A 57671-nucleotide genomic window follows, 5' to 3' on the forward strand; every position below is an offset into this window, starting at 1 on the left:
TTGTGGGGGGGTCCCCCCCCCCCCGGGGCCCCCACGGGCCCCCCGCGCCCCACTTCCCCCCAAAAGACGGGGGGGAGGGCAAAAATTTGGGGGGGCCCCCCGGGGGGGGGGGGGCGGCCGGGGCCCCCCGCGGCCCGGTCCCTGGCCGTGCCGGTTACACGTCCAGTGGAAGTCGCCACGGATCAGCTCCAGTCCTTGAAGATGCCGCGATACTTCTCGTCCACCGTCTTGACCATGTCCTCGGGTGAGGTCTTACCGCCGACCAGGGACTGGTAGCTCTCCAGGAGCGGCTGGAAGAGCTGGCCTCCCTCGGGAATCCACGGACGCGCGACCGCGGTGTCGATGATCGGCTTGAAGGTGGCGACGTCCTTGTTGCCCTGGACGTCGGGGTTGTCGTAGGCGGAGGTACGGGTCGGCAGGAGACCGATCTCCTTGGCAATCTTGGCCTGGGCCTCGGGGGTGCTCATGAAACGGACGAACTCATAGGAGGCGTCCAGGTTCTTGGAGCCGGCGTAGATGGCGTAGTTCCAGCCGCCGGTGGGCGCGCCCGCCTTGACCGACCCCGCGGGGACGGGGGCGATACCGAGGTTCTCCTTGTCCGCGAACTCCTTGCCCTGGTAGACCTCCGCCAGCGCCCAGGGGCCGTTGTAGATCATCGCGGCCTTGCCGTCCTTGAGGGCGGTCATCGCGTTGGCGTAGCTGTCCTGGATGGCGGGCTTGGGCGCGGCCCCGGAGGTGATCAGGTCAGCGACCGAGGCCATGGCCTTCGCGTTCGCCGGGGAGTTGACGGTGATCTTCTTGTTCTGCACGTCGAGGAGGTCGCCGCCCTCGCCGTAGATGAAGGGCAGCAGGAAGTAGGCGTCGACGTTGAGCGCGAGGCCGTTGACGCCGGTCTTCTCCTTGACGTCGAGCGAGGCCTTCTTCAGCTCCTCGACCGTGGTGGGCGCCTTGTCCCAGCCGGCCTCCTTGAGCAGCCTCTTGTTGTACAGCAGCGCCAGGGTGTCGGTGACCTGCGGCACCGCGTAGGACTTGCCGTCGTACTTGGTACTGCTCAGCGGGCTGGCAAGGAAGTCGGACTCGTTCTCCACCGCGCGCGTGCCGTCCAGCGGCTGGAGGTAGCCGAGGGAGGCGAACTGGGAGGTCCAGGCGACCTCGGAGCGGACCACGTCGGGCGCCCCGGTACCGGCCTGCGCCGCGGTCTGGAATTTATTCTGCGCCTGGTCCGAGGGGACGTTGACGTAGTTGACCTTGATGTTGGGGTACTTCGCCTGGAACTCCTTGATGAGCGCCTGGAACGTCGGGCCCTCGCTGTCGGGCCTGACGGTGTCCCACCAGGTGATCTCACCGGTGATCTTCGACGGATCCGTCGCCGCGGGCTGGGCGGGGGCCGCCGTGCCGGCGTCACCGCCACCGCAGGCGGAGACCGCCAGGGCGAGGGCCGCGACAATCGTCGCGGCCGAGAAGGCTCGCCGCATGTTCTTCTCCTCGTGTTCAAGGGACGACCGGGACCGAAGAGCCGCCCGGCCGGGTCTGGAGTAAGCCGGACGTTACGCCTACGTGAACCCCATTGGAAGAAGTTTCTGCAAGAGTCTGCAAAGTCGTTACAAAGCCACCCCAAACCCAAGGAGCCAGGCCTTCCTCTGACGGGATTTCAAGTGGCGATATTCACCACTTAAGAGCTGAAAATCCCTTTTGTCGCGTTTTTTCCCCACGACCACCCCCCTCCTGGAGGCCTGAGAATTGCCAGGATTCAGAAATTTGCCGCAAGGGATTGCATAGAACACCGCTAGTGAGTAATTTCCGGGCAATACTCTCGAAACAACTCCCGTGGAGGCCCACCGTGGTCTGGCCGCTCCCCCCACGGCGCGCGAGAACGACCCTCCTGACGGGCGCCGCGCTCGCGGTAGCCCTGATCGCCACCCCTCTCGCCGCCACCCCGCCCCCCGCCGCCGCGTCCACCTCCCTCGCGTCCGCGCCCCTCGCCGCACCGGTCCTCGCAGCGCCCTCCGCAGCGCCATCCCCAGGGCCCTCCGGCGCGTCCGCACGGGCGTCCGGCGATCCCGTGGTGTCCGCGCTCAGCCGCACCGCCGAACCCTCCGACAGGGATCTCGCCCGCGACGCGCTCCGCGCCGACCTGAGCCGCGAGCGCTTCTACTTCGCGATGACCGACCGGTTCGCCAACGGCGACACCCGCAACGACCGGGGCGGCCTGTCCGGCGACCGGCTCACCACCGGCTTCGACCCCACGCACAAGGGCTTCTACCAGGGCGGCGACCTCAAGGGCCTGCTCGGCAAGCTCGACTACGTCAAGAACCTGGGCAGCACCGCGATCTGGATCACCCCGGCGTTCGTGAACCGTCCCGTGCAGGGCACCGGCGCCAACGTCTCGGCCGGCTACCACGGCTACTGGATCACCGACTTCACCAGGATCGACCCGCACCTGGGGACCAACGCCCAGATGAAGGAGCTGGTGCGCGAGGCACATCGGCGCGGGATGAAGGTCTTCTTCGACATCATCACCAACCACACGGCCGACGTGGTCGACTACGCGGAGAAGACCTACTCGTATCGCTCCAAGGGCGCCTACCCCTACGTCGACACCCGCGGCACGCCGTTCGACGACCGCGACCACGCGGGCAAGGACACCTTCCCCAAGGTGGACGCCGACTCGTTCCCGTACACGCCGGTCGCGCCGAAGAACGCCAAGACCCCGTCCTGGCTGAACGACCCGACGATGTACCACAACCGGGGCGACTCCACCTTCAGCGGCGGTGAGAACGACGAGTACGGCGACTTCTTCGGCCTCGACGACCTGTGGACCGAGCGCCCGGAGGTCGTCAAAGGGATGATCGACATCTACAGGACGTGGGTGCGCGAGACCGGCCTCGACGGCTTCCGCATCGACACCGCCAAGCACGTGAACATGGAGTTCTGGGAGAGGTTCTCCCCCGCCCTGCGCGGCTACGCGGCCCAGCAGGGCAACAAGCGGTTCTTCATGTTCGGCGAGGTCTACTCCGGCGAGCCCTCCTTCACCAGCCGATACTCCACCCGGGGCGGTATGAACGCCACCCTGGACTTCCCGTTCCAGGAGGCCGCCCGTTCCTTCAGCGGCGGCACGGCGGACGCGTCCAGGCTGGCACGGCTGTACGCGGAAGACGACTATCACACCGACGCCGACAGTAACGCCTCGTCGCTGCCGACCTTCCTCGGCAACCACGACATGGGCCGCATCGGCCGTTTCATCTCCCAGGACAATCCCGGTGCCCCCGACTCCGAGCTGCTGCGCAGGTCGCTGCTCGCCCACGAGCTGATGTATCTCACCCGCGGCCAGCCTGTCGTCTACTACGGCGACGAGCAGGGCTTCACCGGCAAGGGCGGCGACCAGGACGCCCGCGCGTCCATGTTCGCCTCCAGGACCGAGAGCTACCTGAGCGACGACCTGATCGGCACCGACTCCACCCACGCCAGGGACAACTTCGTCCCCTCCCACCCGCTCTACCGGGGAATCTCCGCCCTGGCCGCGCTGCGCGACGCCCACCCGGCCCTCGCCGACGGCGCCCAGATCGAGCGGCTCGTCTCCGACGGCGTCTACGCCTTCTCCAGGATCGACGCCGCGCGACAGATCGAGTATCTGGTGGCGGTCAACAACGCCGAGCGGCCCGCGACCGTGAGCGCGCCCACCTTCTCGGCGGGCGCGGCCTTCACCAGGGTGTACGGCGAGGGTGCCGCCACGCTCACCACCGGCGCGGACACGAAGCTGGCGCTCACCGTCCCCGCCCTGTCGGCGGTGGTCTACAAGGCGCCCGCCAAACTCGCCGCCCCGGCCACGGCCCCGGCCGTCTCCATCTCCCTGCCGGGGGCCGAGATCAGGGGCACCGCCGAGGACGGCCGGATCCCGGTCGTCGCGACCGTGCCGGGCACCGGCTTCGACCAGGTCACCTTCGCCGCCAAGGTGGGCGAGGGCCCCTGGCGGGCGATCGGCACCGACGACGCGCCGAACACCTCCCCCGCGGGCCGTACCTTCCGGGTCTTCCACGACCTGCGCGGTATCGCGGCGGGTACGAAGATCTCCTACAAAGCGGTGGTGAAGGACTCCGCGGGCCGCTTCGCCTCGGCGAGCGCGGCGGCGACCGTCGGCGCCGCGCCCGCCCCCGAGGAGCCGGGCGCGGTCAAGCGCGACTGGCTGGTCGTGCACTACCAGCGCGAGAACTACGACGGCTGGGGCCTGCATGTCTGGGGCGACGTCGAGAATCCCACGGAATGGGCCGAGCCCCTCCGGCTCACCGGCGAGGACGCCTATGGCCGTTTCGCCTGGATCAAGCTCAAGCCCGGCGCGTCCAACGTCGGGATCATCGCCCACAAGGGTGACGAGAAGGACGGCGGCGACCGGGTCGTCAACCCCGCCAGGAACGGCGAGGTCTGGCTCGCGGAGGGGAAGGCGGAGACGCACCTGTCCCGCGCGGCCGCCCAGGGCTACGCGACGATCCGCTACAACCGGCCGGACAAGAACTACGACGGCTGGGGTCTGCATCTGTGGGGTGACGGACTCGCCGACGGAGTGCCCACCGAGTGGGCCACCCCGCGCCCGCCGGACGGCACCGACTCCTACGGCGCGTTCTGGAAGGTCCCGCTGAAGGACGCCTCGACACCGGTGAACTTCATCATCCACAAGGGCGACACCAAGGACCCCGGCCCCGACCAGTCGTTCACCCCGGCACTCCAACCGGAAGCCAACGTCGTCTCGGGCGTGGCGAAGACCCACCCGACCCGGGCCGCGGCCGAGAACGTGGCGATCCTGCGTTACCACCGCCCCGACGGGAAGTACGAAGGCTGGGGACTACACCTGTGGGGTGACGTGGCCCAGCCCACCGAGTGGGCCACCCCACTTCAGCCCGCGGGCGAAGACGCCTTCGGTGTCTACTTCCGCGTCCCCCTGACCGAGGGGGCCAAGAACGTGAACTACATCATCCACAAAGGTGACGAGAAAGACCTCCCCGACAACCAAACGCTGGACCTGACCGCGACCGGCCACGAAGCCTGGCGGATCGCGGCCACCGAGGGTTACCTGCTGCCCCAGCCGGCGGCCCGTGGCGCGGACGCCGACCTGTCGAAGTCCTCGGCGCACTGGATCGACCGCGGTACCGTCGCCTGGAAGGTCGAGCCGTCGTCCTCGCTCCGGCACTCGCTGGCCTTCTCCGAGAAAGGCGACATCACCTACGACAAGGGCGACCTGACCGGCGACCTCCGGATCATCCGCCTCCTTCCCGGAGTGCTCACCGAGGCGCAGAGAGCGAAGTGGCCGCACCTGGCCGGGCACGCCGCGTTCACGATCGATCCGCGTGACGCCGACCTTGTCAAGAAGGCGCTGCGCGGACAGGTCGTGGCCGTCGAGCGCGACGCCTCGGGCACGCTGCTGGCCGCCACCGGCGTGCAGTTGCCCGGCGTACTCGACGACCTGTACGCCAAGGCGGCGACCGCCGGCCTCGGCTCCTCCTGGAACGGCGGGACGCCCGGCCTGTCGGTCTGGGCGCCGACGGCGGGCAAGGTCGAACTGGCGCTCTACCGCACCCCCTCCGGCGGCGACCGCACCGTCCACGCCATGCGGCGCGACGACGGCACCGGCATCTGGTCGGTCCGCGGGCAACCGAGCTGGAAGAACCGCTACTACACCTTCCTGGTCACTGTCTACGTTCCCGCCGAGGGCAAGGTCGTCGTCAACGAGGTGACCGACCCCTACAGCCTGTCGCTGGCCGCCGGGTCGGGCCGCAGCCAGCTCGTCGACCTGTCCGACCGTTCCCTGCGGCCCGACGGCTGGTCGTCCCTCGCCAAGCCCGCGGCGGTGCCGCAGGAGAAGGCGTCGATCTACGAACTGCACGTGCGTGACTTCTCCGCCTCCGACGCCACGGTCCCCGCCTCCAGACGCGGCACCTACTCGGCCCTCACCGGCGACTCGGCGGGGATGAAGGAACTGCGCGGGCTGGCCAGGGACGGCCTGACCCACGTGCATCTGCTTCCCGTCTTCGACATCGCGACGGTCCCCGAGCGCAGGGCGGAGCGGACCGAACCCGACTGCGACCTGGCCTCGATGCCCCCCGACTCCGAGGAGCAGCAGGCCTGCGTCGCGCGCACCGCGGCGAAAGACTCCTTCAACTGGGGCTACGACCCGCTGCACTACACGGTGCCCGAAGGCTCCTACGCCGCCGACCCCGAGGGGACCTCGCGGATCAGGGAGTTCCGGAGCATGGTCGGCGGACTGAACGGGGCGGGACTGCGAGTGGTGATGGACGTGGTCTACAACCACACCCACGCCGCCGGCCAGGACTCCACCTCGGTGCTCGACCGGATCGTGCCCGGCTACTACCACCGGTTGCTCGACGACGGCACCGTGGCCACCTCCACCTGCTGCGCCAACACCGCCCCCGAGCACGCCATGATGGGCAGGCTCGTCGTCGACTCCGTCGTCACCTGGGCCCGCGAGTACAAGGTGGACGGCTTCAGGTTCGACCTGATGGGCCATCACCCCAAGGCGAACATGCTCGCGGTCCGCGCCGCCCTGGACAGGTTGAGCGTGGCCCACGACGGCGTGGACGGGAAGTCGATCATCCTGTACGGCGAGGGCTGGAACTTCGGCGAGGTCGCCGACAACGCCCGCTTCGAGCAGGCCACCCAGGCCAACATGGCGGGCACCGGGATCGGTACCTTCAGCGACCGGCTCCGTGACGCGGTCCGCGGCGGCAGCCCGTTCGACCCCGATCCGCGAATCCAGGGTTTCGGCTCGGGCCTGGCCGGGGCACCCAACGGGTCGCTCGCCAACGGCGACGAGGCGCAGCAGCGGGCCCGGCTGTTCGGCTACCAGGACCTGATCAAGGTCGGGCTCGCCGGTAACCTTCGTGACTACACTTTCACCGCCTCGAACGGCAAGGAGGTCAAGGGCTCGCAGGTCGACTACAACGGCTCCCCCGCCGGATACACCGCCTCGCCGGGCGAGGTCGTCACCTACGTCGATGCCCACGACAACGAGACGCTGTTCGACGCGCTGGCCTACAAGCTTCCGCAGACCACCACCATGGTCGACCGGGTGCGCATGCAGTCGCTCTCGCTGGCCACGGCCGTGCTCGGGCAGGGCACCTCGTTCGTGCACGCCGGCAGCGAGCGGCTCCGTTCCAAGTCGCTGGACCGCAACTCCTACGACTCCGGCGACTGGTTCAACCGTCTGCTCTGGGACTGCTCCGCGGGCAACGGCTTCGGCGCGGGCCTCCCCCCAAAGGCCGACAACGAGGACAAGTGGCAGTACGCCAAACCGCTGCTCGCCGACCCGGCGCTGAAGCCGGACTGCGCGGCGATCGGCACGGCCCGTGCCCGTTACGGCGACCTGCTGAAAATCCGCTCGTCGTCCCCGGTCTTCGCCCTCGGCAGCCTGGCCGAGGTGCAGAAGCGCCTCACCTTCCCGACCAGCGGCGTCTCGGAGATTCCGGGCGTCGTGACCATGCACCTGGACGCTTCGGGGATCGACCCCCGCTGGAAGTCGGTCACCGTCGTCTTCAACGCGACCCCCGAGGCGCGGGCGCAGACCGTCGCCGCGCTGAAGGGCACCCAGGTGACGCTCCACCCCGTCCAGACGGCCGGCGACGACGCCGTCGTGAAGCAGTCGACGTTCGATTCCGCCACGGGCACGCTGACGGTCCCGGCACGCACGGTCGCCGTCTTCGTCCAGCCCTGACCCCACATACCCCGGAAAGACGGCCGGGCCGGGTGTTGCAGCACCCGGCCCGGCCAGGGAACCCGTCCATCGATCCTGGAGGACCCACTCATGAAACCCTACAGAGCCATGGTTGCCACAGCGTTAAGCGCGCTGGCAGCCGCCACGGTCGTGGTGCCCGTCGCGCTGAGCGCCCCTGCCCAGGCTGCGCCACCCACCCCAGGCCCGATCGTCAAGCTGTGGAACTGGAACTGGAACTCCGTCGCCAGGGAGTGCACCGACGTCCTCGGCCCCGCCGGGTACGGCGCCGTACAGGTCTCCCCTCCGAGCGACTCGATGTCCAAGGGCGGGTCGGTCTGGTGGGACATCTACCAGCCCGCCCGCTACACACTCACCAGCAAGTTCGGTGACGAGAACGCGTTCAAGAACATGATCAACGCCTGCCACGCGGCGGGCGTCAAGGTCCACACCGACGCCGTCATCAACCACATGACCGGCCAGGGCAGCACCAGCTACGGTGGCTACAGCTTCGGCAAGTACAACTATCCAGGCCTCTACTCGTCCGCCGACTTCCACTCCCCCACCTGCGGGATCAACAGCTCCGACTACAAGAACGACGGCTGGCGGGTACAGAACTGCGAGCTCGTCGGCCTGTCCGACCTCAACACCGGCTCCGAGTACGTTCGCAACCAGATCGCCGGCTACCTCAACAACCTGACCTCCCTGGGCGTGGACGGCTTCCGCATCGACGCCGCCAAGCACATCAACCCGAGCGACCTGGCCGCGATCAAGGGCAAGCTGACCGGCTCGCCCTACATTCACCAGGAGGTCATCGAGGGCGATCAGGAGGCGATCACGCCGAGCCAGTACACCGGGATCGGCGACGTGCACGAGTTCGTGTACGGGCGCAAACTCAAGGAGCAGTTCGGCGGCGGCCAGATCAAGAACCTGCAGTCGTTCGGGCAGAGCTGGGGTCTGTCGGTGCCCAGCGACAAGGCCGTGGTCTTCATCGACAACCACGACACCGAGCGTAACGGCTCGACCATGAACTACAAGTACGGCGACGCCTACAAGCTGGCCAACATCTTCATGCTCGCCTGGCCGTACGGTACGCAGCGCGTTTACTCCGGATTCACCTGGAGCGACGCCGAGGGCGGTCCGCCCTCGGCGGGCGGCGGCTTCGTCACCGACGCCAACTGCGGCAACGGCCAGTGGACCTGCTTCCACCGCCAGATGAGCGGGATGGTCGGCTTCAACCGCGCCGTAGCCGGCACCTCGGTCGGCAACTGGTACGACAACGGCAACAACGTGATCGCCTTCAGCCGCGGCGACAAGGGCTGGGTCGCGATCAACAACGAGGGCGGGAGCGTCACCCGTACCTTCTCCACCGGCCTGCCCGCCGGAACCTACGCCAACGACGTGGGCGGCGGCACGGTGACCGTCGGCTCGAACGGCTCCGCCTCAGTGACCGTCCCCGGCAAGAGCGCGGTCGCCATCCACGTGGGCGGCGTACGGCCCACCGACCCGCCGCCCGGTGAGGCGACCGTCTACTACTCCACCACCTGGACGGCCGCCAACATCCACTACCAGCCCACCGGCGGCGCCTGGACCACCGTCCCCGGCACCCCCATGAACGAGACCGCCTGCACCGGCTGGAAAAAGAAGACCATCGACCTCGGCACCGCCACCGGACTCAAAGCCGCCTTCAACAACGGAAACGGCACCTGGGACAACAACAACGGCACCGACTACACCATCGGCCGCGGTGTGAGCACGATCAAGAACGGCGTCGTGACCGCCAACGCCACCTCCCCCTGCGGCCCCGAACCCAGCCCCACCCCGACGGTGAACCCCGGTAAGGTCGCCATCTCCTTCAACGCGAACGTGACGACCTCCTACGGCCAGAACGTCTTCGTGGTCGGCAACATCGCCGAACTGGGCGCCTGGAACCCCGCCAACGCGGTGGCGCTCTCCTCGGCCGACTACCCGGTCTGGAAGGTCACGGCCAATCTGCCGGCCAACACCGCGGTCTCCTACAAGTACATCAGGAAGAATCCCAACGGCTCGGTGACGTGGGAGAGCGACCCCAACCGGTCCTTCACCACCCCGGCGAGCGGCACCGCGACGCGCGACGACGCCTGGCGCTGACCTTCGGGCCGCCCCGGCCCACCCCCTCCCGGGCGTCCACCGGCGCCCGGGTTCCCCCTTCACCTCGCACAGAGGAACCTTCATGCGCTCGTCTCTCAAACGCGCCCTCAGACTGCTCGCCGCAGCGGCCATCGGCCTGACCTCCGCCGTCGTCCCGCTGTCCGCGGCGCTGGGCGCCAACAGCGTCACCGTCTACTACTCCACCACCTGGTCGAACGCGAACATCCACTACCAGCCCACCGGCGGCGCCTGGACCACCGTCCCCGGCACCCCCATGAACGAGACCGCCTGCACCGGCTGGAAAAAGAAGACCATCGACCTCGGCACCGCCACCGGACTCAAAGCCGCCTTCAACAACGGAAACGGCACCTGGGACAACAACAACGGCTCCGACTACACCATCGGCACCGGAGTCGTGACCGTCTCCGGCCGCACGATCGGCTCCGGTAACCCCTGTGACCCGGGCTCCGGCAACACCGCGACCGTCTACTACTCCACCACCTGGTCAGACGCGAACATCCACTACCAGCCCACCGGCGGCGCCTGGACCACCGTCCCCGGCACCCCCATGAACGAGACCGCCTGCACCGGCTGGAAAAAGAAGACCGTCAACCTCGGCACCGCCACCGGACTCAAAGCCGCCTTCAACAACGGAAACGGCACCTGGGACAACAAAGGCGGCTCCGACTACACCATCGGCACCGGGGTCAGCACGGTCAAGAACGGCGTCGTGACCGGCAACGCCGCCGGCCCCTGCGTCCCCGAGATTCCGGACACCGAGAAGCCCAGCACGCCGACCGGCGTGACGGCGACCGCGACCGGTGTCTCGATCGCGCTGGCCTGGAGCGCCTCCACCGACAACGTCAAAGTAACCGGCTACAAGGTGACCCGCACCGGCGGCACCGGGGGAACCAAGGTCGTCGACGTGACGGCCACCACGCACTCCGACACCGGCCTGGCGGAGAACACCCTCTATCGCTACACCGTCCAGGCCAGGGACGCCGCCGGCAACCTCTCCGGGGCGAGCGAGGAGGCCACCGCCACCACCGGGGAGAAGCCCGAGGCGCCCGAGGGCGGCACCCCGCTCGGCGGCGACCCGCGTGAGGACTCCATCTACTTCGTGATGACCGCCCGTTTCGCCGACGGCGACACCTCCAACAACCGGGGTGGCAGCCAGCACGCGAAGTCGGGCAACGCCGCGAACAACGACCCGATGTTCCGCGGTGACTTCAAGGGCCTGGTCGACAAGCTCGACTACATCAAGGGCCTCGGCTTCTCCGCCCTGTGGATCACCCCGGTCGTGCTCAACCGCTCCGACTACGACTTCCACGGCTACCACGGCTGGGACTTCTACCGGGTCGACCCCCGCCTGGAGTCCGCGGGCACGTCGTACCAGGACCTGATCAACGCCGCCCACGCCAAGGGCATCAAGATCTACCAGGACGTCGTCTACAACCACAGCTCCCGCTGGGGCGCCAAGGGCCTGTTCACCCCCACCGTGTGGGGTGCGCGCGACGATCAGTGGAAGTGGCTCTACAACGAGAAGGAGGCGGGCCGGGAGTACGACCCGATGCGGGAGCATCAGGGGAACGACCCGAGCCTGACAGCCGCGCAGAACGCGATGGCCAAGGGCAGGCCGTACAACGGCGACCAGTGGTCGACCACCGAGCCGGCGGGCAACACCTGCCGTAACTGGGGCACTCCCACCCAGTGGAGCAGCCCCGAGGGGTTCCGCATCCACAACTGCCAGTGGCCGAACCCGACCTCCGGCATGTTCCCCGCGAACTACTATCACCAGTGCTGGATCGGCAACTGGGAGGGCGAAGACTCTCGTAGCTGCTGGCTTCACGACGACCTGGCCGACTTCAACACGGAGAGCAAGGTCGTCCAGGACTACCTGATCGACGTCTACAACAAGTACATCGACATGGGCGTGGACGGCTTCCGCGTCGACACCGCCGTGCACATCCCCAGGGTCACCTGGAACCGCCGGTTCCTGCCCGCGATCCGCGAGCACGCGACCGCGAAGTTCGGCGCGGAGAAGGCCAAGGACTTCTACGTCTTCGGCGAGGTCGCCGCGTTCGTGCACGACAAGTGGAACCGCGGTTCGGTGAACCACTCCGCCCAGTTCTTCACCTGGAAGGAGCGCAAGGAGTACAGTCCCGACGACGTCAGGGCGGCGATCGAGCAGTACGACTACGAGAACCTGATGGGCTCGGGCAACCAGCCCACCAGCACCAACGCCACGCTGAACGGCAACACCTACCACGCGCCCGACCACAGCAGGTTCTCCGGCATGAACGTCATCGACATGCGCATGCACATGAACTTCGGCGAGGCGTCCAACGCGTTCCACAGCGGCAAGGACTCCGACGACAGCTACAACGACGCCACCTACAACACCGTCTACGTCGACTCCCACGACTACGGCCCGAACAAGTCCTCGGTCCGCTACGACGGCGGCACCGACGCCTGGGCGGAGAACATGAGCCTGATGTGGACCTTCCGCGGCATCCCGACGCTCTACTACGGCTCGGAGATCGAGTTCCAGGCGGGCAAGCGGATCGACTGCGGGCCGACCTGCCCGCTGGCCACGACGGGACGCGCCTATTTCGGTGACCACCTGGCGGGATCGGTCACCGCCTCGGGCTTCGGCACGGTCTCCAACGCCTCGGGCACGGTGGCGCAGACCCTCGACAAGCCGCTGGTCAAGCACGTGCAACGGCTCAACCGGATTCGCCGGGCCATCCCGGCGCTGCAGAAGGGCCAGTACTCGACCGAGGGCGTCACGGGCCAGATGGCTTACAAGCGCCGCTTCACCCAGGGGACCGTGGACAGCTTCGTGCTGGTCTCGGTCACCGGGGGCGCCACCTTCACCGGAATCCCGAACGGCACCTACGTCGACGCGGTCACCGGCGACAGCAGAACGGTGACCAACGGGACACTGTCGATCGCCGCGAGCGGCAAGGGCAACATGCGCGCCTACGTGCTGTCCCTGCCGGGCAACCCGGCCCCCGGCAAGATCGGCGACGCGGGGCCGTACCTGAAGTAACCCATGTCTGGCTCCGTCCGGAGTGGTGACCCGACCCCTCCGCTCCGGACGGAGCCTTCCACCGGCCCCGCGGGCCACCTTCCAATCAGCCCAGGCGCCAGACGCGGACGGTGTCGTCGCCGCCGCCGGTGACCGCGACGGGACGCCCGTCGAGTTCGGTCACCGCGGCGGCGAACACGTTGTGGTCGTGGGCCTTGAACGGCCGTCCCGCCCGCTTCCCGGTGTCGAGGTCGTGGACCTGCGCGGTGGCGTCGTTGCTGCCGGAGACGACGACGGTGAGCGACCCCACCCGGCCGACCGCGAGGGAGTAGATCCAGCCGCTGTGGCTCTGGATGGGCGGGCGGGCCTCACCAGCACCGGCGGCGTCGTCGATGTGGATGTCCTGCGCGCCGCCGGCGGAGAGCACCACGAGCCTGCCGTCCAGTTCGGCCGTGGTGACGGCGGTGACCTGGGCGCGCTGGGTGAGGAGCGTCTCGCCCGCCCCCGAGCGGAGCGGCCAGCGACGCACCGTACCGTCGCCGCCGCCGGTGAACACGACGGGCTCACCGTCGAGGGTGGCCGTGGCGAGGCCGAACACGGCGCCCTCGGAGGCGCGACGGGCCTTGCCGATCGCGGCGCCCGTCCTCAGGTCCCACACGCGCAGGCTCCCGTCGCGGCCTCCGGTCACCACGACGGGCTCGCCGTCGAGGGTGGCGAGGGCGAGGGAGAAGACGGGCACAGCGGCGTCGAAGGGCTTGCCGACCGGCTTGCGGGTGGCGAGGTCCCAGCGGCGTACGGTGCCGTCGTCGCCGCCCGACACCGCGATCGTCCTGCCGTCCAACTCGGTGACCGCGACGGAGCGCACCCAGTTGGTGTGCCCGGTGAGGGTGGCCAGCGGCTTGCGGGTCGCGAGATCCCACAGGCGGACGGTGCGGTCGTTGGCACCGGAGACGATCACGGACCTGCCGCCGACCTGGGCGATCGCCACCGACTGCAGATCGTCGCGATGGCCGCGCAGCGGTCCGCCGACCGGTGCGCTCTTCCAGTTCCCGGTGACCGCGGTGGGGGTGGCGGCGGGGGACGGCGATCCACTGGAAGAGGGTGAGGCGCTGGGAGACGGTGAGGCGCTGGGCTGCGTGGACTCGCCGGGTGAGGGGGAGCCGCCGGTGACCGACGGGGAGCCGGTCATCGCGACGGGAGTGGGGTCAGCGCCCTCCTGCCCGGTCCCCGCCAGCAGTGGCGGGAGCACGAAGACGCCCGCGGAAACCGCGACGGCGCAGACGGCGACGGCGGCCCCGATCCGCCACGGACGCGATCGTCCCGACCCGCCCGGCGCGGTCGTGCCGACGGACCCTTCCCACGGGCCACCGGGAGAGGTGGAGACCCCGTGGCCCTGCCGGTGCCACTGCCCGGGCTCGGTGCTCGGACCCGTCGGTGACCACCCGGCGTACGGCGGCAGCGAAGGTGCCGCGCCCGGCTCGAACGGCGGCGACGGCCGGGATGGCGGCCGCTGAGGGTCGGCCTCCCACCCGGGTGACGGCTGTCGTTGCGACGAGGGCGGCCGGTCGTGGAGCGGTGATTGCGAAGACTGTGGCTGAGAAGACTCGGGCTGCGAAGGCTGCGGGGACGGGGACGGCTGCTCGGTCCGCGACGGCCGCTGGGACGGAGAGGGCTGGACCTCGGCCGACTGACCGGTCTGCGGCGACTCCGCGGGCGGCATGGCGGTGCCCGCCGACGGCTGGCGGATCAGCCGGAACAGCAGGTCGGAGGCGACCGGTCGATCGGCGGGATCCTTGGCCAGGCAGGCGCGCAGCAACGGGCGCAACCCCTCGGGAACCCCCGACAGGTCGGGCTCGGTGGTGAGGATGCGGTGGAGCACGGCCGGGATGGTGTCCCGGCCGAACGCGGGGCTGCCGGTGGCCGCGAACACCATCGTCACGGCCCAGCTGAACACGTCCGAGGGGGCGGCGGCGGGCTGGCCGTGGATCTGCTCGGGCGACATGTACGTCGGGGTCCCGACGGCGCCGCTGGTCTGGGCGAACCCGGCGTCGAGTGCCTTGGAGACGCCGAAGTCGATGACGCGCGGGCCGTCGAAGCCGAGGAGCACGTTGGCAGGTTTGAAGTCGCGGTGCGCGATGCCCGCCTGGTGGATGGCGACGAGCGCGGTGGCCGTGCTGATCGCGATGCGCTGCAGGGCGGCGCCGTCGCGCGGCCCCTCCCTCTCGACGGCCTGCTGCAGCGAAGGCCCGTCGATGAACTCGCTCACCACGTAGAGATGGTCGCCGCTCTCCCCCGCGTCGAGCACCCGGGCGGTGCAGAACTCGGCGATCTGCCGGGCGACGGCGATCTCCCGCTCGAAGCGCGTCCTCGCGACCTGGTCGGCGGCGAACCTGGGATGCAGCACCTTGACCGCGACACGCTCACCGGCCGGATCACGACCGAGGTAGACCGTCCCCTGCCCGCCCTCGCCGAGCCTCGCCTCGATCACGTACGGCCCGAAGGCGGTGGGGTCGCCGGATCTGAGCTCCGTACCGGCCATCGTGCTCCTCCCCCGCCGCGAGCCCGCCCGAGTGGTCCGGCGGCCACGCCCTGCCGCACGCGCCGGGTTCCGGGCAGTCTGGTCCCGGAAAAGAGCATGCCAGCATCGGCAAATTTGACCAAATGCCCGCAGTTATCAGTCGAGAAGGTTGGCGTGCAGGGCGCGCAACACCGCGTTGGTCCGGTCCCGCGCCCCGAGTTTGAGCAGCATGGTCGAGACGTGGTTCTTCACCGTGCCCTCGGCCAGGAAGAGAGCCTGGGCGATCTCGCGGTTGCTGTAGCCCTCCGCGACGAGCCGAAGCACCTCCACCTCTCGTTCGGTGAGCCGCTGGATCGCGGGCAGGTCGTCGTCCGCCGGTCGGCGGCGCCGCACCGCGCGCAGCAGCCGGTCGGTGATCGACGGCGAGATCAGTGTCCCCCCGTCGGCCAGGACGCGGATGGCCCGGGTCAGCCGTTCGAGCGTCACGTCCTTCAGCAGGTAGCCGCACGCCCCCGCCCGCATCGCGTCCAGCACCAGGGTGTCGTTGTCGAACGTGGTCAGCACGAGCACCGGCGGCGAGCCGTCCGCGCGCTCCCGCAACGCCCTGAGCACCCAGATGCCGTCGTGGCGGGGCATGCGCAGGTCGAGCAGGACGACGTCGGGGGCGTGCTCCTCGATCGCCGCCAGCGCGGCCATGCCGTCGTCGGCCTCCCCCACCACCTCGATGTCGTCGGTCAGGTCGAGCAGGCTGCGGATGCCTTGCCGGACCAGGGTCTGGTCGTCGACCACGATCACCCGGATCATCGCGCGGGCACCGTGGCGGTGACCCGGAAACCGTCGCTGCCGTCGAGCCGTACGTCGCCGCCGATCGCCTCGATCCGCTCGCTCAGGCCGCGCAGCCCGTTGCCGGGCCGCAGCTCGGGGCTGCCTCGCCCGTCGTCGACGGAGGTGAACCTCACGTCCCGCTCCGGTGTGCTCTCGATCCGGATGCGCAACGAGGTCGCGTCCGCGTGCCGGATGGTGTTGGTGACGATCTCCTGGACGACACGGATGAGCGCCAGGGTCACCTCCTCGGTGGGGCACACGTCGTCGTCGATCCACACGCCGATGTCGAGGCCGGGAATGTCGCGTACCACGGCGGCGAGGGCCTCGCGCAGGTCGGGCGCGTCGGTGCGCAGCTGTCCGACGGTCGCGCGCACGTCGCGAAGCAGGTCCCGCGCCACCCGGTCGGCACGCTCGATGTGCACGCGCGCGCCCGCCCCGTCGCGGTGCCGGGCGACCTCCAGTTCCAGGGTGAGCGCGGTGAGCTGGTGCCCCATCAGGTCGTGCAGTTCCCTGGCGATGCGCAGGCGTTCGTGAGCGCGTGCGGTGTCGGCCAGGATCACACTCGCCGCCCGCAGCTCCAGATGAGCCTCGCCCAGCTCGCGGCGCATCCGCTGCTCCCTGATGGTCACCAGCACGCTCAGCAGCGTCGCGATCTGGATCAGCAGGTACAGCAGCGCACTGAGGCCGATCTCGGCGACGGTGGAACCGGTGAGACCCACGGTCACGGCGATCACGACGACGTTGAGCACGATCACCACCGGGCCCGCCCACGGCGGCGCGACGTACGCGCTCAGGGCGGCGGTGAAGACCAGCAGGATCGGCAGCCATCCGGCGCCGGGCGCCGTCAGGATCGTGAGCCATCCCAGCACGACGGCCGCGCCGTAGCAGACCCACGCCTGCCTCGGCCGGCATTCCTCCCAGAGCGCGGCGATCAGCGCGGTGACCAGCAGCGCCACGAAGAGCGCGCCCCACACCGGCCGGGGGACCTGTGTCTCGGCCACGCCGAGCAATATCGGGGTGCCCACCGCGAGGCACACCAGCAGTGCCGCCAGCCCCGCCCACACGTCCGGCTCGATTCGCCGCATGCCGTTCACCCTAACGTGCGCTCGTGCCCCCGCTGAGGTGCCGAAAGTCATGGGTGCCGATACTGACCATCGGCACAGGCGCCGGCGGCTCGCCCTTCCTAACGTCGACGGCATGCATGCGACAACGTCATCTCCCGCCGTCGAAGCGGACGGCCTGCACAAGCGCTACCGCTCCAAGGTCGCCGTCGAGGAGGTCGGCCTTTCCGTTGCCGCCGGTGAGATCTTCGGCATCCTGGGACGCAACGGAGCCGGTAAGACGACCACCGTCGAGCTGATCGCCGGGCTCAGGCGGCCCGACCGCGGCACCGTTCGCGTGCTCGGCCTGGACCCCCGGCGGGACCGGGCCCGGCTGCGCCAGGTCCTCGGGGTCCAGCTGCAGGAGGCCGTCCTGCACTCCGCGCTCACGGTCACCGAGCTGGTCCACCTGTACGGGACCTTCTACCGCGACCCGCTGCCGTCCGACGACCTGATCGAGTCGGTCGGCCTGACCGCCTCCCGGCGCACCCGCTTCGAGAAGCTCTCCGGCGGCCAGCAGCAGCGACTGTCGATCGCGCTCGCGCTCGTCGGACGGCCCCGGGTGGTGATCCTCGACGAGCTCACCACCGGCCTCGACCCCGAGGCGCGCCGTCAGATGTGGTCGACCCTTGAGCGGTTGCGCGAGTCCGGTGTGACCATCCTGCTCGTCAGCCACACCATGGAGGAGGTCGAACGACTGTGCGACCGGGTCGCGCTGCTCGACGAGGGCCGGGTCGTCGCCCTCGACTCTCCCTCGGGGCTCGTGCGAAGGGCCGGGTTCGCCCAGCGGGTCACCTTCCGCGCGATCACCCCTGTGCCGGGCGGGCTGCTCGAAGGACTCGACGGGGTCGACCGGGTGCACGCCGACGGCGACCGCGTCGTCGTCGAGGGCCGCGGTGAGCTGCTCCAGGCCGTCAGCGTCGCGCTCGTGCACGCGGGCGTCGCGGCGGCCGAGACGCGCAGCGAACAGGCCGGCCTCGACGACGCCTTCCTCGCGCTGACCGGGCACCAGCTCGGCAGCACCAAGCTCGACGCAGAGTTCGACACCGTGCCCGACACGAGGGAGAAGACGATCCGATGACGGACATCACCGTCCACCGCCCAGGCCCGCGGGCCTGGGCCGCACTGCTGATCTGCGAGCTCAAGATGGTCACCCGCGACACCGCCGGGCTGATCGTGCCGATCGGCCTGCCCATGCTCATCCTGGTGATGAACGCCTCGTCCGCCGGCCGGGAGACGATCGCGCACGGTCGCACGGCGTTCGACGTCTACGTGCTGCCGCTGGTGTTCACGATGGTCGTGGCCACGACCGGCATCGTCAACATGCCGAGCTTTCTGGCCTACTACCGTCGCAGCGGCATCCTGCGACGCCTGGGGGTGACTCCCGCCTCGCCCGCGCTGGTCCTCGTCGCCCAGGCGGCCGCCGGCGTGCTGCAGATGGCCCTTGGTATCGCGGCCGCCTGGATCCTCGCCCTGCTGGCGTTCGGCGCCCATCCCCCGGTGCGCGTCGGCGCGGCGCTCGGTGTGCTGGCGTTGACGGTGGCCGCCATGTACGCCCTGGGGCTGACCGTCGCCGCGCTCTCGCCCACCCCGAACTCCTCCGTCGCGATCGGCCTGGTCGTCTTCTTCGTGCTGGGCGCCACCGGCGGCATGTTCGGCGGGCGCGGCAACCTGCCCGAGGTGATCGCGACGATCGGGCAGTGGCTGCCGTTCGGTGCCGGGAGCCAGGCCCTGTCGGCCGCCTGGATCGGCGCGCCCATCGAGGCCTCCAACCTGATCGGCCTCGCCGCGGCCATCGTGCTCGGCGGCGTCGTCGCGGCCGTGTTCTTCCGCTGGGAGTAGCCCGCCATACGTCCCCCGGGGCGACCGGCGCTCGGGCACGGTCCGAGGGGACGGCCCGATGGGAAGGTCCGCGAGCCGGCCCCCGCCAGGCTCGCGGCTTTCCCGGCACCCGGTACGACACCCACGAGGAGCGGCGCCGACGGCATCGAAAACGACGGGTACGGATCCAGCCCTTGCACGCCCGCCCCGTGGATCGGCCGGGACGGGTCTTTCCGAACGCTAGGCGGGGGCACGGCGGAAAGCATGAGTATCCCCTACTCATGCCCTGCGGTTCTCGGTTAACAAATCACGCAGATGCTCATATATCCATGTCAGAGGTCATCGATGGGGGGCGCAGGATGCGCAGGAACGTTGCCCGCTGAGCGGGGGACCGGGGCAGGCCGGACGTCCGCGAAGACCGCTCCGGCGCCTAGCCGAGCGGCAGCGTCTCGCCCGATTCCAGCAGGGTCTTCAGGTTCGACAGGATCTCGGGCCAGCCCTCGCTGACGCCCTTGATCATCTCACTGCCCGCGACGAGGCCCTCATGGGTGACGATCAGCTTGACCGTGGCCCCACCGGCGGGTTCGATCTCGAAGGTGATCTTCGAGATCGGCTCCTTCCTGAGCTCGGCGAGCTTCTCGTCGCTCCAGCCGAACATGTCGGCCACCTCCTGCTCGTAGTTGTGCCAGGTGTACGACAGGCGCTTGCCGGGGTCGGCCTCGAGCACCCGCTGGCCCCAGTCGTGGTACTCGCCGTCCGCGGTGACCTTCCACTCGACCGGGGCACCCGGCGTCCAGTCGGATCGCGGGCCCCCGCCACCGAAGTAACGGGTGATGAAGGCCGTGCCGGTCAAGGCCTCCCACAGCCGCTCCGGCGTGGTTTTGATGTAGCTGACGTAGACGAAGCTGGTCTCGGACACGTCCGTACCCTCCAGGGCTCGTTTCAGGTCGGCGAGCGCGCGCGCCCGCTCGCGGTCGTAGCGGCCGATCCACCGGTCGGCGATCTCGTTGATGGGCGCGGCGTTGAGGTGGTGGAGCTTCTCCCTGCCGCGCCTCACCGTCTCCACCAGGCCGGCCGCCTCCAGGACGGACAGATGCTTGGTCACGGCCTGCCGGGTCATGTCCAGCCCCGCGCACAGCTCGCGCAGGGTCTGGCCGTTGTGCCGGTTGAGACTGTCCAGCAGCCTCCGGCGACTGGCGTCGGCGAGTGCTTTGAATACCGCGTCCATGCTGTCTCACAGAGTTAGGCAACCGTTTGGATGCATGTCTGAATATAGGCAACCTTTTAGTTGCCCGTCAATGCACCTTCGCGCCTTCACGATCTCCCGTCGGGCGACGAGCACGGCGGGCGCGACCACAGCGGGACCCCCGAGGGCGTGCGACCGCGGTTCAGGAAGCCGTGCCGGGGTCCCGGCTCAACACGGCGAGCACTCCGTCGATCTCGGAGAGCGCCGTGGTCAGCTCCGTTATCGACCCGACGCCGTGCACGGTGAGCCAGAGCGAGACGACGGCCGGGCTCTGGCCCTCGCTGCGCCGGTCGACCGACAGCTCGTCCACACCGAACCCTCGCTCCGTGCATTCGGCCAGTGCCGACCGCAGCACGCCCCTGCCGCCGAGGTAGGTCAACCGGAACCGCGAGGGTGCGTACTTGGACCCGGGAAGCCGGTCGGCCAGCGGCGTGAGGACGAACACCGTCACGAGGTATCCGGCGGTCACGATGACCGCCAGCAGCCACAGCCCGGCCCCGGCCGCCATCCCCACCCCGGCGGTGAGCCAGACCGCCGCGGCGGTGGTGAGGCCCCGGACCACGTCACCTCGGACGAATATCAGGCCCGCGCCGATGAAGCCGATGCCGGACACGATCTGGGCGGCCACCCGGGACGGATCGACCGTGACGTGATCCCGCAGAACATCGGAGAAGCCGTACTTCGACACCAGCATGATCAGCGCTGCGGCGAAGCCGACCAGGGTGTGGGTGCGCAGGCCCGCGCTCTTCTGGCGGGCCTCCCGCTCAAGGCCGATCAGGGCCGAGAGCACGAAGGCGAGGAGCAGCATCCCCACCTGCGCCCAGCCCTGTCCGGTGAGTTCACCGAGAGGCGCCATCGCCGTCACCCCGGTCTCGTGTCCAGGAAAGGGCGTCCGCGTTCCCGGCTACGCCGCCTCCGCGGCCTCCCCCGCCTGCCGCAGCATCGGGAACCGCCGCTGTTCCGACAGGTAGTGGCCGAACCCGACGACGAGCGCGACGGGCCAATCGATGACTCCCAACGCTCCCAACGCCCCCAGCACCCCGTAGAAGACCAGCCGGTCAGGCGTCGGCAGGGTCAACGTCCCGATCACCGGCACGGTGATGTGCGGCGGCGACTGTCCCCCCTTCGCCCTGCCACGCGCCCTGCCGTTCGAAGCGGTGGTGGTTGTCCTCGCCATGGCGGCCTCCACAAATCACGACATATCCCGCCAATCCCCTGCCTCACTCAAGCCGTAACGCCGTTTGACCAGGACTTTGCCCCTTCGACCGGCTCTCGGACCACCGGCTCGCGAAACCCTGCGCGTCGCCGGAATCGATACGAACGGACGATCCGGATCAGCCGAACCGCATCGACCATGAGCTCCGGTGCCTCCGCGAAAAGACACCGCTTCGTGGCCGGTACGGCAAGTGGGCTTCACGCGATCAGTGGGAGGCGGCAGGATTGGCGGCGTGAACCGCACCGCTGTACGTCTGGGAGTGCTCCTGCTGGCCGCCGTCGCGGTCGGGGCGGTGCTGCTCGCACTGCTGCCACCGTCCTCGACAGGCACGCACGGCAAGGAGGGCATCCACGTCTCCACCGTCGCGGTGAAGAAGCTGGGCGAGCGCGACCACGAGCTCACCGTCACCTCCGCCGCGCTCGGCCGCGAGGGCAGGGTGAGGGTCCTGCTGCCCGAGGGATGGGCGCCGGGCTCGGGTCCGTGGCCGGTGCTGTACCTGCTGAACGGCTGCTGCCAGTCCGGCTACGACACCTGGATCACCAAGGGCGGCGCCGCGGAGCTCACCTCCGGCTACCGCGCGCTCGTGGTCGTCCCCGAGGGAGGCACCGTCGGTTTCTACTCCGACTGGCGCGAGGGCCCCGGCTGGGAGACCTTCCACCTCGCCGAGGTACGGACCATCCTGGAGCGCGACTACGGCGCCGGAGACCGGCGGGCGGTGGCGGGGCTGTCCATGGGCGGGTTCGGGGCGATGTCGTACGCGGCCCGCCACCCCGGCATGTTCCAGGCCGCGGCTTCCTTCTCCGGGGTGCTGCACACCCGCGACGGCAACGGCGGCGTCGACTGGCTGCTCGGGCAGTACGGCGAGAAGTCCGTGAAGCTCTGGGGTCCCCCCGAGGATCCGCGGTGGGCCGCCCACAACCCGGCCGACCTCACCGGCGCGCTGCGCGGGATACGGCTCTTCGTCTCCAGCGGCGACGGCGCCCCCGGACCGCTGGACGACGTCTCCGAGGCCCGGGACGAGGGCGAGGCCTCCCTTCTCCTCCAGGCCGCGACCTTCGTCGAGCGGGCCAGGGCGAACGGCGTCGACGTGGCGGTCGACTTCTACGGCCCCGGTACCCACTCCTGGCCCTACTGGCGCCGCGGCCTCGAACGCTCGCTTCCTCTGCTCATGGGCTCCATCGGCGCGGCGGCCTGAGGACCCCCGACTCGTCCTCGTCCAGCGCCACGAGCAGCAGGCCCTCGTCCTTCTTCTCCGCCCGCTCCCGGCTGGGGCTCCCGGCGGCGCGGAAAGTTAAGACTGGCGACTCTGGACGTTCAGCTCAGACACCCCTTTTCGGTCTATCCCCGTAGCTAGGTTCCTATGACACCCCAGCTCAGGGGCGTTCGCCGTATGTCATGAGGAGCCACCTTGCGAGTCCTGGCCGTTGTCCCCGCCCGTGGAGGTTCGGTGGGGGTCCCCCTGAAGAACCTGGCCGCGGTGGGCGGCACTCCCCTGGTCGCCCGTGCGGTACGAGCCTGCGTGCGCGCCGAGTTGGTCGACGAGGTCGTGGTCAGCACCGATCACGAGGGAATCGCCGAAGTCGCCCGCGCCGCGGGCGCGACCGTGATCGACAGGCCGGGAGAGCTGAGCGGCTCGACCGCCTCCAGCGAGTCCGCCGTGCTCCACGCGCTCGACCACGTCCCCGACGTTCCCGACGTGGTCATCCTGGTGCAGTGCACCAGCGCGTTCATCGACCCCGCCGACCTGGACGGCGCGATCGCGAAGGTCCTGGACGGCAGCGCCGACGTGGTGTTCTCCGGGCTGGAGACCCACGAGTTCCTCTGGGACGCCGCCGGCGCGGGCGTGAACCACGACCCGTCCTACCGTCCCCGCCGCCAGGATCGCGAGCCGCACTTCCGCGAGACCGGCGCGTTCTACGTGATGCGCACCGAGGGTCTGCGCGAGCACGGCCACCGCTTCTTCGGCTCCGTCGCCGTGCAGCAGGTGCCCTCGCGCCACGCCATCGAGATCGACACCCCCGAGGACCTGGAGATCGTACGGGCGCTCGCCCCCTTCGTCGACGAGCCCGAGCCGATCGACGTGGACGCGGTGATCACCGACTTCGACGGCGTGCACACCGACGACCGCGCCTACGTCGACCAGGACGGCCGCGAGACGGTCGCGGTGAGCCGTTCCGACGGCATGGGCATCTCGCTGCTGCGCCGCTCGGGCGTCAAGCTGATGATCATGTCCACCGAGCACAACCCGGTGGTCGCGGCCCGTGCCCGCAAGCTGGGCGTGCCCGTGCTGCAGGGCCTCACCGACAAGCGGACCGTGCTGCGCGACTGGCTCGCCATCGAGGGGATCGACCCGGCCCGCGTCGCGTACGTCGGCAACGACGTCAACGATCTGGGCCCGATGAGCGACGTCGGCTGGCCCGTCACGGTCCCCGACGCCCACCCCAGGGTCCGCGCCGCCGCCAGGACCGTACTGACCAGGCCAGGAGGCGCCGGGGCCGTACGGGAACTGTGTGACCGCGTCCTCGCGGCCCGCCCGGTGGACGAGGTCGCCGTCGCCCCCGCGCCGCGCGCCGAGCTGCGGCTCACCCCGACCGCCAGGCCCGTCCAGATCGGCGACGCGCTCGTCGGCGCCGGGCAGCCGGTCTACGTGATCGGCGAGATCGGCATCAACCACAACGGCGACCTGGACATCGCGCGCAGGCTCATCGACGTGGCGGCCGAGGCAGGCTGCCAGGCGGTCAAGTTCCAGAAGCGCACGCCGGAGATCTGCGTGCCGCTTGAGCAGCGCGACCAGATCCGGCAGACGCCCTGGGGCGAGATGACCTACATGGAGTACAAGATCAGGACCGAGTTCGGCCTGGACGAGTACACCCAGATCGCCAAGTACTGCCAGGAGCGCGGGCTGCACTGGTTCGCCTCGCCGTGGGACGTGCCGTCGGTGGAGTTCCTGGAGTCCATGAACGTCGTCACCCACAAGGTCGCCTCGGCGAGCGTGACCGACCTGGAACTGCTCCGCGCGCTCGCCGCGACCGGCAAACCGATCATCCTGTCCACCGGCATGTCCACGCTGGAGGAGATCGACCGGGCGGTGGAGATCATCGGCACCTCCAAGCTGGTCCTGATGCACGCCACCTCCACCTACCCCCTGCCTCCCGAGGAGGCCAACCTCCGCGCGATCATCACCCTCCAGGAGCGGTACGGCGTGCCGGTCGGCTACTCGGGCCACGAGCGCGGCCTGCAGATCTCGCTCGCGGCGGTGACCCTGGGCGCGGTGACCGTGGAACGACACATCACGCTCGACCGCACCATGTGGGGCTCCGACCACGCCGCCTCCCTGGAGCCGGCCGGGCTGGAGCACCTGGTCCGCGACATCCGGATCATCGAGACCGCCCTGGGCGACGGCGTCAAGCGCGTCTTCCCCGGTGAAGAGGCTCCCAAGTCGCGGTTGCGCCGCGTCACAGTGTAAATGGCGACGCTGGCGCGTCGCGGTGAGGCCGCTCTTGTCCGGCTCCTTCCCTCGTCGAGGGAGGTCGCTCGTTCCTCGCGACCTCCCTCTCCTCAGTCCAGTCGCCGGCGCGGCCTCACGGGTAGTCCCGTCGGGGGCGTCATGGGGGTGGTCCCGTGGGGAGGGAGGTGAAGGGGTCGATATGAGGTGGGGATGGGAGGGTGGAGTTGATCAAGTTGTCGGTGGTGGTTCCGGTGCGGGACGCGGAGGGCTACATCGGTGACGCGCTGACCTCGCTGACCAGGAACGCGCGCAGGGACTTCGAGTTCATCGTGGTGGACGACGGCTCCGCGGACGCGACCGGGCAGATCATCGAGGACTTCCGCGACGACCTGCCAGGGTTGGTCGTGCTGCGCAACGAGGCGCCGGTCGGGCTGGCCGACGCGCGCAACCTCGGGGTCTCCCTGGCCTCCGGCCGTTATCTGACCTTCATGGACGGCGACGACTGGCTCGCGCCCGGATACCTGGAGAGCCTGGTCGGGGCGATCGAGCGGCTCGGCTGCGACTTCGTCCGGGTCGACCACGTCCAGGTGGAGGGCAGGAAACGGACGATTCACCGGGCGCCGCTCGCCACCCGGGAGGTGGTGGTGAAGCCGCGCGACCACATCCTGCCCGCCGAGTCGAAGACCATGGTCGACTACCCGTACGCGTGGGCGGGGATCTACCGCCGCGACCTCGGCGAGTTGCTGACCTTCCCGGGGCACCTGCACACCGCCGAGGACAGGCCGTGGATCTGGCGGCTGCACCGTGAGGCGGGTTCCTTCGCGGTGGTGTCGCTGGCCGGGCTGTTCTACCGGCGGATGGTGGCGGGCTCGCTGACACGGATCGGCGACGCGAGGCAGCTGCACTTCTTCGACGCCTTCGACCTGGTCTTCGAGGGCCTGGAGGAGGAGTTCACCCCCAAGGCGGTGCGGATGTTCCTCGCGCTCCTCGCCCACCACCTGGAGACGGGCGAGCGGTTCTCCCCCGAGCTGCGCGCCCGCTTCGAGGAGCGCGGCGCCGCGGCCCTGAGGCGCTTCCCCCCGGATCTGCTCGCCCAGATCCGTCTGGACCCGGAACGCGACCAGATCCTGCAGAGACTCCTGGAGGAGTGATGACGCAGCTGTTCTACGCCTCGACCCTGTTCGGCGCGATGACACTGGCGGCGGCGATCGACGACGGCCGCTTCGGTCCCCGCGAAGGGCGCCGGATCCTGCTGGTGTCCAACAACGCGGCCATCCCGGAGATCACCCCGCCCCTGGACGAGGCGGCCGGTTTTGCCGCGTTGCGCCCGCGCTTCGACGAACTCCACTCGTGGAACGAGATCATCGCCCCGCTGCATCCCTCGGACTGGAGAGCCCGCGTCGTCGAGGTGCCGATGCTGAGCCGCCTGGTCGCCTCGCGTCTGGCACTGGGTGACGGTCCCGCCGAGCTGATCCTGGAGTCCGTCGCGGTTCCCCCGGCCAGGACCCTGGGAGGGCTGGTCAGGGACTGTCCGATCACGGTCTACTCCGACGGCCTGATGAGCTACGGCCCGACCCGCGACCCGCTGCCGTCGGAGATCTCCGGGCGGATCACGCGCCTGCTCCACCTCGACCTGGTGCCCGGCCTCACACCGTTGCTGCTGTCGGAGTACGGGGTTCCCGCCGAGTCTCTTCCCGGCCGGGCCTTCCTCGACGTGATCGGGAAGGTCGGCGGGGAGACCGGGGACGCGCGTTCGGGTCGGGCGATGATTCTCGGACAGTACCTGTCCGCCCTCGGCATCATCACCCCCGAGGAGGAGGCGCGACTGCACGCCGACATGCTGCGCGGCCTCGTCGCCCGGGGATTTCGCGGTGTGCTGTTCAAGCCCCACCCGGCCGCCGGGCGCAGGCATGCCCAGCGGCTGCGCGAGACGGCCGCCGAGCTGGGCGTCGAGCTCGACGTGGTGGCGGAGACCGTACCCGCCGAGTCGTGCTTCGCCGGGCTGAGGCCCGAGCTCGTGGTCGGCTGTTTCTCCACCGCCCTGATCACCGCGAGCCGGTACTTCGGGCTCCCGGTGGCGACGTCGGGCATCGAATCGGTCCTGGAGCGGCTCACCCCGTACGAGAACAGCAACCGGATCCCGGCCACCATCGCCGACGCCCTGCTGCCGCGCCTGTCGGCGGACGGCTCGCTGGAGGAACCGCCGCCGGTGGATCTTCCCGCCCTGGTGAGCGCGGTCGGCTACTGCATGCGGGCCGAGGTGTATCCGGGGCTTCGCGAGAGCGCCACCGCCTACCTGGAGGCGCACGGCACCGCCCGCTACTTCAAGCGCCAGCGTCTCGGCGCCCTGGATCTGATCACCGCTCCCCCGGCCGCCGCCCCCAGGGAGCGAAGCCCGCTGGGCAGGCTCCGCGACCGCCTGTCGAAGGCGCTCCCCCAGGGAGACGGTCGGGTAACCGCGCAGGAGCGTTGATCGACATGGGACGCGGCCAGGCCGATCCGTTGCGAACCGCGGTTTTACCCGGCGGCCGGACATCGCCCGGCCCTTACCCCGACCGGTGCTCTAGAGTCGGCCGAACCCCTTGAGGTAGCGGCGCATCCGGCGCTTGGCGCGGTAGCCGACGCGCAGCATGTTCGGCGGCACCTCCACGCGCATGCGGGCGCGGCGGCGGGCGGTGGCGTACTCGGGACCTTCGAGCAGGGACATCGCCGGGGCGAGGCGGCCGGAGCGAGCCTTTCCCACCAGAGAGACCATCCGCGACACCCAGTCGCTCTCGCCACCGGGGTGGAAGTAGTTGACCTTGCACCAGGCGTCGTCCGGGTGCAGGAAGCGCCCGGCGGAGAGGTCGTCGAGGGTGCCGAGCAGGCCGCTGTCCTCGAAGACCAGATTGATCATCTCGGCGCCGACCCCGAAGTCCGACAGCACCAGGAGCGGTACCTTCTGGGCGATCGCCTCCAGCGCGGCGGTCGAGCTGACGGTGACGAAGCCCACCGCGTGGGCCAGGTGCTCGTGCATGGGCCCCACCGCGAAGCGCACGGCCTCGGCGCGCACCCGGCCCTCCTCGGCGAGCGACTGCCACAGGCGCTGGTAGTGGTAGCGCTCGTTGTGGGTCTGACGCTCGGTGTCCAGGGCCCGAAGCTTGACGACGACGTCCAGGTCGGGCCGCCTTCCGGCCAGCTCGGCCAGGGCGAGCAGGACGCGTTCGCGCTCCTCCCTGCGTTTGGGCACCTTGGCCTGGGTGGCGAACACCACCCGGTCGCGCGGCCCGGTGGCGGCGATCTCCGCGTCACCGCGCAGGAACGGCAACCTGGCCAGCCCGATCTGGCCGCCCCCGCCCAGTCTGGCGCCGATCTCGGAGAACTCCTCGACCTCCCGGCCGCTGTGCAGCACGAACAGGTCGCATCCGCTGCGGAACAGCCACGCCTTCTCGGTGGCGGGGACGGAGATGCCCGGCAGCCCCGAGACGAACACCGGCCGGGGCCGCAGCCCGGTCAGCACGTCTGCGGTCAGCACGTCCACCACCGGTCCCGTACAGGCGACGAGCACCACGTCGGGTCCGAATCGTTCGGCGGCCCGGCGCAGCGCGCGGGCCGACAGCACCGGCGGGTCTGCCGCCGAGCCCGCCACGGCGGCGTGGATCTGCGCCGGCGAAGGGGTGATGGGGGTGCGGACGACCACCAGTTCCGACTCACAGCCTGCGGGCAGGTCCCGCAGCAGGCAGGCCGCCCACTTCAGGTAGGAGTCGGAGTCGGCCACGGCCAGGACCTTCAAAGAAAACCTCCGGCGGGGAATTCCCCGGTTTCGTGTACGGGCACGGTGTGCGTGGCGCGAGCGGCGAGCCCGCCCGGCCTCGGCCGTCGGGTCATGACCCGGTGACTCCCGTGTCGTGATGGGCGAACCTCGACAGGTGGGAGCGCAGTGACGGCGCCGCCTCGGCCGTCCACCACTCGTCGGGAACGTCCACCGTCTCCACGGCGACCCCCCGGGCCGAGAGCAGGACCCGCAGGGAGGTGACCGCGGTGGACGGCAGGCTCAGCACCCGCTGCTCGGCGGCCAGGCCGCGCAGGGTCATCTCGGCGGGGATCCCGCCGTCGTAGACGGTGATTCCCGGCTGCTCCCCGACCCGGGCCAGGTCGCCGGGGTCCTCGCGGCGGTGCGGGAAGTAGGCCACCGGCTCGGCCGATCCGAGCCCGGCCAGCCAGCCGAAGTAGCGTTCGCGGTGGATCAGGCCGTTGCGGACCAGCGAGGTGCCGAGGACGACGGTGCGCTCGGCGGGGCGGGGCCTTCGCAGCGGCTGGGACCGCAACCAGGCGAAGTCGTGGGTGACCAGCTCGACTCCCCTGGCACGTACGGCCTTCGCCAGGTCGGAGGGCACCGGCAGCGCGGTGAAGATCGACAACCGCCCCGCGCGGGCGGCGGCGCGCAGCCTGAGCCCGGCCGCCGTGGCGAGGACGGTCCTGAGCCTCCCCGCCTTCCCCCTCGCCCTCAGCAGGGGCGTTCCCGTCCTGCCGGTGAGCAGTTCCAGGAGCCTGATGGTGGCGAGCCCGTCGTCGACGATCACGATCCGGCCGGGGGACGCGGTGAGCCAGCGGAACTGGACCTTGCCGGAGAAGGCGTCGCCCACCGCCCAGGTCTCCCCCCGGCGCGGCCGGGGCATGTCCGGGCGCGCCGGGGTGAGCTCAAGCCCTCTCGGCAGGGTGAGGCGGCCGAGTTCGCGGCCAGTCACGGCCAGCGGGCGGAGTTTCGCCCGGGGGACGAGATGGCTGCGGGCGCCGAGCAGCCCGGCATGGTGGGCCTCCACCGCGCAGAGCATCTGCAGCGGGGACTCCACCCAGGCGATGGCCGAATCCTGCTCCCGCGCGTGGTCTCGACCGTCCTCCACGCCGGGCGATGACCCGTTCACGACTGGCACAACCTAACCCGGTGGCCTTAAGGAGCAGGGAACTGCGGGTGAACAACCGACCACGCGAGATTGCAGATGATCTCTCTGGTCTTTACCTCTCCGCCGCCACCGTCCGAGATCGGATACGACCGGATGTCCGTCGGGCGGGCCGGCGTCGGCGGGGCCACGACGATTCTTCGTCGCGGGCCGGGCGGGGAGGCGCCGGCCGTGGACCCCGATCACCTGGAGGCCGCGAGAACCTCTTCGGACATGGTCGTGAGCCGCCGGGCCCCGTGCGCGCTCTCCGGCACTTCCATGGGAGAACTCCTACCATCCGCATACTTTTTACCATCGAATACTTGTTCTAAAAAATGGTGATTATATGATCTTCGACGGAGGGTCTCCCATCGCGCGGTAGCACACCCTGGCCGACACCTCTCGGGCGGGTCGGGAAAACCCGGATCGCCGTGAACGCGGGGGATCCCGGACGCCCCTCCACCCCTGGAGGAAGGTGCGCCCGGCGCCGGAGGGGCGTGATCGACTCCCCCCTCCCTCGCCAGGCGGCACCCCGCCGTACCCCCTCATTTGGGACGTATTACCAAGTCAGAGCAATGTGTCCCACTTGTAATCGTCTGCCGGGTTGTCGTACGTTCGTCCTGTTCATGGCAATTGTCTAGGTCTATACAGATCTGTGCATTGCCGTCACATTGCCCGACCGCGCTCCACCCGGCGGAACCTTCCGCCGTCGGTGAGCACGGCCGCCGAATCCGCGAAGTCTGCGGAACCGGGGAACCACGTTCCTGGGGTGAATCAACGCACTCATGCGTCGTAGGGCACTTCCCAGCCCGAACCCGTCAGCTAACCCGGTAGGCGGTATGGAAGCGAAGCAAGGAGTCGAACCCCCGCATGACCAAGCATCGCCTCACCTCCACCCCCCGCGCCGTCTGCGCCGTCCTGGGCGCCTGCGCCGTCCTCGCGACGGGCACCACCGGCGCGGCTCTGGCCGACGGCCACGGCGTCGTGAACGCACCGCCCGCCGACACCCGCGCGCAGGACGCCGGGGCCGCGAAGACCTCCCTGCAGGTCATCGCCGAGGGCCTTCCCAAGGTCTCCGCCGCACAGATCCTGGACATCGCCTCCAAGCAGATCGGTGTCCGCGAGAACGCCCAGGGTGGTGGAACCAAGTTCCAGTCCTGGTACGTTTCGAGCCCTCGCGCCAAGGAGACCATGGCCCGCGACGGCGGCAAGAGCGTGTACGAGTACGCCAACGCCCCCTGGTGCGCGATGTTCGTCTCCTGGGTCGGCGAGACGGCCGGCATCCGCCCCACGATGGGCTGGGACGCCTACACCGTCGCCCACGCCAAGTGGTTCAAGAACAACGGACACTGGGGCACCGCCCCCACTCCCGGCGCCGTCGTCTACTTCGACTGGGCCGGCGGCAAGAGCATCGAGGGCATCGACCACGTCGGCTTCGTGAAGAAGGACAACGGGAACGGCACGATCACCACGATCGAGGGCAACACCGGCAACGGCGCCGTCGAGGAGCGCGTCAGGCCCGTCTCCCAGGTCGTCGGTTACGGCTACCCGGTCTACTCGGACTGACCTCCGGCCGCCCCGGCCCCCCGCCGGTGAACGCGGACCGGTCATCACACTCCCAGGGGCACCGCTCGTTCGAGCGGTGCCCCTGACGATATTCCATATTCCACCCCGCCCGCCCCTCTCTCTCCCCTCCGCGAGCCCCGCACGGCCACGAAATGCCCCAACTGGTATGCCCGTGAGATGGGAGCGCTCCCAATCACCCTTGTGGGAGGTATGTCGACTTTTCACACCAAAAGTCCCACCTAAAGCGGCTGGATGTAACGGTTGAGTTTCGGCATATTGACGTCCTGGTTGCCCATCGTCCACTCTTCGTGGGAGCGCTCCCAAAAGCACATTGAGGAACGATCTCGTCGCGACGACCGCGTTTGTCGGGGACCGGTCCGCGATGTCGCCTCCCAATGAAGTTCGGGCGACCACCTGAGAGGGGTCCGGAATGTTGAACAACAAGCGACACGGCAAGCTCGCCGCCGTCGCGGTCATGGCGGCCACCGCCCTGGCCATCACGTCATGTAGCTCCAGCGAGCCGGCGGCACCCGCCGCGGAGGGCGGTTCCTCCGCCCCGGCCGAGCCGGTAACCATCACCGTGCACACCTTCGGTGGCGGTGAGAACTTCGGCTACGACAAGGCCGTGGAGACGTGGAACGCGGCGAACCCGAACATCCAGGTCAAGTACCAGAACCTGACCGACCGTTTCGAGGACGTCTATCTTCCGCAACTGCTCCAGCGCCTGCAGGCGGGCAGCGGCGCGGCCGACATCATCGCCCTGGACGAGGGCGCGATGGGTCTCATGAAGGCCCGCCCGCAGTTCTTCACCGACCTCGCCGAGTACGGGCTGGACAGCCGTAAGGCCGACTTCCCCGCAGCGAAGTGGGACAACGGCATCAACGCCGACAACAAGCTCTTCGCCCTTGGCACCGACATCGGTGGCATGACCATGTGCTACCGCAAGGACCTGTTCGAGAAGGCGGGCCTGCCCACCGACCGCGAGGAGGTCGGCAAGCTCTGGCCGGACTGGAACGCCTTCAAGGCGATCGGTGAGAAGTTCAAGGCCGCCAACCCCGGCAAGACCGATCCCAAGTTCCTCGACGGCCCGAACACGCTCTACAACGTGATCCTGTCGCAGGAGGCGCCGAAGAACGGCAACGTCGCCTACTTCGACAAGAACAACCAGCTCATCATCGAGAGCAACCCGGCCATCAAGACCTCCTTCGACACGGTGAAGGACTTCAGCGAGGCCGGTCTGACCGCCAAGCTCGCCTCGTTCACCCCGCCGTGGAACGCCGCGATCAAGAAGGGCGCCTTCGCGACCATGGGCTGCCCTGCCTGGATGCTCGGCGTGGTCTCCGGTGCGGCCGGTGACGACAACAAGGGCAAGTGGGACGTCGCGGCCGTGCCCGGCGGCGCGGGCAACTGGGGTGGCTCCTACCTCGCGGTTCCCAAGCAGAGCAAGCACCCCAAGGAGGCCGCCGAGGTTCTGAACTACCTCACCGGCAAGGAGGGCCACGTCATGGCCTTCCAGGAGGCCGCGGCCTTCCCGAGCTCCATCCCCGCCCAGCAGGACCCGGCGGTCGCCGACCTGAAGAACCCGTTCTTCAACGACGCGCCGACCGGTCAGATCTTCGGTGCCTCGGTCAAGGACCTGCTGCCCGTCTTCCTCGGCGAGAAGCACGCCCAGGTCAAGACCGCGGTGGAGAAGGTCCTCGAGGGCATGGACCAGGGTTCGGTCCCCTACGACCAGGCCTGGACCAAGTTCCTTGAGGCCGGCGTCAAGGCAGCGGGCTGATCCCCGTACCGCCCCGCATCGGCCCGGCTGTGGCGATCCCGCAGCCGGGCCGGTCGCCTGCCCCCGCTGAAAGGCTCTGACCGATGACACTGCACGTCGACTCCCCGGCCGCGCCGCCACGGCCCGGCCCCCGCCGGTCCGGCGGGCGCCGCGGACCGAAGCAGGGCGGTGGGTGGTCTCGCTTCGACCTCCGGGCGACCCCCTACTTCCTCGTATCCCCGTACTTCCTGCTTTTCGCCGTCTTCGGCGTCTTCCCCCTCGGCTACACCCTCTGGGTCTCCCTGCACGACTGGGAGCTCGCCGGAGACAAGACTCTCGTCGGCCTCGACAACTACATCGAGCTGATCACCGACGAGGCCTTCTGGAACGCGGTGATCAACACCCTCGGCATGTTCGTCATGTCGACGATCCCGCAGCTCGTCCTGGCCCTCCTGCTGGCCAACGCGCTCAACAAGCGCATCCGGGGACGGCTCTTCTTCCGCCTCGGCGTACTGCTGCCGCTGATCACCTCCGTCGTCGCCGTCGCCGTCGTCTTCACCCAGCTCTACGGGCGCGACTACGGCATGATCAACTGGTTCCTGAGCTTCTTCGGGGTCGACGCGATCAACTGGCAGAACGAGAAGTGGTCCGCGTGGATCGCGATCTCCACGATGATCGACTGGCGCTGGACCGGCTACAACTCGATCATCCTGCTCGCCGCCATGCAGACCATCCCCAAGGACCTCTACGAGGCCGCCGCCATCGACGGCGCCACGCCCAGGCGGCAGTTCTGGCAGATCACCATCCCGATGCTCCGCCCGACGATCATCTTCGTCGTCTTCATCTCCACCATCGGCGGCCTGACGCTGTTCACCGAGCCGGTCATGTTCGACGGCAACCCGACGATGAGCGGTGGCGCCACCGGCCAGTACCAGACCGTGGCGATGTTCATCGTCAAGGAGGCGTTCCGCGACTTCGACTTCGGCTACGCCGCCGCGGCCTCGTGGCTGCTGTTCGCACTGATCCTCATCGGGACACTCATCAACTACTCCTTCACCCGCCGTATCGGGGGTTCCAAGTGACGGCCACCCAGCTCCGGCGGCCCCCCGCGCAGCACTCCCGACGCCCCTCGGGCCAGTCGGCCGCGCGAAACCGCATCTGGGACGCGGGCCCGCTGACGAAGGTCGTCCTGGCCTTCGCCCTCGTGCTGTCGGCGTTCCCCATCTACTACATGTTCATCATGGCCACCCGGACCAACGAGGAGGCCATCGACGTACCCCCGCCGCTGTTCCCCGGCGGCCACCTCGGTGAGAACATCGCGCGACTGCTGTCCACCGAGGACGCCTACTTCATGACCGGCCTGATCAACTCGGCCATCGTCTCGGTCACCGTGACGGTCTCGGTCGTGCTGATCTCCACCCTCGCCGGCTTCGCCTTCGCGAAGCTGCGCTTCAGGGGCAGCAAGATCCTGCTGGGCCTGATCCTGGTGACGATGATGGTCCCGCTCCAGCAGATGGGCGTCGTGCCACTGTACGAGCTCATGGTCACGCTCGGCTGGACCGGTCAGCTGAAGGCGGTGATCCTGCCCTTCCTGGTCAACGGCTTCGGGGTCTTCATGATGACCCAGTACGCCACCCAGGCGGTGCCGGACGAACTGGTCGAGGCGGCCCGTGTCGACGGCGCCTCCACCATGCGCATCTATCTCAACGTCATCCTCCCGGCGCTCCGGCCGGGAATGGCGGTGCTCACGCTCCTGGTCTTCATGCAGACCTGGAACGAGTTCATGTGGCCGTTGATCGTGCTGAACCCGGACAACCCGGTGGTCCAGACCTCGATCGCGGCGCTCAACCAGGCCCACGGAACCGACTACGTGATGCTGTTCACCGGCACCGCGGCATCGGTCCTGCCGCTGTTCATCGTTTTCATCGCGTTCGGCCGCCAGATCGTCGGCGGACTCATGGAAGGTGCGGTCAAGGCGTGACCACGCAAGAGACGCGGATCAAGAGCCCGGATCTAATGTTTCCGACGAACTTCGTCTGGGGTGCGGCCACCTCCGCCTACCAGATCGAGGGCGCTGTCTCGGAGGGCGGCCGAGGCCGCTCCATCTGGGACACCTTCGTCAAGCAGCCGGGAAAGGTGGTAAACGGCGAGCACGCCGACATCGCCATCGACCATTACAACCGCTACCGGGACGACGTGCGGATGATGGCCGAACTCGGCCTCAGCGCGTATCGGTTCTCCGTCTCCTGGCCCCGGATCCAGCCCGAGGGGCGCGGGGCCGTCAACCCCGCGGGCATCGACTTCTACAGCCGTCTGGTCGACGAGCTCCTCTCCCGGGGCGTCGACCCGTGGGTGACGCTCTACCACTGGGACCTGCCCCAGCCCCTGGAAGACGCGGGCGGCTGGCCGGCACGGGACACATCGAAGCGCTTCGCCGACTACGCGATGGCCGTGCACGACGCGCTGAGCGACCGGGTCCGCAACTGGAGCACGGTCAACGAGCCCTGGTGCTCGGCGTACCTCGGGTACGCCTCGGGAGAGCACGCCCCCGGGCGGCGTGAGCCGGAAAAGGCGGTGTACGCCGCCCACCACCTCCTGCTCGCGCACGGCCTGGCCGCGCAGGCGATCCGTGCCCAGCGGCCGGAAAGCATGATCGGCGGCTGCGTCAACCTGTACGCGATCTCGCCCCAGACCTCCTCGGAGGCCGACCAGGACGCCGCCCGCCGCATCGACGGGCTGCAGAACCGTTTCTTCCTGGACGCCCTGCTCAAGGGCGAGTACCCCGACGACGTCCTGGTGGACCTCGGCCGGCCCGAAGGGCTCGTCCACGACGGCGACATGGAGATCATCTCGACGCCGCTGGACAAGCTGCTGATCAACTACTACAGCCGCTTCACCGTCTCGGGAACCCCCGGCGGCGCCGCGTCGGCCGCGGCGGCACCCACCGACAGCGGGTCGCCCTGGGTGGGCAGCGAGCACGTGTCGTTCGTCGAGGGCGGGCGCCCCGTGACGGCCATGGGCTGGGAGATCGACCAGGCGGGACTGCTGGAGATCCTGCACCGGCTGGCCGCCGAGTACCCGCGCGTCCCGCTGGTCATCTCCGAGAACGGTGCGGCCTTCGACGACGTCGTGGGCCCCGACGGGGTCGTCCACGACCGCGACCGAGTCGACTACTTCGACGCCCACCTGCGCACCTGCCACGCCGCCATCGAGGCCGGGATCCCGCTGGAGGGCTACTTCGCCTGGTCGCTGATGGACAACTTCGAGTGGGCGTGGGGGTACGGCAAGCGGTTCGGGCTGGTACACGTCGATTATGAAACCCAGATTAGAGTTCCCAAAGAGAGCGCTCTCTGGTATGCCGGGACCATCAGGCGTGGAGGCCTGAGCGGTCCGGCAGAATAGGGGCCGGGAAATTCATCACTGGGGGCACAATCACATGAACGGCGACCGTCGTCCGACGCTTGAGGCGGTCGCGGCCCTGGCAGGTGTCGGCCGGGGCACGGTGTCGCGGGTCATCAACGGCTCGCCGAAGGTGAGCGAGAGGGCTCGCGACGCCGTGCTGCGGGCGATCCAGGAGCTGGGTTACGTGCCCAACCGGGCGGCCCGCGCGCTGGTCACCCGGCGCACCGACACCGTGGCACTGGTCGTCTCGGAGTCGGAGCTGAGGGTCTTCGACGAGCCGTACTTCGCCGGGACCATCCGCGGCATCGGCTCGGCCCTGTCGGAGACCGGCCTGCAACTGATCCTCGCGATGGCGCAGTCGGCGCAGGAGCACGAGCGGCTGGAGCACTATCTGACCGGGCAGCACGTCGACGGGGTGCTGCTGATCTCCCTGCACGGCGCCGACCCGCTGCCGGGGCGGCTGGAGGCGATGGGCGTGCCGACCGTCATCGGCGGTCGGCCGGTCGGCCTCACCCCCTACAGCTACGTCGACGTCGACAACCGGGCCGGGGCCAGGCAGGCGGTCAAATACCTGCTGAGCAAGGGCCGCCGCCGGATCGCCACCATCGCGGGCACCCAGGACATGGGCGTGGGCGTCGACCGGCTCGCGGGCTACCGCGACGCGCTGATCGCGACCGGCGTGAGCGAGATGGTGACGTACGGCGACTTCAGCGAGGAGAGCGGCATGGCGGCGATGCACAGGCTGCTCGCCGAACACCAGGACCTCGACGCCGTCTTCACCGCCTCCGACCCGATGGCGCTGGGTGCGATGCGTGTGCTGCGCGAGGCGGGGAAGTCGATTCCCGGTGACGTGGCGGTGATCGGCTTCGACGACTCCCCCGCGGGGGCGCACTCCTCACCCGCTCTGACCACCGTGCACCAGCCCACCGAGTCGATGGGCCGGCAGATGGCCCATCTGCTCGTCGCCCGCATCAACGGCGAGCAGCTGGAGCAGCCGGTGGTCATACTGGACACCCACCTGATCGAGCGCGACTCCGCCTGACCTGCCCTTCAAGGGTCGGCGCCAACCTTCCTCCCCTGCCCGGCGCGCCGTGTTCAGGCCGTACCACCGTTCCCCAGCCGCGCCGAGGCAGGACGAGGTAGGACAATGGACAGCAGGACGAAACGCCCGCTCACGCTCGCCCAGCTCGACGCGCTGGCGCGGCGGGCCCTGGGGGTCGGCCTCTCCTCCGGCACCGAGTCCGCCACCGAGCTCACCGGCGGCTTCGCCAACGCCGTGTGGCGGCTCACCCTGCTGGACGGGCGGGAGGTGGTCATGAAACTGGCACCGCCGCCCGAGCTGGAGCAGCTGCGCTACGAGCGCAACCTGTTGCGTACCGAGGCCACGGTCTACGGCCTGGCCGCTCAAGCGGGGATTCCGGTCCCCGAGCTGCTGCGCGCCGGGTTCGACGATCCGGTGCTGGGCGGCGACTACCTGGTCCTGTCCGTCCTCGACGGGGTGCCCTGGAGCCGGGCGAAACCGGCGGAGGCCGACCGGCGGGCCCTGCGCAGAGAGCTCGGCGGCCACCTGGCCAGGCTGCACGCGATCACCGGCGACGTCTACGGCTATCCGTACGCGGGCCTGACCGGGAGCACATGGCGGGAGGCGTTCCTGGTGATGACCGATGCGATCCTGGCCGACGCGGGCCGCTACGCCACCCCGCTGCCGAGGCCGGTGTCCGAGATCGCGGCGGCGATCGAGGCGGGTGCGAGCGCGTTGGAGGAGGTCGTGACCCCCTGCCTCGTCCACTTCGACCTGGGGTCGGGCAACGTCTTCCTGACCCGCGACGAGACACCGCGCATCCAGGCGATCATCGACCACGAGCGGGCCTTCTGGGGTGACCCGCTCGCCGACTTCGTCGTCCCGACGATCTTCGGCGAGCTGGAGGAGTCCGATCCGATCGTCGCCGGATACCGCGACGCGGGCGGCGTCGTGGAGTTCACCGGCCCCGCCCGTACCCGGATGGTCCTCTACCGTCTCTACCTGGCGCTGATGATCCTGATCGAGAACGGCCCCCGCCGGTATCCGGAGAAGGAGTACGCCCCCCTGCGCGACCGCTGCGCCGCCGACGTGCTCGAAGCCCTCGACAAGCTCTCGGCGGCGCCGTGACCCGCGTCACTCGGGTGACCTGAGCCGCTCGTCGCCGCCGACACGGGAAGGCACGGAGGGCATGGAAAGGCACGGACGGACACGGGAAGGCACGGACGGGCGGCGACTCGCGATCATCCGGGCCCTCCGACGAGGCGTCGTACGACGGTGAGCCCTTCGGGCGTACCGGGCCAGTGTCCTGCCAGCGCGTCCGGGCCCGCACGCCTGACGACCGACCGCAGGACGAAGGCGACGACGATCGCGTCGTCGGCGTAGCCGAGCACCGGGATGAAGTCGGGGATCAGGTCGATGGGCAGTGCCAGGTAGCCCAGCAGCAGCCACAGCCGGACCCGTACCCCGCGAGGCAGGCCGTCGTCGCGCGCGAGCCTGGCGACCAGGCGGAGCAGGTCGGGCAGCAGGCGCAACGCCTCCCCCAGGGCGCCGCCCCTGGGGCGCGCCATCACCAGGAAGACGGCGAGCACGAGCCAGAGCAACAGCATGCCCCCCGCGATCGCCGCGGCCACCTGCCAGACCTCGGCCACCTTGCTCACCTTCCTCGCTCTCACCGGTTCTCGCCGCCCGCGAACGCCTTCGCGCCGACGGCTCCGGGGCAGAGAGGCGGATATGACGGATATGGCCGAACCGGAGATCAGGATACGCGTGCCGGGAAGACGGGCCGAGGCGGAGAGCCCTGCTTCACCACTGTCGCCCCCGAACCTGTTTCCTTCTCCCGGATCCTGTGTCAGAATTTCACTAGGTGATGAATTATGCGGAGAAACACATGCGTGATCGCCGGGGGCGGCCCGGCGGGGGCGATGCTGGCGCTGCTGCTGGCCAGGGCCGGCGTCGAGGTGACGCTCCTGGAGAAACACGAAGACTTCCTGCGGGACTTCAGGGGTGACACCATCCACCCCTCGACCCTGCAGATCCTCGACGAGCTGGGGCTGGCCGAGGAGTTCCACCGGCTCCCGCACCGCAAGGCGTACACGATGGAGATCCGCACCGACGACGCCACGGTGCCGGTCGCCGACCTGAGGCGGCTCAAAGGCAGATATCAGTACATCGCCTTCGTGCCGCAGTGGGACTTCCTCGACCTGCTGACCACCGCCGCCGGGCGCTATCCGAACTTCCGCCTCATCATGAAGGCCGAGGTGTACGGGGTGATCCGCGAGGGTGACGCGGTGCGCGGGGTCCGCTACCGAGACCCCTCGGGCGAGCACGAACTGCGCGCGACCCTCACCGTGGCCGCCGACGGCCGCCACTCCGACGTACGCCGGGCCGCAGGCCTCGTCCCCGTCGAGCACAGCGCCCCCATGGACGTGGTCTGGTTCCGGCTGCCGCGCGAGCCCTCCGACCCCGACGAGACGTTCCTGCGGGTGTCCAACGGCCACATGATGGTGTCGATCAACCGCGAGACCTACTGGCAGCTCGCCTACCTGATCCCCAAGGGCGGCTTCGAAACCCTGCGCTCGGAGGGGATCGAGGCGCTGCGCGGGCCGGTCGCCAGGCTCCTGCCCTTCCTCGACGACCGGGCCGGACGGCTGCGGGACTTCGGGGAGGTCAGCGTGCTCTCGGTCGCGCTCAACCGGCTGCGCCGCTGGCACCGCCCCGGCCTGCTGGTCATCGGCGACGCCGCGCACGCCATGTCGCCGATCTTCGGCGTCGGCATCAATCTGGCCGTACAGGACGCGGTCGCCGCCGCGAACCTGCTGGCCGGGCCGCTCGCCTCCGGGGCCGAGATTCCCGAATCCCTGCTCGCCAAGATCCAGCGGCGGCGCACCCCGCCCACCATGATCACTCAGTTCGCCCAGCGCGTCGTCCAGAGCCGGCTCATCCGCCCGACGCTGAGCGAGCGCGGCCGGCCGGTGCGGCTACCGCGCGACATCTCCCGCCTTCCGCTCATCGGCTCGCTGGCCAGGCGTTTTGTCGGATTTGGCGTCCTCCAGGAGCATGTTTCCAGCCCCGAGGAATCTCACCAGGTATAAAGTCCTTCTCACTACGTGGACGATCGGGTCTGTTCCGACACCCGGTTGCAATAGCCTGGTATGTCGTGAGCATCAACCTCGAATCCTGGCGGCGGCTGCCCGCGGCACAGCAGCCCGAGTGGCCCGACCGTGGCGAGCTGGAGAAGGTCGTCACCGAGCTGAAGAGCCTCCCGCCCCTCGTCTTCGCGGGCGAGTGCGACAACCTCAAAGCCGACCTCGCGGCGGTGGCGCGGGGAGAGGCCTTCGTCCTCCAGGGCGGAGACTGCGCCGAGACCTTCGCCGGCGCCACCGCCGACGACGTGCGCAACAAGCTCAAGACGCTGCTCCAGATGGCCATCGTGCTGACCTACGCGGCGAAGGTCCCCGTGGTGAAGATCGGCCGGATGGCCGGGCAGTTCGCCAAGCCGCGCTCGAAGAACACCGAGATCCGCGACGGTGTCGAGCTGCCCGCATACCGGGGCGACATGGTCAACGGCTTCGAGTTCACCGCCGAGTCCCGCGTTCCCGACCCGTGGCGGCTGCTGCGGGCCTACCACTCCTCGGCGGTGACGCTCAACCTGGTCCGCGCCTTCACCAAGGGCGGTTACGCCGACCTGCGCCAGGTGCACGCCTGGAACCAGGACTTCGTGATCGAGTCCCCGGCCGGCAAGCGCTACGAGCAGCTCGCCCGCGAGATCGACCAGGCGCTCGCCTTCATGCGCGCCTGCGGGGCGGAGCCCGAGGAGTTCCACACCGTCGAGTTCTACTCCTCGCACGAGGCGCTGATCCTCGACTACGATCAGGCGCTCACCCGGATCGACTCGCGGACCGGCCGGCCGTACGACGTCTCGGCGCACATGGTCTGGATCGGCGAGCGCACCCGCCAGCTCGACGGCGCCCACCTGGAGTTCTTCGCCAGCATCCGCAACCCGATCGGCGTCAAGCTCGGCCCGACGACCAGCTCCGAGGACGCCCTCGCGCTGATCGAGAAGCTCAACCCCGACAACGAGGCCGGACGGCTCACCTTCATCACCCGGATGGGCGCGTCGAAGATCCGCGAGCACCTCCCCGAGCTGGTGGAGAAGGTGACCGCGAGCGGCGCCCAGGTGGCGTGGATCTGCGACCCCATGCACGGCAACACCTTCGAGGCACCCAGCGGTCACAAGACCCGCCGCCTGGACGACGTCCTGAACGAGGTGGCGGGCTTCTTCGAGGTACACCGCGCGCTCGGCACCCACCCGGGCGGCGTCCACATCGAGTTCACCGGCGACGACGTCACCGAGTGCGTGGGCGGCGGCGCCGAGATCGTCGAGAACGACCTCGCCAGGCGCTACGAGACGGCCTGTGACCCGCGTCTCAACCGCGGCCAGTCACTCGACCTCGCCTTCCGGGTGGCCGAGCTCTACCGTTCGGTCTGATCTCACCGGCAGGTTCTGCCATCACGCGAAAGCCCCGCGCCATCGGTCTTCCTCCGGTGGCGCGGGGCTTTTCACGTGATCGGGAGCCGGGCATCAGCCCTTCTGCGCGCCCAGCTCGTTGGCGAGCTCGGCGCGGATCGCGTCCATGTCGAGCGCGCGAACCTGGCCGATGAGGTCCTCAAGGGCGGGCTCGGGCAGCGCGCCCGGCTGGGCGAAGACGACGATGCCATCGCGAATGGCCATGATCGTCGGAATCGAGGTGATCTCGAACCCCTGTGCGAGCGCCTGCTCGGCCTCAGTGTCGATCTTGCCGAACTTGATGTCGGTGTGCTTCGCCGACGACTTCTCGAAAATCGGCCCGAAGGTGCGGCACGGTCCGCACCAGGCCGCCCAGAAGTCCAGCAGGACGATCCCCTCGTCGGCGATGTCGTTGAAGTTCTTCTCGGTTACCTCGATGGTGGCCACCGGTGGCTCCTTCTGTCGTTCACGTCTGTATGGCTGGCATAACCACTTCCCCTCCCCGCGCATTCCATCCCGCCATCCCGCCGGGCATGCTCCTCGCACGGCCCGCACGCCTCCCGCCCGGCGTCGCGCGTCGCACCGGATCTCTCCTTTTCCCCGGAGTCGGAACCGGAGGCCGAGGGCGGGGGTCGGTCCCACGCCCCTCGCCGGCCGGGCCGGGCCTGGCCTGGCCGGGTCATACGGCGAGACCTCCGCGGGGCGGCCCCGCGGAGGTCTCGCGTCAATGTGCCGTGGTCGCGATCAGTGCTTTCCACCGGTCAGCGTCAGTCCGATGATCACGGGGTCGTGGTCGGAGGAGCGGAACGCGTCGGGCTGGTAGAGGCTCGGCGGGTTGAACTCGGTGTTGTAGTCGAGGATCCGGCTCTCGTCGGCGTTGATGTGCCAGATCGTCGCGCTGGTCACGCGCTTGAGCAGGTCCTTGCCGACCAGGGCGTGGTCCAGCTCGCCGACCAGTCCGTCGAAGAGGTAGCTGTAGCGCAGCGGCGCCGGGACGAACCTCTTGGTCACGCTGGTCAGGCCCGCCGCCTCCAGGGTGTCGATCGGGTCCTCCTCGCCGTAGGCGTTGAGGTCGCCGAGGACGAGCGGGTTGGTCAGCTTCAGGCTGTCGATCAGGCCCAGCGTCGCCTGCGCCTGGCGGACGCGCTCGCCGTTGTAGCAGCTCTGCCCGTCACCCTGGTCGGCGTCGGGACCCACCGCCTGCGCGTCGCAGCCCTTGGACTTGAAGTGGTTGACCAGCACGGTGAAGGACTGGCCGCCCTGGACCCTGCGGAAGGTCTGGATCAGCGGAGGCCTGCGGAAGACCGGGTCGGTGGAGGAGCGCGCGGCACCCACCGGCTCGACCCTGCCCGGCTTGTAGATGGCGGTCACGTGGATCAGGTCGGTGCCGGGATAGGGGTGGGTGATCGCCGCGTAGGTGCCGGCGCCGACCTCGGCGTTGAGCGCGTCGACCAGGGCCTGCACCGCGGTCTGGCCGTTGTTCTGGACCTCCATGAGACCGACGACGTCGGCGTTCATGCCCTTCAGCGCGGCGACGAGCTTGGCCAGCTGGCGCTGCTGCTCAGGGGCGTTGCTCGCACCGCGCGAGCCGAGGGTGGTGAACCAGTTGAGCGTGTTGAGGCTGGCCACCTTGACGTTGCCGATGACCGGGAACGGCGCGGGCAGGCGCGGGTTGGTCCGCAGGAAGTTGACCTGCTTGGTCGGCTGGAGGCGGTACTTGCCGAAGCCGTACCCCATCACACCGGTGACGCCGAGCGCGGTGTCACCAAGACGAACGGTGCGCGGGTCGGTGTAGGGGATCGTCGCCGGGTTCTCCACCGTGGAGCCGTCGTCCAGCAGCAGGGTGCGCCGCGCGTTCTTGGCGGCGTCCACTCCCGCCCGGTCGGTCGGCTGGAACACCCGCCCCCCGGAGGCGACGGTGACCTCGCCGTAGCGGCCCAGGTTGTAGTGGTCGTTGACGGTGAGCAGCTCGGGGAAGGTGACGAGCATGCTCTCGACGGGCTCGAAGGTCGCGCCCTCGGCGAGCGGCAGCTTCTGCTTGAGCGGGGTGATGGTGCCCTTTCCACAGACGTCCACCGCGGTGACCGGCGACAGCTCGGTCCAGCCGTTGAACTCGATGACCCTGCCGGTGACCAGGACACGGTCGCCGACCTTGACGTCCTTGAAGGTGTCGCGGGCGAAGGCGAACAGCCCCTCGGAGGTGGCCGGGTCGGAGTCGGGGGTCGGGTCCTGCAGGAAGAAGCCGCTGAGCTGCGTGCTCTTCTGGAGGTCGGCGGTCACGACGCCCTCGACGCGGACGGTCTGGCCCGCCAGCGGGCTGACGTCACCGCTCCCCTGCACCTGGGCGATCTGGTGGGTGACCGGAATCTCGCACGGCTCCCCCGTCGGCGTGGGCGTCGGGGTGGGGGTCGGCGTGGGCTCCACCGTCGGGGTCGGCGTGGGGGTGGGGGTCGGCTCGACGTCACCGCAGGGCGCGGGGGTGGTCGCCCGGTTGCGCGGCGCCGGGTCCCCTGTCTCCACGTCGTCACCGTTGACGTCGCTGTCGGCGCAGCCGTGGTCCTTGCGCAGGCCCGCCAGGGCGACCGCGAGGGCGGGGGCGGCGGTGCCCTCGAAGTAGTTGGCGCCGCCGTACCCGATCAGGTCGGCGATGAGTGCCGTCTGCTCCGGTGCGCAGGGAGCGGAGCCGCCGTTGCACGCCAGACCCGTGGCCGAGCGGACCAGGGCCACCTTGCCCGCGGTGCCGCTCAGGTTGATCGTTCCTGTGGTGTCCGCGGCGGGCAGCGGGGAGCCGTTGGCGCCTCCGGCCAGCTGGACCAGGTGGTACTGGCCGGGCGCGAGGGTGCCCGCCAGAGGGACGACCGGGTTGGCGCCGAAGTTGCCCGTACCGGTGGCGCTCGCGTACTGGACGGACCAGCCGTCCAGGGCGACGGGCGCGGCGCTGCGGTTGAACAGCTCGACGTAGTCGTTGGCGAGCGGCGCTCCGGCGTTGCCGCCACCGCCGTAGACCTGGCTGATGACGACGGTGCCCGGTTCCGCCAGGGCCGGGGATGAGGCGAGGGCCGCGACGCCGGTGGTGGCGAGGCCGACGGCCACGAGGGCGGCGAACGCCCGGGTTGAAGCACGCATGAACCGGAGCGTAAGGCTCCATGCATTGCTTATCACTCACATATAAGTGGATAGATAGTGAAATCCCGAATATTGACACTTCATGTCTATCCGACCCGGTCAGATATGGCTTTCCTTGACCTAGAAGTCGCTTGTCCCGGCGTTGACGGGTATCACTGGAATTATGAGAACTCTGGACGTGGGTTGGGTCACCTGCGCCGCCTCCCCCGAGTGTGCCGGATCCGCGCGGCAACCGTACGGGCGGTGCCTGGCACATCTGGACACCGCCGAGCTCGACGAGGTCGCCCGCGGCCTCTCCCCCGGTTCCGCCGTCGACCTGCGGGCCACCGTCGTCGGCAGGGATCTGCTGGAACGGATCCTCACCGCCACCCGAGGGCGCCTGGGCCGGGCCCGGTTCGACTGGGCGACCTTTCCCGAGAGCGTACGGTTCGGCGACATCACGTTCGGCGGGGACGTCTCCTTCGACCACGCGCACTTCCGGCGTCTCGCCTCGTTCTTCAACGCCCGTTTCGCACGCAACGCCTCCTTCAGGGAGGCGAGGTTCGACCGGGGGTTGTCCCTGCACGGCGTCGCCGTCACCGGGCACGCGGCCTTCGACCGGGTCTCCATCGACGGTGACGCCCTGTTCGGGGCCGCCCTCTTCGACCGGACCGCGTCCTTCGAGTGCGCCGACTTCCATGGCTTCGTCACCTTCGACGGCACCGGCTTCGCGGGTGATGCGACCCTGCGAGGATGCAGGTTCCGCCGTACGGTGTCCTTCCGCAAGACGAGCTTCGGCGGGCTGGCCGGGTTCGACGGCGCGCGTTTCTCCGCGGGCGGCTACCTGGCCCCGATCTCGGTCGGCCGCCACCTCACCCTCGCCGGGGCGTGGGCGGGCAAGGGGCTCGACGTGACCACGGGCGGGTGCTCGGTGGACCTGCGGCGCCTGGAGGTGGGCGGGCGGTTGAACGTCCGGCTCGACGACGCCGAGGCCGACCTGGAGGGGGCGACCCTGCGCGGCCCCGCCACGGTGCGGGGCCGGGACGGCGCCAGGGTGACCTCGCTGCACGAGGTGGACGCCGAGGAGCTGGAACTCGCCGACCTGGATCTCAGCACCTGCCTCTTCACCGGCATCCGCCATCCGGAAGGACTCAGGATGAGCGGCTGCGCGCTCGCCGTCGTCCCGCGCGGGACGCGCTGGTGGTCCCTGTGGCGCTCCCCCGACCACGGGTGAGAGCTTTTCGCGCGGCCGGACGGCCCACCGGGGTCCGGCCGTGCGGACCCGGGAGCGGGAAAGGGCGGGGAGCCGTGACGGTCAGCAGGTCGTTCGGGGGCTCTCACCCGGATCGGCTCCCGTCAGGAAGGCCGTGACGTCCTCCGCGAACCGCCCGCTGCGGAAGGCTCCCAGGTGGCCGAGGCCCGGATAGGTGATCAGGCGGCCGTCACGGACCCCCTCGGCGGTCCGCCTGAAGAGTTCGACCGGGTAGTCCAGATCTCTCTCGCCGCCGATGACCAGGGTGGGGGCGGCGACGTCGGCGAGACGGCCGGTCAGATCGAACCTCTCCTCGGCGCGGGCGAAGGCGAGCATGTCGCGAGGGTCGTCGGGGCGCGCCAGCGGGTCCAGCAGCCACAGCAGCGCCCCGGCGAGGGCCTGTCCCGCGGGCGAGGCGGCGGCTGTGACCGCCTGGTGCTGCAGGCCGCGCCGCCCGGCGGCGACCGCCTCGGTGTAACGGCGCTGGAGCCGCCGGACGCGTGGCGTGAGCCTGCAGGCCGCCCCCGCCACGACCAGCGTGCGGACCGCGTCCGGACGGTCGGCCGCCATTTGCAGCGCCACCGAACCTCCCGACGACAGGCCCATCACGTCGACGGGTCCGCCGAACCGCGCGTGCAGGGCATCGGCGTGCCGGGCGGCGATGTCGGCCATGGTGGTTCCCTCGGCCATGCCGGGAGCACGGCCGACGGCGTACAGCCGGAAGTGGCGGGCCAGCGGGGCCAGCACCCGCAGTTCCAGGCCGCGCGCCAGTCCGGTCGGGTTGGCGTGGGCGGGGGTGAACCAGCGCAGCACGACGAGCGGCGCGCCATCGCCGAGGGCGTAGTACGGCAGGCCGCCCGCCAGCGTGCCCTCACGCACCTCAAGATCCTTGATCCTCACGACGAGCCCCTCCCTCCCACCGGTGCCGCTGGGTTCGAGCGTATTCGCAGGTGGGCGTGGGCCGCCTCGGGGTCTTCTCAGGGGCCTCCCCGATGCGCGGGTTCCGGACGGGAGACCAGGATGGGAGACGCGTACCCTGGATGGAAATCGGGCGACTGGAGAGCACATGGCAGGCACCGGGGTCATCGAGGATTACGTGACCGGGCTCAGCCGCACTCTCAGGGGTCCTCGGAGACCGAAGCTCGACATGATCGCCGAGGCGCGCGACAGCCTGCTCGACACCGCCGAGGCACTGGAGGGCGAGGGCCTGAGGCGTGAGGAGGCCGAGCGGGCCGCGGTCGAGGAGTTCGGGACGATCCGCGAGATCGCGCCCGGCTACCAGGAGGAGCTGTCCAACTCGGCGGGCCGGAGGCTCGCGGCCCTGCTGTTCGTCACCGTGCCGCTCACCACGGTCATGTGGAGCGTGATCTGGAAGATCTTTCCCGCCGCCCCGGCGTACGAGACCATGCCTGACTGGTTCGTCCCGGTCGCCCGTGGCGTGGACCTGCTCCAGATGCTCACCGGCGTGATCGGCGGGGTCGCACTGTTCGCGCTGGGCAGAGGGCTGCGCAGGATCAGGCGGCCCCGGCTCGTCACCCGGGCCCTGGCCGTGTTCGTCTGGGCCATGCTGCCGGTCATGCTCGTGCTGTGCGGGGCGCTGATGTTCGGCTCACGCGGCTCGGCCGGGTTCGGCGACTATCCGCCGGGGATCGTCGCGTCGCTGATGAGCTACGTGTTCTGGCTCACGCAGCTGTACTGCGCCTCCCGCTGCCTGAGTGTCACCCGGCGCGGCCCCGTCCCCGTGACCGCCTGAGAGCCGGCTCGGGAGGGCGTCAGCGGGTGGTGCGCGGTTCCAGGACGCTGCCGATCACCCCGGCGAACTCCCGCCAGGCGGAGCGCTCGCCGGCGAGGGCCGTACGCCCCGAGGAGGTGAGCCGGTAGGTGCGCCGCTTGCGCCCGCCCACCGTGGCCCACTCACTGGCCAGGTATCCGGCCTGCTCCAGCCGCCGCAGCGCCGGGTAGACCGTGCCCGTCGGCACGTTCAGCGCGCCGCCGCTGCGCGCCTGGAGCGCCTCGATGATCGCGTAACCGTGCAGCGGCTCGTGCTCCAGCACGGAGAGCAGCAGGGCGTCCATGTGACCGCGGAGCGCGTCGGTGTTCATCCGGTCGCCTCCGCCCACCGGGCGGATCCCGTCTCACCGCACCCGGCGGTTCGTTCACTTCGCTGGCTCACGTCGTCAGCCTACCTCTCGTATAGGCATGCTACATGTAGGCGTTCTACATGTAGCATGCCTATAGGTAGACAGACATAACAATGGAGGTGAGACCGTGGACGTGCTCGACCTGGCCCGGACGCAGTTCGCCGTGACAGGAAGCCTCCACTTCCTGTTCGTCGTGCTGACCCTGGGCCTGGCCCCCCTGATCGCGATCATGCACACCCGCTACGCCGTCACCGGAAAGCCGGTCCACGAAAGGGCGACCCGCTTCTGGGGCCAGATCTACGTGATCAACTACGCGCTCGGCATCCTCACCGGACTGGTGATGGAGTTCCAGTTCGGCATGAACTGGAGCGGCCTGTCGCACTACGCCGGGGACGTCTTCGGCGCGCCGCTCGCGATCGAGACACTCGGCGCCTTCTTCCTGGAGTCCACCTTCCTGGGGCTGTGGATCTTCGGCTGGCACCGGCTACCGAAATGGCTCCACGTGGCGTGCATCTGGGTGGTGACGCTGACCGCCTACGCCTCCGCCTTCTGGATCATGGTGGCCAACTCGTTCCTGCAGAACCCGGCGGGAGCCGTGGACGGGGACGGCCACCTCGTCCTGACCGACTTCGGCGCGCTGCTCACCAACCCGACGCTCACCATGGCGCTGCCGCACGTGCTCGGCGCGGGCCTGTGGACCGGCGGTTTCGTGCTGATGGGTGCGAGCGCGTACCAGCTGTTCCGGCGCACCGCCGAGCGGGAGTTCTTCACGAGCTCGCTCCGCACCGGAGTGATCACCTCCCTCGTCGGCTCACTGATCACGGTCGGCTTCGGCTACGCCCAGTTCGGCCCGCTCTCCCTGTTCCAGCCGGACAAGTTCGACGACGGGGGCCTGGCCGCATGGGCGCTCGGCCTCATGATCGCGATCGGCCAACTGCTCCAGTTCTTCGTCATGCTGGTGCTGGCGCCGACCGTGTACTGGCTGCCGCGCTGGCGCTGGGCACACCCCCTGCTGATCGCGATCACCCCGCTGCCGTTCGTGGCGGCGATCCTGGGCTGGCTGGCGCGGGAGTCCGGCAGGCAGCCCTGGATGATCAACGGCAGGCTGACCGTCGCCGACGCCATGTCCCCCGGCCTCACCTCCCAGATGGTCAGCGTCTCGCTCATCGCCTTCGGCGGCGTGCTCGCCCTGCTCGCGGTGATCGACTACGTGCTGATCGCCCGCACCGTACGGCGCGGACCCGCCGCCACCACCCTCGGCGCGGACGCACCGGCCGACCCCACCGAGCGCGCGCACGCGCTCAGCCACTAGGGAGACAGACCGTGGACATCCTCTGGCTCGGCGTGTTCGCCCTCCTGCTGATCGGCTACTTCGCCCTGGAGGGCTTCGACATCGGCCTGGGCATGCTGTTGCCCGTACTCGGCAGGACGAGGAGGGACCGGGACGAGATCGTCGCCGCCATGGCGCCGTTCGTCCTGGCCAACGAGGTGTGGCTGGTGGCCGTGGCGGGCGTGCTGTTCGGCGTCTTCCCCTCGATCGAGGGAGACGTGCTGTTCGGCCTCTACCCGCTGGTGGTCTCCCTGCTGGTGTCGTGGATCGTGCGCGACGCCGGGTTCTGGTTCCGCCGCCGCGCCGACGGGGGCGCGTGGCGGACGACCTGGGACTGGGCGATCGTCGCCGGCTCGTACGGTCTCGCGCTGAGCTGGGGCATGGCCCTGGTCGCGGTGGCCGGCGGCCTGACGGGGTCCCCGATCAGCCTGCCGGGACTGGTCGGCGGGCTGGTGGTCGCCGCGCTGCTCGCCTTCCACGGCTGGACGTTCGCCTCGTGGCGGCTGCCCGGACAGGTGACCGGCGCGCGCCGCACCGGACGGGCGCTCCTGCTCTCCGCGTGCGCCGCCGCGGCGCCCGTCGCGGTGCTGCTCGCCGTACTCGCCCCCTGGCTGCTCGACCGCACCGCGCCCGCCGGGACGCTGAGTGTGTTGAGTGTCATGATTCTGCCCTTCGCACCGGTCATGGTGGCTGCGCAAGTATGGGTATGGCGGACGTTCGGTCCCGGGCGCGCCGCCTCCGATCGGGTTCCCTCGTTCTTCTGAGCTCTCTAGGGTTGGCATGCACAAGGATCTTGTACGGCTGGCACTGGGCGAGCGGGCCGTCCGCCGCCACCTGGCCCTGTGCCTGGCCGCCGCCGTCCTGACCGGGCTGCTCGTCCTCGTCCAGGCGGAGCTGCTCGCCGGGGTGCTGTCCGGACGGTTCGCGGCCCCGGCCCTGATCCTGCTGGCGCTCGTCGTCGGCATCCGGGCGCTGCTCACCCTGGGGCAGGGAGTCGCCGCCGGGCGCATGACCACCGGGGTGAAGTCCGCCCTGCGGCGCCGCCTGCTGGCGCGGCTGCGGGATCTGGGTCCCGTCAGGCCCGCCTCGCAGCGCTCGGGCGAACTGGTGACCCTGACCGGCCGGGGCCTGGACGCCCTCGACCCCTACCTGTCGGGCTACCTGTCGGCGGTGGCGGTCGCGGGTGTCGTGCCGATCGCGGTGCTCGTCCGGCTGTTCACCGCCGACCTGGCCAGTGCGGTGATCGTACTGGTCACGCTGCCGCTCATCCCGATCTTCGGGGCACTGGTCGGCATGCACACCAAGGCCGTGACGGAGCGCCAGTGGAAGGCCCTGTCCCGCCTCGGCGGGCACTTCCTGGACGTGGTCAGGGGCCTTCCCACGCTGCGGGCCTTCGGCAGGGCCCGCTACCAGGCCGAGGTGATCCGGCGGGTGGCCGACGCCCACCGGGCCGCGACGATGCGCACGCTGCGGGTGGCGTTCCTGTCCTCGCTCGTCCTTGAGCTGGCCGCGTCCCTGTCGCTCGCCCTGGTCGCCGTCCCGGTGGGCCTGCGGCTGCTTTCCGGCTCCCTGGACCTGTCGACCGCGCTGCTGGTCCTGCTCCTGGCCCCGGAGGCGTACCTGCCGCTGCGCACCATGGGCGGCAGGTTCCACGCGGCGATGGAGGGCGTCGCCGCCGCCGACGAGGCGTTCGCCGTCCTCGACGGCGAGGCGGGAGCCCCGAGGGCGACGGGGGCCGCGGGAGCCACGGCGGTCACGGCGGCCTCGGCGGTCACGGCGGTCACGGCGGTCACGGCGGTCACGGCGGTGGGGCCCGCGCGCGGCGGGCGGGCGGGAACGCGTCCGGCGGAGGAATCCCCGCCGGAGGCGGAGTCCGCAGCGGGGAGGGCGCCGGAGATCCGGCTGGAGCATGTCACGGTGCGCTACCCCGACCGCGAGGAGGCCGCGCTGCGGGACGTGTCGCTGGTGATCGCCCCCGGCGAGCGGGTGGCCCTGGTCGGCGAGAGCGGTGCGGGCAAGAGCACCCTGCTCCACCTGCTGCTCGGCTTCGTCACCCCCACCGAGGGCCGGGTGCTCGTCGACGGCGCCGAGATCGGCGACCACGACTCCTGGCGGGCGCGCCTGGCGTTCGTCCCCCAGCGCCCGCACCTCTTCGCCACCTCGGTGGCCGACAACATCAGGCTCGGTGCCCCCGGTGCGACGATCGAGGAGGTCGGGGTCGCGGCGCGGGCCGCGCAGGCGGAGGAGTTCATCCTGGCGCTGCCCGAGGGCTACCACACGGTGCTCGGCGAGCGCGGGACGAACCTGTCGGCCGGGCAGCGGCAGCGGGTCGCGCTCGCCCGCGCGTTCTGCCGCCCGGAGGCCGACCTGCTCCTGCTGGACGAGCCGACCGCGCGGCTCGACGGCCGCAGCGAGGGCGCGGTCGTGAACGCGACCCGCGAGCTCGCCGAGGGCCGCACCGCCGTGATCGTCGCCCACCGGCCCGCGATGATCGACCTGGCCGACCGGGTGATCCGGATCGCCGACGGCCGGGTGGTGGCCGGGGAGAGACCTCCGGCGGGGACACGAGAGGAGGTCTCTCCGTGACCGATGTCAGCCAGATCCCGACGGGCCGGACGGACGGGGAGCGGACGGAGGCGCGACCGGTGGACCGGGCGGGCGGACGACCGGTGGGCCGGTCCGGCGGGCGGCTCGCCCTCGCCGCGGCTGCGGGGGCGGCGGCCGAGCTGGCCGGGCTCGGGCTGATCGGGTCCGCCGCGTGGCTCATCACCAGGGCCGCCGAGCAGCCGCCGCTCGCGGCGCTGAGCGTGGCGATCGTCGGGGTCAGGGCGTTCGCGACGACCAAGGGCGTCTTCCGCTACGGGGAGCGGCTGGCCGGTCACGACGTGGCGCTGCGGGCCCAGGCGACGACCAGGGAGCGGCTCTACCGGGCGCTCATCCCCACAGGATCGCCGAAGCAGCGGGGGGCCGACCTGCTCAGCCGCATGGTCGACGACACCGACGCGGTACAGGACCTGCTCGTACGCTGCCTGCTGCCGGCGCTGGCGGCGCTGGTCACCGGCGTGGCCGCGGTGGTGATCGGCCTGTTCCTGCTCCCGGTGGCGGCATTGGCGCTCCTCGCCGGGCTGCTGGTGGCCGGGGTGCTGATCCCGGCGGGCACGGCCGCCGCCGCGCGGCGCTGGTCGGCGCGGATCGCCCCGGCACGGGCCGACCTGGCCACCCGGGTCGCCGATCTGGTGCACGGGGCCGCAGACCTCGCCGCCTACGGGGCGGACGAGCGGGCACTCGCCGCCGCCGCCGAGACCGACGCCCGGCTGGCGGCGCTGGAGCGCAGGCAGGCGCGGGCGAACGCGGTGGCCTCGGCCCTGGGCATGCTCACCCAGGGACTGACCGTGACGGCCGTCGTGCTGCTGGCGGGAAGCTCGGGGGCGGGTTCGGTGACCACCGCGGTGCTCGCGCTGGTCTCGCTGGTGTCCTTCGAGCCGGTACTGCCGATGGCCGTGGCCGGGGAGCGGCTGACCGGGGTGCTCGCCGCCCTGCGCCGCCTGCGGGAGGTGGGCGCGACCCCTCCGGCGGTGACCGAGCCGTCCGTCCCGCTCCCTGTCCCCGGCGGGCCTCCGACCGTCGAGATCGAGAACCTGGTGGTCCGGCACGACACCGGCCTCGCCCCCGCCCTGGACGGCGTCAGCCTCACCCTCACCCCCGGCAGGCGCGTCGCCCTGGTCGGCCCCAGCGGTGCCGGCAAGAGCAGCCTGCTGTCGGCCCTGATGCGCCTGGTCGAACCCGAGTCGGGGACGATCAAGGTCGGCGGGGTGGACGTCCGGGAGCTCGCCTCCGACGACGTGCGGCGGGTGATGACCGGGCTGACGCAGGATCCGTACGTGTTCCAGACCTCGCTGAGGGACAACCTGCGGCTCGCGGGCCCGGAGGCCGGCGAGGAGGAGCTGGCCGAGGCGGTGCGGCGGGCACGCCTGGACCGGTGGGTGGAGCGCACCGGCTGGGACGCGACGCTCGGGGAGGACGGGCGTACGGTGTCCGGTGGCCAGTTGCAGCGGCTGGCGCTGGCGCGGGCGCTGCTGCACGACCCGCCGGTGCTGCTGCTCGACGAGCCCGCCGAGGCCCTGGACGAGACGACGGCGGACGCGCTCATGGCCGACCTCCTGGACGCCACCCACGGCCACACGACGCTGCTCGTCACGCACCGGCTGCGCGGGCTGGAGCGGGTGGACGAGATCGTCGTACTGGAGAACGGGTCGGTGACGCAGCGGGGCACCCACCGGGAGCTGGTCTCCTCTCCCGGCTACTACCGTGACCTGTGGCGCTCGGAGGCGCTCACCGCCGGCCGGTGACGCCTGCCCACCCGCCGCCCGTTTCTCCTCTCCGGCCGGAGCGAAACAAGTGATCTTGGCCGATTGGACGAACAATTCACCACTCTTAGGAAAACCAGACGAATTACATCTCCCTCAACCTGTCGTACCGTCGCGGTAACCACGCAGGAGGGCTGGCCCGTGTCCGTTGAGCTCCACCACCGCGCCGTCGTCGCGGACACCCACAATGATCTGCTGATGGCGGTCACCGCGCGTCCGCCGGACCGCTGGGCGTCGTTCTTCGTGCGCGAGGCGCTGCGGAACGTGACTCCCCCGTGCTGCGAGCAGGACTACGGCGCCGATCCCTTCGCGGCCCTGCCGGGACTGTCGGGACTGTCGGGCACCAGCGGGCTGCCCCTGGTCACCGACGCCCTGCTCAAGCACGGCTTCGCCGACGAGGAGATCACGAAGATCATCGGCGGCAACGTACACCGGCTGTTCCGCGCCGAACTGGGACGAGCACGATGAACCTGGACGTCATGCTCGAGGACCTGGAGGAGCTCGTCGCGTGCGAGTCGTTCTCCGCCGACCACGAGGCGGTTGCCCATAGCGCCCGGGTGGTCGCCGACCAGGGGTTCAGGAGGCTCGGCGCACGCGCCGAGACGATCGTGATCGACGGGGTCACCCACCTGCGGTGGACCTTCGGCACACCTCGGGTCCTGCTGGTCGGCCACCACGACACGGTCTGGCCGCTCGGGACGCTCGCCGAGCGCCCCTGGTCGGTGAGCGGCGGGATCGCCCGGGGCCCCGGGGTGTTCGACATGAAGGCCGGGCTGGTGCAGGCGTTTCACGCACTCGCCGCGCTGCCCTCGCCGGACGGGGTGTGCGTGCTGGTCACCGGCGACGAGGAGGTCGGTTCACCGTCCTCACGCGCGCTGATCGAGGAGTCGGCACGCGGCCTCGCGGCCGCGTTCGTGCTGGAGGCGAGCGCCGACGGCGGAGCGCTCAAGACGGCACGCAAGGGAACGTCGCTCTACGAGCTCGTGGTGCGCGGAACGGCCTCGCATGCCGGCCTGGAACCGGAGAAGGGGGTGAACGCGGGGATCGAGCTGGCCCACCAGATCCTCGCCGTCACCGGGATCGCCGACCGGGTGAACGGTGCTCCCCATGCCGTGACGACGGCGGAGACGTCGCCCGCCGCGACGCGCGGGCTGCCCCTGCTCCACGATCCGCGGCCGGGCTCCACGGCACCGGGGACGCCATCCGGCGGGCCCGGCGGCCTGGGCCGGACCACCGTCACGCCCACGGTGCTGTCGGCGGGGACCACGGTCAACACCGTGCCCGCGCTGGCCCGCCTGTCGGTGGACGTGCGGGTGCCCACACTCGCCGCGCAGGAGCGGGTGGACGAGCTGATGAGGGCACTGTCCCCCCGGCTCGCCGGGACCCGGCTGGAGGTGACGGGCGGCCCGAACCGCCCTCCCCTGGAGGAGGCCTCGTCGGCCGGACTGTTCGCCGTCGCCCAGCGGATCGCCGACGGCCTCGGGCTCGCCCCGCTCATCGGTGTCGGAGTGGGCGGAGCCTCCGACGGCAACTACACCGCCGGAGCCGGCTGTCCCACCCTCGACGGGCTGGGCGCGGTGGGCGGCGGCGCCCACGCCGACGGTGAGCACGTGGTCGTGGCCGAGATGCCCGGCCGTACGGCGCTGCTGGCCGGCCTGCTCCGGGCGACGCTCGGATGAACGGCGTGATACTGCGCGAGCTGCGCTCCATCGAGGAGATGGAGGAGGTCTTCCGGCTGTTCGACGGCATCTGGCACCCCGATCCCGGCGGGGAGCCCATCACCGTCGAGCTGATGCGGGCGCTGTCACACGCGGGCAACTACGTCACCGGCGCCTACCAGGGCGATCGGCTGGTGGGCGCCTCGGTCGGCTTCCTCGCCGCCCCGGCCGGGCAGGTGCTGCACTCGCACGTCACCGGCGCCGCCGTCGGGCGCGGCATCGGATTCGCGCTCAAGTCGCACCAGCGCCGCTGGGCACTCGACCGGGGCCTGGATCGCATCACCTGGACCTACGATCCGCTGGTGCGCCGCAACGCCCACTTCAACCTGGTCAAGCTCGGTGCCCGTCCCGAGGAGTACCTGCCGTCCTTCTACGGCGTGATGGAGGACGCGATCAACGCGGGCGACGAGTCCGACCGGATGCTCACCGTCTGGCGGCTGACCGAGCCGCAGGTGCTCGCCGCCGTACAGGGCGAGCCGCACCGGCCGAAGATCCCGTCGGACGTGGTGACCGCACTGGCCGAACGCGACGGCCGACCGGTCCCGGGAAGGACCGACGCCCGGGCGCTGCTGGTCGCGATACCGGCCGACATCGAGGCGCTGCGCCGCACCGATCCCGGCGCGGCCAAGTCATGGCGCCACGCCGTGCGCGACGTGCTCGGCTCACTGATGGGAGAAGGTGCCCGGGTGACCGGGTTCACCACCAAGGGCGACTACCTCGTGGAAAGGGCGCCCGGGTGACCGGGTTCACCACCAAGGGCGATTGCCTCGTGGAGCTGACCGGGTTCATCGCGAGGGCCGCCACCCGGTGGAGCTGCGCCGCTGAGTGTCCCGATCTGCGAGGCTCGCGGCGGAGGCTCCGGAGACGTCCGGCGGGGCGCGCGGAGAAGGACGCGGCGCGAGCCGCGCGACAATCGTGGAACGGGTCGCCTGACCGGCGGCGCTAGAGGAGGGAGACGCGGCGGAGGCCGCACATCGTCATGAAGATCACTGGAATCGAACTGCGGCGGATCAAAATGCCGCTGGTCGCCCCCTTCCGCACCTCGTTCGGCACCGAGACCGAACGCGACGTCCTGCTGCTGCGCGTCGTCACCCCCGACGCCGAGGGCTGGGGCGAGTGCGTGGCCATGTCCGACCCCCTCTACTCCTCCGAATACGTCGACGGCGCCGCCGACGTCCTGCGCCGTTTCCTCATCCCCGCCCTGCCCACCCACGTCGACGCCCACGGCGTGAACCGCGCCCTGCGCCCTTTCAAGGGCCATCGCATGGCCAAGGCGGCCCTGGAGACCGCCGTCCTGGACGCCGGGCTTCGCACCTCCGGCGAGTCCTTCGCCTCCTTCCTCGGCGCGGAGGCCGACCGTGTGCCCTGCGGAGTGTCGGTCGGCATCATGGACTCCGTCCCCCGGCTCCTCGACGCCGTCGCCGGCTACCTCGACGAGGGCTACACGCGGATCAAACTGAAGATCGAACCGGGCTGGGACCTCGCCCCCGTCCGGGCCGTCCGCGAACGCTTCGGCGACGACCTTCTCCTGC

Annotated in this window: 42 protein-coding genes and 1 riboswitch (1 of these 43 running past the window's edge); of the genes, 28 read left to right on the plus strand and 14 right to left on the minus strand. The window is 70.2% G+C overall.

Going from position 1 to position 57671, the window contains the following annotated elements; genetic code table 11:
- Window positions 1-182 precede the first annotated feature (182 nt).
- A complete protein-coding gene (locus ACFY3V_RS10890) occupies window positions 183-1475 on the minus strand; it encodes an extracellular solute-binding protein (protein WP_362896964.1) in 1293 nt (430 codons plus the stop codon).
- A gap of 365 nt (window positions 1476-1840) precedes the next feature.
- On the opposite strand from ACFY3V_RS10890, the gene pulA reads away from it, so the two are divergent.
- From pulA to ACFY3V_RS10905, 3 genes are all read left to right on the plus strand, one after another.
- Window positions 1841-7720, plus strand: coding sequence for a pullulanase-type alpha-1,6-glucosidase (gene pulA, locus ACFY3V_RS10895; protein WP_389772211.1), 5880 nt, complete (start codon window positions 1841-1843; stop codon window positions 7718-7720).
- 90 nt (window positions 7721-7810) lie between these two features.
- Complete coding sequence (locus tag ACFY3V_RS10900) at window positions 7811-9847, plus strand: carbohydrate-binding module family 20 domain-containing protein (protein ID WP_389772215.1); 2037 nt, start codon at window positions 7811-7813, stop codon at window positions 9845-9847.
- Window positions 9848-9929: 82 nt separating this feature from the next.
- Window positions 9930-12899: a carbohydrate binding domain-containing protein gene (locus ACFY3V_RS10905; RefSeq protein ID WP_389772218.1), complete on the plus strand. Its 2970-nt coding sequence runs from the start codon at window positions 9930-9932 to the stop codon at window positions 12897-12899.
- A gap of 85 nt (window positions 12900-12984) precedes the next feature.
- On the opposite strand, the gene ACFY3V_RS10910 is transcribed toward ACFY3V_RS10905, so the two are convergent.
- The 3 genes from ACFY3V_RS10910 to ACFY3V_RS10920 all read right to left on the minus strand — a co-directional run bounded on the left by ACFY3V_RS10910 (window position 12985) and on the right by ACFY3V_RS10920 (window position 17306).
- The gene (locus tag ACFY3V_RS10910) at window positions 12985-15417 is read right to left on the minus strand and encodes a protein kinase (RefSeq protein WP_389772221.1); all 2433 of its coding nucleotides are present in this window, start codon (window positions 15415-15417) and stop codon (window positions 12985-12987) included.
- A gap of 135 nt (window positions 15418-15552) precedes the next feature.
- A complete protein-coding gene (locus tag ACFY3V_RS10915; protein WP_389772224.1) occupies window positions 15553-16200 on the minus strand; it encodes a response regulator in 648 nt (215 codons plus the stop codon).
- Window positions 16197-17306 (minus strand): sensor histidine kinase, encoded by a 1110-nt coding sequence (locus ACFY3V_RS10920; RefSeq protein ID WP_389772228.1) that lies wholly within the window; start codon window positions 17304-17306, stop codon window positions 16197-16199. Before ACFY3V_RS10920 ends, ACFY3V_RS10915 begins: the two co-directional genes overlap by 4 nt.
- 112 nt (window positions 17307-17418) lie before the next feature.
- Here ACFY3V_RS10920 and ACFY3V_RS10925 point away from each other — a divergent pair, with 112 nt between their 5' ends.
- Together ACFY3V_RS10925 and ACFY3V_RS10930 are read left to right on the plus strand one after the other, a co-directional pair.
- Window positions 17419-18402: an ABC transporter ATP-binding protein gene (locus ACFY3V_RS10925; protein ID WP_389772233.1), complete on the plus strand. Its 984-nt coding sequence runs from the start codon at window positions 17419-17421 to the stop codon at window positions 18400-18402.
- Window positions 18399-19163: an ABC transporter permease gene (locus ACFY3V_RS10930; RefSeq protein WP_350943600.1), complete on the plus strand. Its 765-nt coding sequence runs from the start codon at window positions 18399-18401 to the stop codon at window positions 19161-19163. Before ACFY3V_RS10925 ends, ACFY3V_RS10930 begins: the two co-directional genes overlap by 4 nt.
- A 409-nt stretch (window positions 19164-19572) precedes the next feature.
- Here ACFY3V_RS10930 and ACFY3V_RS10935 read toward each other — a convergent pair whose 3' ends face one another.
- The 3 genes from ACFY3V_RS10935 to ACFY3V_RS10945 form a co-directional block, all read right to left on the minus strand.
- Entirely contained in the window at window positions 19573-20370 is a 798-nt protein-coding gene (locus ACFY3V_RS10935) for a metalloregulator ArsR/SmtB family transcription factor (protein WP_362896972.1), read from the minus strand.
- A gap of 160 nt (window positions 20371-20530) precedes the next feature.
- Window positions 20531-21244, minus strand: a complete 714-nt coding sequence (locus ACFY3V_RS10940) for an MgtC/SapB family protein (RefSeq protein WP_362896973.1) — start codon at window positions 21242-21244, stop codon at window positions 20531-20533.
- 48 nt (window positions 21245-21292) lie between these two features.
- Window positions 21293-21565: a hypothetical protein gene (locus ACFY3V_RS10945; protein ID WP_389772238.1), complete on the minus strand. Its 273-nt coding sequence runs from the start codon at window positions 21563-21565 to the stop codon at window positions 21293-21295.
- A 271-nt stretch (window positions 21566-21836) separates the two neighbouring features.
- On the opposite strand from ACFY3V_RS10945, the gene ACFY3V_RS10950 reads away from it, so the two are divergent.
- The 4 genes from ACFY3V_RS10950 to ACFY3V_RS10965 all read left to right on the plus strand — a co-directional run bounded on the left by ACFY3V_RS10950 (window position 21837) and on the right by ACFY3V_RS10965 (window position 27525).
- Window positions 21837-22799: an alpha/beta hydrolase family protein gene (locus ACFY3V_RS10950; protein WP_362896975.1), complete on the plus strand. Its 963-nt coding sequence runs from the start codon at window positions 21837-21839 to the stop codon at window positions 22797-22799.
- Between the two features lie 213 nt (window positions 22800-23012).
- Entirely contained in the window at window positions 23013-25070 is a 2058-nt protein-coding gene (locus ACFY3V_RS10955; RefSeq protein WP_389772242.1) for an N-acetylneuraminate synthase family protein, read from the plus strand.
- Between the two features lie 200 nt (window positions 25071-25270).
- Window positions 25271-26203: a glycosyltransferase family 2 protein gene (locus tag ACFY3V_RS10960; RefSeq protein WP_389772245.1), complete on the plus strand. Its 933-nt coding sequence runs from the start codon at window positions 25271-25273 to the stop codon at window positions 26201-26203.
- Window positions 26203-27525, plus strand: a complete 1323-nt coding sequence (locus ACFY3V_RS10965) for a polysialyltransferase family glycosyltransferase (RefSeq protein WP_389772247.1) — start codon at window positions 26203-26205, stop codon at window positions 27523-27525. Before ACFY3V_RS10960 ends, ACFY3V_RS10965 begins: the two co-directional genes overlap by 1 nt.
- A gap of 90 nt (window positions 27526-27615) precedes the next feature.
- Here ACFY3V_RS10965 and ACFY3V_RS10970 read toward each other — a convergent pair whose 3' ends face one another.
- On the minus strand, window positions 27616-28824 hold the full coding sequence (locus ACFY3V_RS10970) for a DUF6716 putative glycosyltransferase (protein ID WP_389772250.1): 1209 nt from the start codon (window positions 28822-28824) through the stop codon (window positions 27616-27618).
- 91 nt (window positions 28825-28915) lie between these two features.
- A complete protein-coding gene (locus ACFY3V_RS10975; protein ID WP_350943616.1) occupies window positions 28916-29956 on the minus strand; it encodes a hypothetical protein in 1041 nt (346 codons plus the stop codon).
- Between the two features lie 728 nt (window positions 29957-30684).
- Window positions 30685-30823, plus strand: a riboswitch (cyclic di-AMP (ydaO/yuaA leader).
- Between the two features lie 18 nt (window positions 30824-30841).
- On the opposite strand from ACFY3V_RS10975, the gene ACFY3V_RS10980 reads away from it, so the two are divergent.
- The 7 genes from ACFY3V_RS10980 (at window position 30842) to ACFY3V_RS11010 (ending at window position 38847) form a co-directional block, all read left to right on the plus strand.
- A complete protein-coding gene (locus ACFY3V_RS10980) occupies window positions 30842-31537 on the plus strand; it encodes a CHAP domain-containing protein (protein ID WP_362896981.1) in 696 nt (231 codons plus the stop codon).
- 430 nt (window positions 31538-31967) lie between these two features.
- Window positions 31968-33317, plus strand: a complete 1350-nt coding sequence (locus ACFY3V_RS10985) for an extracellular solute-binding protein (RefSeq protein WP_350943619.1) — start codon at window positions 31968-31970, stop codon at window positions 33315-33317.
- 83 nt (window positions 33318-33400) lie between these two features.
- Window positions 33401-34378, plus strand: a complete 978-nt coding sequence (locus tag ACFY3V_RS10990; RefSeq protein ID WP_350943621.1) for a sugar ABC transporter permease — start codon at window positions 33401-33403, stop codon at window positions 34376-34378.
- Window positions 34375-35277, plus strand: coding sequence for a carbohydrate ABC transporter permease (locus ACFY3V_RS10995; RefSeq protein WP_389772256.1), 903 nt, complete (start codon window positions 34375-34377; stop codon window positions 35275-35277). The genes ACFY3V_RS10990 and ACFY3V_RS10995 overlap by 4 nt, the downstream gene beginning before the upstream one ends.
- Window positions 35278-35312: 35 nt before the next feature.
- On the plus strand, window positions 35313-36698 hold the full coding sequence (locus ACFY3V_RS11000; RefSeq protein WP_362897159.1) for a GH1 family beta-glucosidase: 1386 nt from the start codon (window positions 35313-35315) through the stop codon (window positions 36696-36698).
- A gap of 34 nt (window positions 36699-36732) precedes the next feature.
- Window positions 36733-37740 (plus strand): LacI family DNA-binding transcriptional regulator, encoded by a 1008-nt coding sequence (locus ACFY3V_RS11005; RefSeq protein ID WP_350943623.1) that lies wholly within the window; start codon window positions 36733-36735, stop codon window positions 37738-37740.
- Between the two features lie 105 nt (window positions 37741-37845).
- Window positions 37846-38847 (plus strand): phosphotransferase, encoded by a 1002-nt coding sequence (locus ACFY3V_RS11010; RefSeq protein ID WP_362896982.1) that lies wholly within the window; start codon window positions 37846-37848, stop codon window positions 38845-38847.
- Between the two features lie 113 nt (window positions 38848-38960).
- Here the strand turns inward: ACFY3V_RS11010 and ACFY3V_RS11015 are convergent, their stop codons facing one another.
- Entirely contained in the window at window positions 38961-39392 is a 432-nt protein-coding gene (locus ACFY3V_RS11015) for a YkvA family protein (RefSeq protein WP_389772261.1), read from the minus strand.
- Window positions 39393-39593: 201 nt separating this feature from the next.
- Here ACFY3V_RS11015 and ACFY3V_RS11020 point away from each other — a divergent pair, with 201 nt between their 5' ends.
- Window positions 39594-40811 carry an FAD-dependent oxidoreductase gene (locus tag ACFY3V_RS11020; RefSeq protein WP_389772264.1) on the plus strand — a complete coding sequence of 406 codons (1218 nt, stop codon included), beginning with the start codon at window positions 39594-39596 and terminating at the stop codon, window positions 40809-40811.
- 65 nt (window positions 40812-40876) lie between these two features.
- A complete protein-coding gene (locus ACFY3V_RS11025) occupies window positions 40877-42208 on the plus strand; it encodes a class II 3-deoxy-7-phosphoheptulonate synthase (RefSeq protein WP_362896985.1) in 1332 nt (443 codons plus the stop codon).
- Window positions 42209-42301: 93 nt separating this feature from the next.
- On the opposite strand, the gene trxA is transcribed toward ACFY3V_RS11025, so the two are convergent.
- Both trxA and ACFY3V_RS11035 read right to left on the minus strand, forming a co-directional pair.
- Window positions 42302-42673, minus strand: a complete 372-nt coding sequence (gene trxA / locus ACFY3V_RS11030) for a thioredoxin (protein ID WP_344748620.1) — start codon at window positions 42671-42673, stop codon at window positions 42302-42304.
- A 297-nt stretch (window positions 42674-42970) separates the two neighbouring features.
- On the minus strand, window positions 42971-45352 hold the full coding sequence (locus ACFY3V_RS11035) for an ExeM/NucH family extracellular endonuclease (RefSeq protein WP_389772269.1): 2382 nt from the start codon (window positions 45350-45352) through the stop codon (window positions 42971-42973).
- Window positions 45353-45515: 163 nt separating this feature from the next.
- On the opposite strand from ACFY3V_RS11035, the gene ACFY3V_RS11040 reads away from it, so the two are divergent.
- Window positions 45516-46565: a pentapeptide repeat-containing protein gene (locus ACFY3V_RS11040; protein WP_362896987.1), complete on the plus strand. Its 1050-nt coding sequence runs from the start codon at window positions 45516-45518 to the stop codon at window positions 46563-46565.
- Between the two features lie 81 nt (window positions 46566-46646).
- Here the strand turns inward: ACFY3V_RS11040 and ACFY3V_RS11045 are convergent, their stop codons facing one another.
- Window positions 46647-47483 carry an alpha/beta hydrolase gene (locus tag ACFY3V_RS11045; protein WP_362896988.1) on the minus strand — a complete coding sequence of 279 codons (837 nt, stop codon included), beginning with the start codon at window positions 47481-47483 and terminating at the stop codon, window positions 46647-46649.
- A 166-nt stretch (window positions 47484-47649) separates the two neighbouring features.
- Here ACFY3V_RS11045 and ACFY3V_RS11050 point away from each other — a divergent pair, with 166 nt between their 5' ends.
- Window positions 47650-48336, plus strand: coding sequence for a permease prefix domain 1-containing protein (locus ACFY3V_RS11050; protein WP_362896989.1), 687 nt, complete (start codon window positions 47650-47652; stop codon window positions 48334-48336).
- 19 nt (window positions 48337-48355) lie between these two features.
- Here ACFY3V_RS11050 and ACFY3V_RS11055 read toward each other — a convergent pair whose 3' ends face one another.
- Window positions 48356-48685, minus strand: a complete 330-nt coding sequence (locus tag ACFY3V_RS11055; RefSeq protein WP_329083327.1) for a helix-turn-helix transcriptional regulator — start codon at window positions 48683-48685, stop codon at window positions 48356-48358.
- Window positions 48686-48851: 166 nt separating this feature from the next.
- Between ACFY3V_RS11055 and ACFY3V_RS11060 the strand changes: the two genes are divergently transcribed.
- The 8 genes from ACFY3V_RS11060 to menC all read left to right on the plus strand — a co-directional run.
- Complete coding sequence (locus ACFY3V_RS11060; protein ID WP_389772275.1) at window positions 48852-50036, plus strand: cytochrome ubiquinol oxidase subunit I; 1185 nt, start codon at window positions 48852-48854, stop codon at window positions 50034-50036.
- A gap of 11 nt (window positions 50037-50047) precedes the next feature.
- Window positions 50048-50818: a cytochrome d ubiquinol oxidase subunit II gene (locus ACFY3V_RS11065; RefSeq protein ID WP_389772278.1), complete on the plus strand. Its 771-nt coding sequence runs from the start codon at window positions 50048-50050 to the stop codon at window positions 50816-50818.
- A 16-nt stretch (window positions 50819-50834) separates the two neighbouring features.
- On the plus strand, window positions 50835-52640 hold the full coding sequence (gene cydD / locus ACFY3V_RS11070) for a thiol reductant ABC exporter subunit CydD (protein ID WP_389772281.1): 1806 nt from the start codon (window positions 50835-50837) through the stop codon (window positions 52638-52640).
- Window positions 52637-54403 (plus strand): thiol reductant ABC exporter subunit CydC, encoded by a 1767-nt coding sequence (cydC, locus tag ACFY3V_RS11075; protein WP_389772284.1) that lies wholly within the window; start codon window positions 52637-52639, stop codon window positions 54401-54403. Before cydD ends, cydC begins: the two co-directional genes overlap by 4 nt.
- A 159-nt stretch (window positions 54404-54562) precedes the next feature.
- Window positions 54563-54889: a membrane dipeptidase gene (locus tag ACFY3V_RS11080; RefSeq protein ID WP_362896994.1), complete on the plus strand. Its 327-nt coding sequence runs from the start codon at window positions 54563-54565 to the stop codon at window positions 54887-54889.
- Window positions 54886-56100 (plus strand): M20 family metallopeptidase, encoded by a 1215-nt coding sequence (locus ACFY3V_RS11085; RefSeq protein ID WP_389772287.1) that lies wholly within the window; start codon window positions 54886-54888, stop codon window positions 56098-56100. The genes ACFY3V_RS11080 and ACFY3V_RS11085 overlap by 4 nt, the downstream gene beginning before the upstream one ends.
- Window positions 56097-56879 (plus strand): GNAT family N-acetyltransferase, encoded by a 783-nt coding sequence (locus ACFY3V_RS11090; RefSeq protein WP_389772290.1) that lies wholly within the window; start codon window positions 56097-56099, stop codon window positions 56877-56879. The genes ACFY3V_RS11085 and ACFY3V_RS11090 overlap by 4 nt, the downstream gene beginning before the upstream one ends.
- A 239-nt stretch (window positions 56880-57118) precedes the next feature.
- A protein-coding gene (menC, locus tag ACFY3V_RS11095; RefSeq protein WP_389772293.1) for an o-succinylbenzoate synthase crosses the window boundary here: on the plus strand, window positions 57119-57671 show its 5' portion. 548 nt of this gene lie beyond the right edge of the window; only the first 553 of its 1101 coding nucleotides appear in the window; it begins with the start codon at window positions 57119-57121; its stop codon lies beyond the right edge, outside the window.

The sequence above is a fragment of the Streptosporangium sp. NPDC000095 genome (assembly GCF_042899335.1).
Lineage (GTDB): Bacteria > Actinomycetota > Actinomycetes > Streptosporangiales > Streptosporangiaceae > Streptosporangium.

Excerpts from the sequence above, each read along its gene's own strand:
- ACFY3V_RS10890 (WP_362896964.1), bottom strand. The coding sequence starts at position 1,475 with ATGCGGCGAGCCTTCTCGGCCGCGACGATTGTCGCGGCCCTCGCCCTG.
- ACFY3V_RS10900 (WP_389772215.1), top strand. The coding sequence starts at position 7,811 with ATGAAACCCTACAGAGCCATGGTTGCCACAGCGTTAAGCGCGCTGGCA.
- ACFY3V_RS10905 (WP_389772218.1), top strand. The coding sequence starts at position 9,930 with ATGCGCTCGTCTCTCAAACGCGCCCTCAGACTGCTCGCCGCAGCGGCC.
- ACFY3V_RS10910 (WP_389772221.1), bottom strand. The coding sequence starts at position 15,417 with ATGGCCGGTACGGAGCTCAGATCCGGCGACCCCACCGCCTTCGGGCCG.
- ACFY3V_RS10915 (WP_389772224.1), bottom strand. The coding sequence starts at position 16,200 with ATGATCCGGGTGATCGTGGTCGACGACCAGACCCTGGTCCGGCAAGGC.
- ACFY3V_RS10920 (WP_389772228.1), bottom strand. The coding sequence starts at position 17,306 with ATGCGGCGAATCGAGCCGGACGTGTGGGCGGGGCTGGCGGCACTGCTG.
- ACFY3V_RS10925 (WP_389772233.1), top strand. The coding sequence starts at position 17,419 with ATGCATGCGACAACGTCATCTCCCGCCGTCGAAGCGGACGGCCTGCAC.
- ACFY3V_RS10930 (WP_350943600.1), top strand. The coding sequence starts at position 18,399 with ATGACGGACATCACCGTCCACCGCCCAGGCCCGCGGGCCTGGGCCGCA.
- ACFY3V_RS10935 (WP_362896972.1), bottom strand. The coding sequence starts at position 20,370 with ATGGACGCGGTATTCAAAGCACTCGCCGACGCCAGTCGCCGGAGGCTG.
- ACFY3V_RS10940 (WP_362896973.1), bottom strand. The coding sequence starts at position 21,244 with ATGGCGCCTCTCGGTGAACTCACCGGACAGGGCTGGGCGCAGGTGGGG.
- ACFY3V_RS10945 (WP_389772238.1), bottom strand. The coding sequence starts at position 21,565 with ATGGCGAGGACAACCACCACCGCTTCGAACGGCAGGGCGCGTGGCAGG.
- ACFY3V_RS10965 (WP_389772247.1), top strand. The coding sequence starts at position 26,203 with ATGACGCAGCTGTTCTACGCCTCGACCCTGTTCGGCGCGATGACACTG.
- ACFY3V_RS10980 (WP_362896981.1), top strand. The coding sequence starts at position 30,842 with ATGACCAAGCATCGCCTCACCTCCACCCCCCGCGCCGTCTGCGCCGTC.
- ACFY3V_RS10985 (WP_350943619.1), top strand. The coding sequence starts at position 31,968 with ATGTTGAACAACAAGCGACACGGCAAGCTCGCCGCCGTCGCGGTCATG.
- ACFY3V_RS10990 (WP_350943621.1), top strand. The coding sequence starts at position 33,401 with ATGACACTGCACGTCGACTCCCCGGCCGCGCCGCCACGGCCCGGCCCC.
- ACFY3V_RS11000 (WP_362897159.1), top strand. The coding sequence starts at position 35,313 with ATGTTTCCGACGAACTTCGTCTGGGGTGCGGCCACCTCCGCCTACCAG.
- ACFY3V_RS11005 (WP_350943623.1), top strand. The coding sequence starts at position 36,733 with ATGAACGGCGACCGTCGTCCGACGCTTGAGGCGGTCGCGGCCCTGGCA.
- ACFY3V_RS11010 (WP_362896982.1), top strand. The coding sequence starts at position 37,846 with ATGGACAGCAGGACGAAACGCCCGCTCACGCTCGCCCAGCTCGACGCG.
- ACFY3V_RS11020 (WP_389772264.1), top strand. The coding sequence starts at position 39,594 with ATGCGGAGAAACACATGCGTGATCGCCGGGGGCGGCCCGGCGGGGGCG.
- ACFY3V_RS11035 (WP_389772269.1), bottom strand. The coding sequence starts at position 45,352 with ATGCGTGCTTCAACCCGGGCGTTCGCCGCCCTCGTGGCCGTCGGCCTC.
- ACFY3V_RS11040 (WP_362896987.1), top strand. The coding sequence starts at position 45,516 with ATGAGAACTCTGGACGTGGGTTGGGTCACCTGCGCCGCCTCCCCCGAG.
- ACFY3V_RS11050 (WP_362896989.1), top strand. The coding sequence starts at position 47,650 with ATGGCAGGCACCGGGGTCATCGAGGATTACGTGACCGGGCTCAGCCGC.
- ACFY3V_RS11055 (WP_329083327.1), bottom strand. The coding sequence starts at position 48,685 with ATGAACACCGACGCGCTCCGCGGTCACATGGACGCCCTGCTGCTCTCC.
- cydD (WP_389772281.1), top strand. The coding sequence starts at position 50,835 with ATGCACAAGGATCTTGTACGGCTGGCACTGGGCGAGCGGGCCGTCCGC.
- ACFY3V_RS11085 (WP_389772287.1), top strand. The coding sequence starts at position 54,886 with ATGAACCTGGACGTCATGCTCGAGGACCTGGAGGAGCTCGTCGCGTGC.
- ACFY3V_RS11090 (WP_389772290.1), top strand. The coding sequence starts at position 56,097 with ATGAACGGCGTGATACTGCGCGAGCTGCGCTCCATCGAGGAGATGGAG.